Annotated in this window: 60 protein-coding genes and 3 pseudogenes (1 of these 63 only partly in view); 33 read left to right on the top strand and 30 right to left on the bottom strand. The window is 47.7% G+C overall.

Translation table 11 applies throughout. The features are described 5' to 3' along the window. From ACO0LB_RS17155 to ACO0LB_RS17115, 9 genes are all read right to left on the bottom strand, one after another. Positions 1–664, bottom strand: partial view of a hypothetical protein gene (locus ACO0LB_RS17155; protein WP_423051281.1) — the start only. Its footprint begins 3,395 nt before the window's first position; only the first 664 of its 4,059 coding nucleotides appear in the window; the start codon lies at positions 662–664; its stop codon lies off the left edge, out of view. Next, positions 661–1,239: a GPW/gp25 family protein gene (locus tag ACO0LB_RS17150; RefSeq protein WP_423051279.1), complete on the bottom strand. Its 579-nt coding sequence runs from the start codon at positions 1,237–1,239 to the stop codon at positions 661–663. Before ACO0LB_RS17150 ends, ACO0LB_RS17155 begins: the two co-directional genes overlap by 4 nt. Before the next feature lie 2 nt (positions 1,240–1,241). Beyond that, on the bottom strand, positions 1,242–1,526 hold the full coding sequence (locus tag ACO0LB_RS17145; protein WP_423051277.1) for a PAAR domain-containing protein: 285 nt from the start codon (positions 1,524–1,526) through the stop codon (positions 1,242–1,244). Positions 1,527–1,575: 49 nt separating this feature from the next. Continuing rightward, on the bottom strand, positions 1,576–3,366 hold the full coding sequence (gene vgrG, locus ACO0LB_RS17140; protein ID WP_423051275.1) for a type VI secretion system tip protein VgrG: 1,791 nt from the start codon (positions 3,364–3,366) through the stop codon (positions 1,576–1,578). Then, a complete protein-coding gene (locus ACO0LB_RS17135; RefSeq protein WP_423051273.1) occupies positions 3,363–4,031 on the bottom strand; it encodes a CIS tube protein in 669 nt (222 codons plus the stop codon). Before ACO0LB_RS17135 ends, vgrG begins: the two co-directional genes overlap by 4 nt. Positions 4,032–4,065: 34 nt before the next feature. Beyond that, entirely contained in the window at positions 4,066–4,227 is a 162-nt protein-coding gene (locus ACO0LB_RS17130) for a DUF5908 family protein (protein ID WP_423051271.1), read from the bottom strand. A 40-nt stretch (positions 4,228–4,267) separates the two neighbouring features. Then, on the bottom strand, positions 4,268–4,747 hold the full coding sequence (locus ACO0LB_RS17125; RefSeq protein WP_423051269.1) for a phage tail protein: 480 nt from the start codon (positions 4,745–4,747) through the stop codon (positions 4,268–4,270). Between the two features lie 49 nt (positions 4,748–4,796). Continuing rightward, a complete protein-coding gene (locus ACO0LB_RS17120; protein WP_423051267.1) occupies positions 4,797–5,273 on the bottom strand; it encodes a phage tail protein in 477 nt (158 codons plus the stop codon). A 61-nt stretch (positions 5,274–5,334) separates the two neighbouring features. Next, a complete protein-coding gene (locus ACO0LB_RS17115) occupies positions 5,335–7,605 on the bottom strand; it encodes a phage tail sheath family protein (protein ID WP_423051265.1) in 2,271 nt (756 codons plus the stop codon). A gap of 368 nt (positions 7,606–7,973) precedes the next feature. Between ACO0LB_RS17115 and ACO0LB_RS17110 the strand changes: the two genes are divergently transcribed. From ACO0LB_RS17110 to ACO0LB_RS17095, 4 genes are all read left to right on the top strand, one after another. Next, on the top strand, positions 7,974–8,345 hold the full coding sequence (locus ACO0LB_RS17110; protein ID WP_423051331.1) for a hypothetical protein: 372 nt from the start codon (positions 7,974–7,976) through the stop codon (positions 8,343–8,345). Positions 8,346–8,831: 486 nt separating this feature from the next. Further along, positions 8,832–9,578: a GGDEF domain-containing protein gene (locus ACO0LB_RS17105; RefSeq protein ID WP_423051263.1), complete on the top strand. Its 747-nt coding sequence runs from the start codon at positions 8,832–8,834 to the stop codon at positions 9,576–9,578. A gap of 251 nt (positions 9,579–9,829) precedes the next feature. Then, positions 9,830–11,821, top strand: coding sequence for a hypothetical protein (locus tag ACO0LB_RS17100; RefSeq protein ID WP_423051261.1), 1,992 nt, complete (start codon positions 9,830–9,832; stop codon positions 11,819–11,821). A gap of 196 nt (positions 11,822–12,017) precedes the next feature. Next, on the top strand, positions 12,018–12,773 hold the full coding sequence (locus ACO0LB_RS17095) for a peptidylprolyl isomerase (protein ID WP_423051259.1): 756 nt from the start codon (positions 12,018–12,020) through the stop codon (positions 12,771–12,773). 372 nt (positions 12,774–13,145) lie between these two features. Here ACO0LB_RS17095 and ACO0LB_RS17090 read toward each other — a convergent pair whose 3' ends face one another. Then, the gene (locus tag ACO0LB_RS17090; RefSeq protein ID WP_423051257.1) at positions 13,146–13,451 is read right to left on the bottom strand and encodes a hypothetical protein; all 306 of its coding nucleotides are present in this window, start codon (positions 13,449–13,451) and stop codon (positions 13,146–13,148) included. Between the two features lie 1,612 nt (positions 13,452–15,063). On the opposite strand from ACO0LB_RS17090, the gene ACO0LB_RS17085 reads away from it, so the two are divergent. From ACO0LB_RS17085 to ACO0LB_RS17045, 9 genes are all read left to right on the top strand, one after another. Beyond that, positions 15,064–16,224 carry an integrase domain-containing protein gene (locus ACO0LB_RS17085; RefSeq protein ID WP_423051255.1) on the top strand — a complete coding sequence of 387 codons (1,161 nt, stop codon included), beginning with the start codon at positions 15,064–15,066 and terminating at the stop codon, positions 16,222–16,224. Positions 16,225–16,267: 43 nt separating this feature from the next. After that, positions 16,268–16,453 (top strand): hypothetical protein, encoded by a 186-nt coding sequence (locus ACO0LB_RS17080; protein ID WP_423051253.1) that lies wholly within the window; start codon positions 16,268–16,270, stop codon positions 16,451–16,453. A 130-nt stretch (positions 16,454–16,583) separates the two neighbouring features. Further along, complete coding sequence (locus tag ACO0LB_RS17075; protein WP_423051251.1) at positions 16,584–16,772, top strand: hypothetical protein; 189 nt, start codon at positions 16,584–16,586, stop codon at positions 16,770–16,772. Between the two features lie 8 nt (positions 16,773–16,780). Further along, the gene (locus tag ACO0LB_RS17070; protein WP_423051249.1) at positions 16,781–17,512 is read left to right on the top strand and encodes a DsbC family protein; all 732 of its coding nucleotides are present in this window, start codon (positions 16,781–16,783) and stop codon (positions 17,510–17,512) included. A 23-nt stretch (positions 17,513–17,535) separates the two neighbouring features. Further along, entirely contained in the window at positions 17,536–18,096 is a 561-nt protein-coding gene (locus ACO0LB_RS17065) for a YcbK family protein (protein ID WP_423051248.1), read from the top strand. Between the two features lie 35 nt (positions 18,097–18,131). Beyond that, positions 18,132–18,329, top strand: coding sequence for a hypothetical protein (locus ACO0LB_RS17060; protein WP_423051246.1), 198 nt, complete (start codon positions 18,132–18,134; stop codon positions 18,327–18,329). 196 nt (positions 18,330–18,525) lie between these two features. Continuing rightward, positions 18,526–18,849: a hypothetical protein gene (locus tag ACO0LB_RS17055; RefSeq protein WP_423051245.1), complete on the top strand. Its 324-nt coding sequence runs from the start codon at positions 18,526–18,528 to the stop codon at positions 18,847–18,849. A gap of 33 nt (positions 18,850–18,882) precedes the next feature. Then, complete coding sequence (locus tag ACO0LB_RS17050) at positions 18,883–19,068, top strand: hypothetical protein (protein WP_423051243.1); 186 nt, start codon at positions 18,883–18,885, stop codon at positions 19,066–19,068. Between the two features lie 35 nt (positions 19,069–19,103). Further along, the gene (locus tag ACO0LB_RS17045) at positions 19,104–19,589 is read left to right on the top strand and encodes a hypothetical protein (RefSeq protein ID WP_423051241.1); all 486 of its coding nucleotides are present in this window, start codon (positions 19,104–19,106) and stop codon (positions 19,587–19,589) included. A gap of 280 nt (positions 19,590–19,869) precedes the next feature. On the opposite strand, the gene ACO0LB_RS17040 is transcribed toward ACO0LB_RS17045, so the two are convergent. Together ACO0LB_RS17040 and ACO0LB_RS17035 are read right to left on the bottom strand one after the other, a co-directional pair. Continuing rightward, on the bottom strand, positions 19,870–20,586 hold the full coding sequence (locus ACO0LB_RS17040) for a nuclease-related domain-containing protein (RefSeq protein ID WP_423051239.1): 717 nt from the start codon (positions 20,584–20,586) through the stop codon (positions 19,870–19,872). A gap of 735 nt (positions 20,587–21,321) precedes the next feature. Continuing rightward, positions 21,322–21,912, bottom strand: coding sequence for an IS5 family transposase (locus tag ACO0LB_RS17035; RefSeq protein ID WP_423051237.1), 591 nt, complete (start codon positions 21,910–21,912; stop codon positions 21,322–21,324). Between the two features lie 204 nt (positions 21,913–22,116). On the opposite strand from ACO0LB_RS17035, the gene ACO0LB_RS17030 reads away from it, so the two are divergent. Further along, positions 22,117–22,362, top strand: a complete 246-nt coding sequence (locus ACO0LB_RS17030; protein WP_423051235.1) for a hypothetical protein — start codon at positions 22,117–22,119, stop codon at positions 22,360–22,362. A gap of 11 nt (positions 22,363–22,373) precedes the next feature. Here the strand turns inward: ACO0LB_RS17030 and ACO0LB_RS17025 are convergent, their stop codons facing one another. Then, positions 22,374–22,748, bottom strand: coding sequence for a winged helix-turn-helix transcriptional regulator (locus ACO0LB_RS17025; RefSeq protein WP_423051233.1), 375 nt, complete (start codon positions 22,746–22,748; stop codon positions 22,374–22,376). 99 nt (positions 22,749–22,847) lie between these two features. On the opposite strand from ACO0LB_RS17025, the gene ACO0LB_RS17020 reads away from it, so the two are divergent. Continuing rightward, on the top strand, positions 22,848–23,597 hold the full coding sequence (locus tag ACO0LB_RS17020) for an SDR family oxidoreductase (protein ID WP_423051231.1): 750 nt from the start codon (positions 22,848–22,850) through the stop codon (positions 23,595–23,597). A gap of 405 nt (positions 23,598–24,002) precedes the next feature. Here the strand turns inward: ACO0LB_RS17020 and ACO0LB_RS17015 are convergent, their stop codons facing one another. Then, a complete protein-coding gene (locus ACO0LB_RS17015) occupies positions 24,003–24,848 on the bottom strand; it encodes an SDR family NAD(P)-dependent oxidoreductase (protein ID WP_423051229.1) in 846 nt (281 codons plus the stop codon). 46 nt (positions 24,849–24,894) lie between these two features. Continuing rightward, positions 24,895–26,568: an SDR family oxidoreductase gene (locus ACO0LB_RS17010; protein ID WP_423051227.1), complete on the bottom strand. Its 1,674-nt coding sequence runs from the start codon at positions 26,566–26,568 to the stop codon at positions 24,895–24,897. An 81-nt stretch (positions 26,569–26,649) separates the two neighbouring features. Between ACO0LB_RS17010 and ACO0LB_RS17005 the strand changes: the two genes are divergently transcribed. Beyond that, complete coding sequence (locus ACO0LB_RS17005) at positions 26,650–27,381, top strand: TetR/AcrR family transcriptional regulator (protein ID WP_423051225.1); 732 nt, start codon at positions 26,650–26,652, stop codon at positions 27,379–27,381. Positions 27,382–27,657: 276 nt separating this feature from the next. Here ACO0LB_RS17005 and ACO0LB_RS17000 read toward each other — a convergent pair whose 3' ends face one another. The 4 genes from ACO0LB_RS17000 to ACO0LB_RS16985 all read right to left on the bottom strand — a co-directional run bounded on the left by ACO0LB_RS17000 (position 27,658) and on the right by ACO0LB_RS16985 (position 31,336). Further along, positions 27,658–29,097 (bottom strand): IS1182 family transposase, encoded by a 1,440-nt coding sequence (locus ACO0LB_RS17000; protein ID WP_423051223.1) that lies wholly within the window; start codon positions 29,095–29,097, stop codon positions 27,658–27,660. Between the two features lie 229 nt (positions 29,098–29,326). Beyond that, on the bottom strand, positions 29,327–29,620 hold the full coding sequence (locus ACO0LB_RS16995; RefSeq protein ID WP_423051221.1) for a hypothetical protein: 294 nt from the start codon (positions 29,618–29,620) through the stop codon (positions 29,327–29,329). Positions 29,621–30,117: 497 nt separating this feature from the next. Further along, entirely contained in the window at positions 30,118–30,408 is a 291-nt protein-coding gene (locus ACO0LB_RS16990; RefSeq protein WP_423051219.1) for a hypothetical protein, read from the bottom strand. A 193-nt stretch (positions 30,409–30,601) separates the two neighbouring features. Continuing rightward, positions 30,602–31,336: a GntR family transcriptional regulator gene (locus ACO0LB_RS16985; protein ID WP_423051217.1), complete on the bottom strand. Its 735-nt coding sequence runs from the start codon at positions 31,334–31,336 to the stop codon at positions 30,602–30,604. Positions 31,337–31,523: 187 nt separating this feature from the next. On the opposite strand from ACO0LB_RS16985, the gene ACO0LB_RS16980 reads away from it, so the two are divergent. From ACO0LB_RS16980 to ACO0LB_RS16965, 4 genes are read left to right on the top strand one after another with little or no spacing between them, the layout of a single operon-like run. Continuing rightward, a complete protein-coding gene (locus tag ACO0LB_RS16980; protein WP_423051215.1) occupies positions 31,524–32,282 on the top strand; it encodes an ABC transporter ATP-binding protein in 759 nt (252 codons plus the stop codon). A gap of 28 nt (positions 32,283–32,310) precedes the next feature. Next, complete coding sequence (locus tag ACO0LB_RS16975) at positions 32,311–33,324, top strand: ABC transporter substrate-binding protein (RefSeq protein ID WP_423051213.1); 1,014 nt, start codon at positions 32,311–32,313, stop codon at positions 33,322–33,324. Next, on the top strand, positions 33,321–34,088 hold the full coding sequence (locus ACO0LB_RS16970; RefSeq protein WP_423051211.1) for an ABC transporter permease: 768 nt from the start codon (positions 33,321–33,323) through the stop codon (positions 34,086–34,088). The genes ACO0LB_RS16975 and ACO0LB_RS16970 overlap by 4 nt, the downstream gene beginning before the upstream one ends. 42 nt (positions 34,089–34,130) lie before the next feature. After that, positions 34,131–36,548: a hypothetical protein gene (locus ACO0LB_RS16965; protein ID WP_423051209.1), complete on the top strand. Its 2,418-nt coding sequence runs from the start codon at positions 34,131–34,133 to the stop codon at positions 36,546–36,548. Between the two features lie 450 nt (positions 36,549–36,998). Here ACO0LB_RS16965 and ACO0LB_RS16960 read toward each other — a convergent pair whose 3' ends face one another. Beyond that, on the bottom strand, positions 36,999–37,250 hold the full coding sequence (locus ACO0LB_RS16960) for a hypothetical protein (RefSeq protein ID WP_423051207.1): 252 nt from the start codon (positions 37,248–37,250) through the stop codon (positions 36,999–37,001). 139 nt (positions 37,251–37,389) lie between these two features. Between ACO0LB_RS16960 and ACO0LB_RS16955 the strand changes: the two genes are divergently transcribed. Continuing rightward, positions 37,390–37,617 (top strand): hypothetical protein, encoded by a 228-nt coding sequence (locus ACO0LB_RS16955; protein WP_423051205.1) that lies wholly within the window; start codon positions 37,390–37,392, stop codon positions 37,615–37,617. A 6-nt stretch (positions 37,618–37,623) separates the two neighbouring features. Continuing rightward, complete coding sequence (locus ACO0LB_RS16950; RefSeq protein ID WP_423051203.1) at positions 37,624–37,803, top strand: antitoxin Xre/MbcA/ParS toxin-binding domain-containing protein; 180 nt, start codon at positions 37,624–37,626, stop codon at positions 37,801–37,803. 134 nt (positions 37,804–37,937) lie between these two features. Here the strand turns inward: ACO0LB_RS16950 and ACO0LB_RS16945 are convergent, their stop codons facing one another. After that, on the bottom strand, positions 37,938–38,288 hold the full coding sequence (locus ACO0LB_RS16945; RefSeq protein ID WP_423051201.1) for a hypothetical protein: 351 nt from the start codon (positions 38,286–38,288) through the stop codon (positions 37,938–37,940). Positions 38,289–38,661: 373 nt separating this feature from the next. Between ACO0LB_RS16945 and ACO0LB_RS16940 the strand changes: the two genes are divergently transcribed. Next, on the top strand, positions 38,662–39,804 hold the full coding sequence (locus ACO0LB_RS16940; RefSeq protein WP_423051199.1) for a Fic family protein: 1,143 nt from the start codon (positions 38,662–38,664) through the stop codon (positions 39,802–39,804). Positions 39,805–39,840: 36 nt separating this feature from the next. On the opposite strand, the pseudogene ACO0LB_RS16935 reads toward ACO0LB_RS16940, so the two are convergent. After that, a pseudogene (locus tag ACO0LB_RS16935) lies at positions 39,841–40,122 on the bottom strand (IS3 family transposase); the annotation flags it as partial. On the opposite strand from ACO0LB_RS16935, the pseudogene ACO0LB_RS16930 reads away from it, so the two are divergent. The 3 genes and pseudogenes from ACO0LB_RS16930 to ACO0LB_RS16920 all read left to right on the top strand — a co-directional run. Beyond that, positions 40,110–40,397, top strand: a pseudogene (locus ACO0LB_RS16930) (integrase core domain-containing protein); the annotation flags it as partial. The pseudogenes ACO0LB_RS16935 and ACO0LB_RS16930 sit on opposite strands and share 13 nt — an antisense overlap. A 319-nt stretch (positions 40,398–40,716) precedes the next feature. Next, positions 40,717–41,154, top strand: a complete 438-nt coding sequence (locus tag ACO0LB_RS16925) for a helix-turn-helix domain-containing protein (RefSeq protein WP_423051197.1) — start codon at positions 40,717–40,719, stop codon at positions 41,152–41,154. A 2-nt stretch (positions 41,155–41,156) separates the two neighbouring features. After that, entirely contained in the window at positions 41,157–42,401 is a 1,245-nt protein-coding gene (locus ACO0LB_RS16920; protein ID WP_423051195.1) for a type II toxin-antitoxin system HipA family toxin, read from the top strand. 516 nt (positions 42,402–42,917) lie between these two features. On the opposite strand, the gene ACO0LB_RS16915 is transcribed toward ACO0LB_RS16920, so the two are convergent. The 6 genes from ACO0LB_RS16915 to ACO0LB_RS16890 form a co-directional block, all read right to left on the bottom strand. After that, a complete protein-coding gene (locus ACO0LB_RS16915; protein ID WP_423051193.1) occupies positions 42,918–44,093 on the bottom strand; it encodes an MbnH family di-heme enzyme in 1,176 nt (391 codons plus the stop codon). After that, on the bottom strand, positions 44,090–45,040 hold the full coding sequence (locus tag ACO0LB_RS16910; RefSeq protein ID WP_423051191.1) for an MbnP family copper-binding protein: 951 nt from the start codon (positions 45,038–45,040) through the stop codon (positions 44,090–44,092). The genes ACO0LB_RS16915 and ACO0LB_RS16910 overlap by 4 nt, the downstream gene beginning before the upstream one ends. Before the next feature lie 9 nt (positions 45,041–45,049). Beyond that, positions 45,050–46,027 (bottom strand): hypothetical protein, encoded by a 978-nt coding sequence (locus ACO0LB_RS16905; protein WP_423051190.1) that lies wholly within the window; start codon positions 46,025–46,027, stop codon positions 45,050–45,052. A 79-nt stretch (positions 46,028–46,106) separates the two neighbouring features. Continuing rightward, positions 46,107–46,307, bottom strand: a complete 201-nt coding sequence (locus ACO0LB_RS16900; protein WP_423051188.1) for a hypothetical protein — start codon at positions 46,305–46,307, stop codon at positions 46,107–46,109. 47 nt (positions 46,308–46,354) lie between these two features. After that, positions 46,355–46,645: a hypothetical protein gene (locus ACO0LB_RS16895; protein ID WP_423051186.1), complete on the bottom strand. Its 291-nt coding sequence runs from the start codon at positions 46,643–46,645 to the stop codon at positions 46,355–46,357. A 70-nt stretch (positions 46,646–46,715) separates the two neighbouring features. Beyond that, on the bottom strand, positions 46,716–47,120 hold the full coding sequence (locus ACO0LB_RS16890; RefSeq protein WP_423051184.1) for a DUF2946 domain-containing protein: 405 nt from the start codon (positions 47,118–47,120) through the stop codon (positions 46,716–46,718). Between the two features lie 221 nt (positions 47,121–47,341). Here ACO0LB_RS16890 and ACO0LB_RS16885 point away from each other — a divergent pair, with 221 nt between their 5' ends. The 4 genes from ACO0LB_RS16885 (at position 47,342) to ACO0LB_RS16870 (ending at position 52,047) form a co-directional block, all read left to right on the top strand. Then, positions 47,342–47,737: a DUF2946 domain-containing protein gene (locus ACO0LB_RS16885; RefSeq protein ID WP_423051182.1), complete on the top strand. Its 396-nt coding sequence runs from the start codon at positions 47,342–47,344 to the stop codon at positions 47,735–47,737. 208 nt (positions 47,738–47,945) lie between these two features. Next, positions 47,946–50,333 (top strand): TonB-dependent receptor, encoded by a 2,388-nt coding sequence (locus tag ACO0LB_RS16880; RefSeq protein ID WP_423051180.1) that lies wholly within the window; start codon positions 47,946–47,948, stop codon positions 50,331–50,333. An 8-nt stretch (positions 50,334–50,341) separates the two neighbouring features. Next, positions 50,342–51,556, top strand: a complete 1,215-nt coding sequence (locus tag ACO0LB_RS16875; protein ID WP_423051178.1) for a sialidase family protein — start codon at positions 50,342–50,344, stop codon at positions 51,554–51,556. Continuing rightward, positions 51,553–52,047: a hypothetical protein gene (locus tag ACO0LB_RS16870; RefSeq protein ID WP_423051176.1), complete on the top strand. Its 495-nt coding sequence runs from the start codon at positions 51,553–51,555 to the stop codon at positions 52,045–52,047. The genes ACO0LB_RS16875 and ACO0LB_RS16870 overlap by 4 nt, the downstream gene beginning before the upstream one ends. 243 nt (positions 52,048–52,290) lie before the next feature. Here the strand turns inward: ACO0LB_RS16870 and ACO0LB_RS16865 are convergent, their stop codons facing one another. Next, positions 52,291–52,596: a helix-turn-helix domain-containing protein gene (locus ACO0LB_RS16865; protein WP_423051174.1), complete on the bottom strand. Its 306-nt coding sequence runs from the start codon at positions 52,594–52,596 to the stop codon at positions 52,291–52,293. After that, positions 52,597–53,889, bottom strand: a complete 1,293-nt coding sequence (locus ACO0LB_RS16860; RefSeq protein WP_423051172.1) for a type II toxin-antitoxin system HipA family toxin — start codon at positions 53,887–53,889, stop codon at positions 52,597–52,599. Positions 53,890–54,844: 955 nt separating this feature from the next. Between ACO0LB_RS16860 and ACO0LB_RS16855 the strand changes: the two genes are divergently transcribed. The 3 genes and pseudogenes from ACO0LB_RS16855 to ACO0LB_RS16845 all read left to right on the top strand — a co-directional run. Beyond that, a complete protein-coding gene (locus ACO0LB_RS16855) occupies positions 54,845–55,063 on the top strand; it encodes a FitA-like ribbon-helix-helix domain-containing protein (protein WP_423051170.1) in 219 nt (72 codons plus the stop codon). Between the two features lies 1 nt (position 55,064). Next, positions 55,065–55,478 carry a type II toxin-antitoxin system VapC family toxin gene (locus tag ACO0LB_RS16850; protein ID WP_423051168.1) on the top strand — a complete coding sequence of 138 codons (414 nt, stop codon included), beginning with the start codon at positions 55,065–55,067 and terminating at the stop codon, positions 55,476–55,478. 464 nt (positions 55,479–55,942) lie between these two features. Beyond that, a pseudogene (locus ACO0LB_RS16845) lies at positions 55,943–56,331 on the top strand (phage tail sheath family protein); the annotation flags it as partial.

Raw genomic sequence — 56,331 nt, 5'->3', positions numbered from 1 at the left:
CTCTGTCAGCATTGCGGCCATGGCTGCGGATACCAATGCCGGATATTTCTCCTATCTCTTGAATCGGATCTGTGGGGGCACTTAGTCCCCACATCAGTGCCAGTCTGGTAATAGGATTGGTAGACCCGAGTAAGTTGTTCCAGGCTTTCCAGTGGGCAGGATGACGGGTGATAAGATGCAGTTCGGCTTTCAGATCGCGGGAAATAATTTTCTGCATCATCTCCAGAAAAGGAACTGGAATCGGTTTCAATGCAGCTAATTTTTGTGTGCTTACGCGATGCTGCCATCGGTCAATCATGACCACTATGTTGAAAATTTCCTGTAGCAGTTGCCAATCGGAATGATTGAGTATGTGCTGCTGCTCTGACACGGTGTGAGTCGACAATTGCGCTGGCGACTGAGCCAACATCGCTAGATCAAGGTCTTGCAGCGGAGTCCAGGCACAAATTTCAGCTAGCACGAACGTGTGGTCACTATCAAAAAAAGCCTGCCAGTCACCCGCCAAATTGCCCGTCGTATCATAAAAATTGAGCATTTTCGCGTAGTGTGGTGCCATCGCCAGCAATACCGTAAATGGACGTTCATCCAACACGGCACTACGCGGTGCCAGCGCGGCTGGAAAACGTTCAACTTGTGTAATACCGCGATCTTTTTTGATGCTCATGATACCGGCCCTAGGATTTTACGGACATTAGTCCCTTCGCCGTTCAGATAGAATGGAAACACCATATTGCTGCGGATATTAGTTTGTTGTATCAGGTAGCTGAGCGAGATATTTAAGATACCTTCGGGCAGATTGGCGACTGTGACAACGATGTTGACATCAGTAATACGAGGCTCATAGTAAAGTATTGACCAGGATAAAGCGTCCTCAATTTGGCTCGACAATGTGGAGTTAATGGTCGAGAAGATGAAGGTATTTAACTTACAGCCAAAATCCGGCAGCATAATGCGTTCGCGTAGCATCGTGGAAAACAGCACGGTCAGGCTTTGCCGTATATCCTCTTCACCTTGCGCCATGGTGATACTGCCGCTACTGATATCAAACGTCGGTGGAAAGCTCCAGCCACTGCCGAGAAAATCGCTACTCTCAACAGCTGCAACAGGTGTTGCCTGATAACGTTTTCTGTTACGAATCGCAGCGATCATTTGATCGCTTTCGCGGTCTGTGTGATAACTGCTGATATCGTCGCTGACTTCTGATTTATCAGACACAACAAGTGCAACAGGTTGCCGCATCTTCAGCCTCCTATCATCACGGTGGGGTTGCCTATAATAATGTTACCCCCGTGAGCCGTGGTATCGCCCATGCGCGCGGCAGGTTTGCCACCGATCATGACGGTGGCTGAACCCTTGATGACAGTATCCGGTGGCCCAACGCAGACCAGCGAATCCCCCAGCACCGCAGCAGGCAACATACCGATCAGTACAGTCTCGATACCGGGACCGATGAGCGGTCCGCCGACGTGAGGCACGATGCCGGTAACCATCGGGCAGACATGCATGGAAGTAAGTGTGGCAGCCATCGGCATAAGTAGTCTTTCTTTAACCTGAAGTTGATTTCATCAGCAGCGTTTAATTGATCAGCACCATCGCACCCTTGATGGTGAGCACACCGCTGGAGTTCAGTTTGGCACTGGCATCGCCTGATAAAGACAGCGAGGCAGATGCACTGGTGCTGATGTTGGCGGCAGAACTGGTCATGTTAGTGCTGGCCTTGAGCGTCATTGCTCCCTTTGCACTGATATTGACATTGCCGTTAGCGGACAAATTAATATCCTTAGGGCTATTGAGCGTAATGCCGCTGTCGGAGAGTGTTATCGTATTTTTGTTGGAATCTTCAATGGTGATCGATTTTGCATCGTCACTCAAGGTAATGATCTGACCACCGGGCGTACTAATCACAGTGATTTTTTTCTCATCATCCATGGTGATTTTAAGCTGGCCCTTGGTGACAACGGCTTTATTGGTATTGGCTGCGTCCGGTGTAAACGGTGGCACGTTTTTGCTGCTATACAAACTGCCAAGAATAATCGGAAAACTGGGATCTTCATTTAAAAAACCGAGCACGACTTCGTCGCCGATTTCTGGCATGAAAAAAATACCCGCTTTGTTAGTCGCATAGTTACTCGCAAGTCGCGCCCAGATGCCGTCGCCAGCCGGATTAATCAGCGGTGCGACTACCAGCACGCGGTTTTGTCCTTCTGGGTCTTGATCAATTTGTTTGACTGTGCCGACGATCAAGCCTCCGACACCGGGAATCACGCCCGACGCAGGCGGTGCCTCGATGTCGGCCATTTCATTGACAAACCAGTTGGGCGACAGTCCCATGCCGACTTCCGTGATCCAGTTTCCACTCTCAATCGTATGTACCACGCTGGACATGAAAGCATTGCCATTAAAGCGCGTTCCGCAGCCTTCCAATTGAATTGTCTGACCCGGTTTGGGCGAAGCGTTGCCGCGAAAAGACACTGTGCCGCGAATTTTTGCAAGGCGCGATTTGAGTAATTGGGCATTCGCCCAACTCTGTAGTTCGCTGCTGGGAAGGGTGGTAGAAAGCTGTAAATTGAATGCGCCGATATTGAGTACCTGCGATAACTGCTGTCCGCTGATATTCCCTTGAGAATTCACGGCAGGTTCGCTAGAAGTGCCACTGACCACTGCTTGATTTGCCATGTCCCACGCACTGCTTTGTACCGTCGGCAATTGCACACTTGCATCCATTTCTGCATTGATTTCCAGTAAGGCATCGCCATACTCAATCAGCAAGACTGGCTCTGCATCGACTTGAGGAGGTTGTACAGTCACTACCGCATTATCAACCAACACGATCTGTCCATTGATCTCGGCGCGCGCCACCAGAAAATCCCAGTCGGTGGCATAGTAGCGCACGATTTCATCTTGTACCGTGGTGGTGGCTGTCACATTCGGAGTAAGCCCGGCAGCACTGATGATGGTACTGAAGGCATCGCTGTCGGATTTTCCGACATACGCGCTTTTACGGCCCAGTGTCATAGCCAGAGCTTTGTCATAGCAGGTAACGGTCAGATAAGATTTGCCATCGCTTTTGACCTTCACTCCTTGTCTGGTCACAATCCCCTTGAAAATCGTATTTTCTACACTTTCATAGCCTGCCAGAATTTCTATCGTGACTCCGGGTAAAAAGGAACTGGAAGAACTGATCGCAAAAGCTTCGCTCGAAGGGTTGCCGTCATATAGCGTAATTTTGGCATTGCTGATCCGGTTAACCTGTTTTTGAACCCGCACCTGCCATACCTGATAGGTGTCTGGCATGGGGGCACCATTGATCATGATCGAAAATGAAACCAGATCAGTTTTGCCCGAAAGAGGGGAAAGGGCTGTCATATTTGTGTTTCCAGAGGAGGGAAGTAAATCGTGGTTCCCGGCTTGAGAGAGCGGAAATGGTTGAGTTTGTTGAAGCGGGCGATCCAAGTATAGTATTTACTGTCGCCATAAATCTGGTAGCACATGACCGGTAAGGTGTCGCCAGCTTCAACGGTTCTGGCATGCGTCATGTCGGGAGACTGTTTTCCGCTGGCTTGTGTAATTTCATTCGGCGACAGATACTGTTCAAATTCAACCGATAATTTAGCGCGCAGAGGTGTGCCATCCGGCTTGAAGAGGTTATATTCCAGGTTCAGACTGGTCAGCCTGCAATTGAACGCATTTGAAGTTCCCCATACTATTTGCAGATAGTTCGGACTATGTATGGTTCCGTTGTAGTTATACGCCACTTTTTTAAAGTCAGCGACTGCACTCGCGACGTTGCTGACGCCGGGCACAATGCCAGTGGCATCGAGATAAAAATCAAAGCTGATCACTTGCGGCGATTGCACATAGAATTTGGTCGTGACGCCAGCGGTATCCGTCGAATCGTTTTTAGTATATTGCGTGGTGTGTTGATGGCGGTAGGATTCAGGATTAATCTGCAAGGTGAAAGTACCCACCTGTTGCGTGAAGGCAGAATCTGAAAAGGCGTTTACCACCAGTTTTACCGGGCTAGATGTCATGCGTCAGCAATATGTCAGTTGGTGTGGCACTTCATTAACGCTGTAGGGAAGACTGTAGATTTTCCAGAATCCTGTCGTTGCATTCCCGAATGATTTGTTGCTTGATTTCTTCGATGATTTGTGGCGAGAGTGCAGGCTTGACTTGACTGGGTGTTACTGTCGCACGTATCACCAGCTCACGAATTTCTATGGTCATGCTACCTCCCTGTTTAGTTTGTGTCGGTTCATTTTTCCGGTCAGGTACTGTTGCCAGAACCAACCACTCTGGTGAAATACGAGTACGCTAATTCCATGGTCTCAATGGCTAATTCATTTTTTTCTGCATTCAGATCGACCACGCTCCATTTGACTGGCCATGCATCAACGAAATTCCAGGTGAGTAAGGGTTGTTGTGCACCATCTAACAGAGAAACCGTAATTTGCTGTGGCGTGATTGCCTCATTCAGACCCGCAGTAAACGTACTTTCGAACCAGACTGCGAGCGGCGAATTCAATAACATGATGCCTCGCTTCAGTATCAAATTACCGTATTTTGCACGCTCAGGCAGTTGATAGGAAAAGCGGTTTTCACCTCCTTCTTTGAGTTCGAAGGTGGTGAATTCCGAAGTGAGTCCGGATACTTCCTGAAAACTGGTGTCATTACCTGTGCTGGCTCCTGCAATACTGACCGTAAAGCAAAAAACAACCGGAGGATAGCTTGGTGCCGTGGAACTCATATCACGACACCGCCAGCTTATCAGGAGTCCTTATCCACATCATGCAAAATCAGCTAGGATTGGTGATCTGCAAATACTCATAAGCAATTTCTATCGACTCCACGGCAACTTCATTACCATCCGCCTTGAGATCGGTACCTGTGATTTTGGTAGGCCAGGCATTATTGAGAGTCCAGACCATTGTTGCCGCACCGGTTTGATCAAGCAAACTGATCGTGCCAGTCTGACGCTGTATGGTGTTCATCTGTATTGCTGAAAACCAGGTCCAGAATTTGTTGTCATTGACAAAAATTCCTTTTTTCATCGTCACGTTGCCATATTTTTTCAAACCCGGCATTTTGGCCGTGCTGTACTGAGCGAAATCGCCAGCACGGTATTCAATGATCTGAGCTTCCGCGTCGAGTCCGGTAACTTCCTGGAAGGATGCACCCAACATCCCGCCCATACTGACGGAAAACTGAAACTTGGGTAACGGCCAAAAGGTATTATCTTGGGTAGAACCATTTCCACTGGCGCCTGTAGTCATATTCGTTTATCTCCAATTCGACATTGAAAAAACAGCTTGCATCAGAAATTCATCTTCGTGATCAGGATTTTTGCATTTGCTGCTGAAAGGTCAGCACAATAAATTCTGCTGGTCGTACTACTGCCACACCGATTTTCACATTCATAATACCGGCCAGAATATCCTGTGAAGTCATGGTTGTACCTAAACCTACCGCAACGGTAAAGGCATCACTTGCCTTGGCTCCGACCAAAGCACCGCTGGCCCATTGCTGTGTCAGAAAGTTGGTAATGGTGGTATTCACATTCACCCATGTCAGGCTGTCATTGGAAGCGAACACATAGGCTTGCATGGCGTTTTTGATCGATTGCTCAAGCATGATCATGGTGCGTCGCACGTTGATGTAACGCCAGTCGTCGCTATTGCCTGCCATAGTGCGCGCACCCCAGACCAGCAAACCATAATTCGGGAAGGTGCGGATCGCGTTCACCGCCAAACCATTGAGAGGAACATTCAAGCCAGCTTGCTGTGCATCGGTAATATTGACCGCAGGCGTAACGGCATTGATGATGGTGGTATTGGCGGGTGATTGATAGACTCCGAATGTGTTGTCGGTACGGGCATAGACACCCGCCATCCCTCCGCTGGGCGGCAGTAAATTAATGGATACACCCAAGTCAGCAATAACAGTCTGAAATGTGGACGACAGTGCGTAAATAGTCTGATTATTACTTTGAACGGCAGCCACCGCAGCCGTGGTGCCGCTGGCATTCAGAGCTGCAGTACCATACGTGAAATTAGTGACTGTATAGGTCGTCGTGCTGGCAGGTTGTGCCTGCACCGGTGGCGAGGCAGTATTATCAGCGGCTACCGCAGGATTAGAAGCTACGATAATGTTGGTAGTGACGCCATTGACCGTTGTGCTGGTATTGCTGGTAATGGTACCGCCATTAATCGTTGCTCCCACTGCCAGAGACTGCCCGATAAACGCTGGTGCTGTGGTACTGGTCGTTGAGCTGCCACTCACATCATCAAAGATAATCGTGGAATATTTGGTGACAGGAGCAGAGGTGGTTGTTGTGTTGGTATCCGACACCGTGCTGGAATTCGTTGTCGTGGTAACCGTACAGATACTGGTGCTGCCACCAAGAATATTAGAGCCAGAAGTATCAGTGGTAATAGCACTTGCAAAATAGCGATTGGTTGTCACCAGGTCTGAGACGACGGTGCCTGTACCATCGCCGGGAACCAGATCGGCAGTGGTGGTGACGGTATTGACCGACTCAAAAAATGCTGCCGTAGTGGTGGTCACCGTCGTTGATGACGAAGGCGTTGCTGCTGCACCAGTGGTTGCATCGGCTGCGGTCGCAGCAGTGCTGGTGGTGGTTGATACGGTAGTCGGTGTATCCGTGTAAGGAATTGCCAGCGAGAGAACGATACTCACGTATTGATAATAATTAGCAGAATAATAGCCGGCAGCATTGACCGGATAAATCGCCTGTGCCTCTGTGACCAAGTCCTGCTTCAGCAAAGTCAGCGGACTGATGGGAGACGCTGGAGTTGGCGGGGTTCCATTAAAAGGATAAGCATCAATTTGATCTGAAATCCAGGTGAAATCAATATCACCATCAGAAACAATATCCGTATTCACCCAAGGATAATAGGCGATGCCATATTTGTTATAGGCTTCACCCAAACCATTAACAGAATAAAAAGTGGAGCTGGAAATAGGGGAGTTAATCGTATCGCCGATAGAAACCCAGCCGTTGCGAACATCCAGTATCGTGACCTGAGTTTGCATGGTATTACACTGCACCAACGCAGCTTGCGATACCGAAGTCCATTCCGCTTGATTGAGCATCATTGCATCTGGAATCACTAATATCGTGGGTTCCGCATATTGCTGAAGCGTGCTGAATGCACTGGTAATCAACGCGCTGGTATCGGTCACTGATTTGACGCCAGCATTGTAATCGCTATAACTTCCCAGAGAGACAATATAACAATTGCTGCCGCCATTATTGAAAAACATCAACAGGCTGTAGTACAGATAAAACATGGGGGTCGATGCTGCCGTTACATAGGGCGGATAAGCAGTCGAATTACTGGTATAGATAAACTTTGTATAGTCCGGTGCTGGAGCACCGGAGCTGCCGGGCAGCGCGAAATAAGTCAGAAAATCCGCCATTGAGGTGATTGCCGTTGGCACACCTACCAAACTCTTATTTCCAGCAAACGCAGTTTCGGTATAACCGATGAATACGGGAACTGCAGTGGGTACCTCAACAACAGCAGTCGAAAATCCATTTACTTCTGCAATATATACACCAGGGGTTTGGTATTGAGCTGCCATATGCCGAATCTCCAATAAATAAATGACTATCTTGTACAACGATGCGTAGTCGACCAGTTCTTTGCTTTAGCACCATGTTATTAATGTGAAAAGCTTAACAATAGTATTGTATTTAAGATATTTTTTGTGATTTACATAGCAAATAAATAAAATTTATTTTAAAAAAAACAATTGACTTTTTAAAAATATTTAATTCATTGTCAATGATTAGTGATCTTTAGGCTTGATCATTGGTTTTTTAAGCATTTATTTGCTCAATCAATTGATGTGTGCTGGACACCAAGACGTTGCCTCCTGTTGCAGTGATTACAAGCTGCGGCGTGGTAGACGACGAAAGCTAAGGACACAAGCAGTACCAATTTCAGCCAATGGCTGTTGAAGTTAATAAACTTCGTTCAGATGTCTGGCTTGCGTTCAGCCATCCATTTAACGGTAGCCGGATCGCGGTGCGAGAAAAAACGGCTCGTCTTGGTATCCTGCGCTGTGATAACAGCCATGTCGGTATCATCAAACTCAAAGTTGAAAATGGAAATGTTCTCTACCTGCGCTCCTTACGCACTGACTTCTCCAGGGAGACAATGTCGCGTTGTAGCAGCCAGCGCAGTACAATCAGGCCTATCGCTTGCGTCAAACATCAGAACATGTCCGGTTCCGACATCGGTGATGATCACAAAGATTATTTCAGCGGTGAAGCAGGGTTGAAAGCTGCTGGTAAAGACAACACAATGAATCAGTTCTGATTCTGGATACAGTATAAAATTCGCTAGAGCCTAATGCCGTTCGGTAAAAACTGAACGGCATTTTTTATTTCTCACTTGTCAACGTCACATCCACCCTGTCAGCCGTCGTCGTATTCGACGACAACCTTCATTTTTTAATTCATCGCCTTGAATCGCTCAGCTAGAGACGGTCTGGGAGAGCATTTGGCGTTGACGAAAGAATTCTCACTGATCGAGCTTATCGCCGTAACGAGCTTTTCCTATTGGGAGGATTTACTCAATAAAATCGATTCCCGTTTCAATATCTGATATTGAAAGTAACGATAAAAATCATGGTTCCGCTTTTACCTCATTCGGAGTATGCAATCTTGCTCCACATTCAACAGATACAGCATGAACCACTGAACAAAACACCTTCATCAAAAATTATTTATCCCATTTGGGAACTATCTCTTTGCACCGGGTTACACATGGTAAACCAAGTTAACTCGACGGGAGATGAGCAATATGGAAAATAGAATGATTTCTGGTTTGCAGACTGATGTCATATCTGTATTGCACTCCAAACAAGCAGAGAATTTTTGCCACTCAGGAAGTGCTTTTTCTGATCATGTGCCGCCCTATTCACATTCCCGCAACGGCACGGGTTCGCATCTTCACAACTTAACAAACTGGGCACATGATCTGCCTTCTGTGCGATACCTTCCAGAAAAACGCGTCACACCAAACACCCAAATCCGGCATCAGTCCAATACAGTTTGGCTGCGAGAGACAAAAGAAAAAACGGATGACTATCGTGATGAACTAACGGGGCTACCCAACCGCAAGCTACTACAAGAATGCTTTGAGAAAAAAATTGCTTACGGAACACGTTCAAACAAACAGGCAGGATTTTTACTGATTAACCTGGACAGATTTAAAGAAGTCAATGCCGTATTAGGACATGCAGTGGGTGACAAATTACTGTGCAAAGTGGTCAATCGGCTGACCCATTGCATCGGAGTCTTCGATTCAGTCTGCCGATACGAAGGTGATAAGTTCGTTGTCATTGTTTCTCATGCTCATGACAAAAATGCTCTGAACATGCTGAGCAATAAAATTCGTCTGTGCCTGGAAGCTCCTTATCTTATTTCTGGAAAAGGACTCATTATCGGCATCAGCATCGGCAGCGCAATATTTCCTGCGGAAGGAGACGCTTTTCAAACCATTTTTGAACAAGCAGAAAGAGACATGCGGAAAATAAAAACACAATAACAATGGCATGAAGAATTGCGCCACGCGGCTTTGTCGTAACAACGACCACAACAATCAGTTATTAGTAAGCAGTAAGCAGTTTTATTTTTACTAAAACGCAGCGTTGACGGTAATGTCAACATAGGAATGAACTCTGTGTTGGATGACATCACTCGATTGAGAGAAGCATCATCTGGCGACTGCATGGAAGCCGTGAAATGCATGTATTGCAATTCATGGCTATATGATTATTCTTTAACGAAAGGGTTCCTGTGATGCAACTTTCAATATCACCTCAAAACCACATACCAGCAGCTGAGTATCACCAAATTCAAACCCCGAGAGCTGGCCAGCCAGAATCAACAGAAGTTGGAGCACCAAGTACCCGTAGTAAGGCGGGTGGCTATGCCAAAAGTTGGGGGAAAATTTTGGGGCGCAATGCCGTTTCCGTTGGATTAGCAACCGCAGTAAGGGAATTAGTACGCCGCGACGCTCTTGTTACGTATCAAAAAAATCATCCTAGCGGGAGTCATGGATGGGCGACGGCAGCCCAGATTACCCCAGCGGTGTTCCTCGGATTGGGGCAAATTCGTGATATGGTAAAAGGAGAACACACAACAGCGACAACAGCATCACGGGTAGCTCTTATTGGATTCGTAGCTGCTAGCACCTTAGCCATCCAATTGAACCCCGATAAGATGAAGGATGCCGAACCTGCTCTTATCGCTGGCGCGTTCCTCTATCCGGCTGTTCGGGATTTGATTCAATTTTTCTGGGGAATTGAGAATAAACATGCCCCTGATAAATTAACCCTTTTACCTGGTATTCTTTCAGCAGTTGCCTATTTCGCCAACCAAACCACCGTTGGTGGCGCATTTATGGATCTTGGCGTGGAATCGATGCTCCCCGCACCACCAGCCGTTACTGCGACTCTGGATACTGTAGCGACAGCACTTCCTACTTCTATAGCAACCACACTTGCGCCCGACTTAATGAAGAAGGCTTTAGCTAATATAGCGGTACGCGTACCGCTGAATATTGTTGCAGAAGCTCTAGACGATATAACGCTCGAGTCGATGCTTCATGTGTTTAACAATCCCAATAAAAAAGACAAACCGCTAGAAATACAGTACTCAACCCAGAAGTTTGACTCCGGGTTTGTCGACAGAGCCATAAAAGCCGCCACTACCAATGCCGCTGGTCGCTCAGCACTCATGGTCGTCGTATATAACTTTGTGTACCTGGCAGATCAAGATCTTATGAAAGAAGTTCCAGGAAAAGATGGGGCGACGTGGGGTACTGCCATGGTAGGTGCTGCCGTTCTTGCTGGTCTCTATCTGGCTTTTTATGGAATGTTTGCGAGAGGAAAGCCAGCAGCTGAGTCAAATGAGTCCTCCAGACTGGAAGAAGGACACAGTACTGAAACTCCCGCGGTACATGATGCGGCACCCGTAGCAGAACGGTCAGAAGCACATCCGTTACCAACTGCCCCAATACAAGCTGTCCCTGGCCCAACTATCTCACTTCCGCCATCTCAACCTGAGCCTTCCTCTCGTTTGAGCGAATCAGACTATTTAGAAGCACATTCGTTATCTTCTATATCTGATCAAGGCCTGACTATCGAGGGTCGCGAAGATGCACCTCAACCTCCCCCATCTTCGACTAGAAGCAAACCAGCAAGCCCAACTCTGGCAGATAGTTTGAGAGCAGCTGCGGCGCAGAAGACACTCTCATCGAAGAAACTCTCATCGGAACAATTAGCCCCATTCCAAGCAGCACCAGCCCCCTCCACTAACCGATCTCCTACTGGAGCATCTGGTATTGGATCTATTCACGACCGTAAAGAGAATTATCTTAATGCCCTAGGAACCCAGCAGCATTCTCCTAACGTAGGAAGTCCACATAATTCTGGAAAAGCGAAACCTATCGACCCTCGTATAAATACTTATCTTCGTGCAGCAGGAACCTTGGGGGAGCATACTCCTGTAGAGACAGCTCATCAGACAACTCCTCCTGCAGCAATTGAAACTTCAGGGGTAACTTCTACAGAAGAAAATTTAACTCAAGGTCTAACGGCTACTCCTGTAGAAGGAAATTCAAGGGTAGAACTAGCTTCTACAGAAGAAAATCAAACTGAAGAGGTAGCTCCTGCAGAAGGAAATGCAGAGGCAAAGACAGTGTCATCTCCTACAACAGAGGAAAAGTTAGAGGCAGTGCCAGCTCCTACAACAGACGCAAAAGCAGAGGAAAAGGCTCCTGCATGAGAAACTACACCGATAATTTCTTCAAGAATCTTCAAATAGAACCTTAACCCGATATCCTGAGAACAAAATACTGAATTTTACATTGAAAAACAGCCAAACGATCCCCCGATCAGGGGGCTGAGTCAATAGGTTGTCTTCATTAAAATAGCATTGTTGTCAACATAATTATTTACACTGATTACAACAAGGAGCACTTATGAACAAGATACAAATGGACTTAATGGGAACGAAAAAATCTTCTTCCCCTATAGAAAAACTCACTCTTTCTACGCAAAATTTAATCAATGAAACATTAGATGAACTGAAAAAGGAAACAACGGTAGATCAAGAATTACGTAAAAATGTCATTCAGGTTTATGAGCAACGCGAAGATATTCTTTGGGATATCAGGGAAGGAAATTTACCTCTTACAGAGGAATTAGCAGCCAAAATTGAGCGTAGTACGGGTGATCTTCTGGTCAGTACTTACATAGATCAATTTTTTGCAGAACATAAAGCTGAGGATGTTTTGCTGAAAAATGCTTATCAGGAATACCTCCAGACCCTGAAAGGAAATGAATATGAGTTATCAGGCATAACGGTTAAAACTCTGGAAGATGCAAAAATGGTCACTGCCGAGTTCGGAAGAACACGCTGCTTTGGTGAAGTCGCTTCTAAGTATTCAATTAATGGAAACGCTAGAAGCGGGGGATATATTGGCTGGATTAATGAGAATTTTTTAGAGCCATCAACAAGAGAGCTATTGAGAAAAATGCGTCCAAAGCAAATCAGTGAACCTATTCCAACCCCTGAAGGATTTCACTTGATGTATTTCGAAAATATCCGCCCCACGGTACCAAGCTCATTTGAGGAAGTGAAGCAACACCTGGAAATGGACATTCTTTCTAAAAAATTTATGGCTCATACACACAAACTTCATCAGCAACGAACTACGCAAACGACAGCAACATGAATGATGAGCTAGAAGACATCCGGCAATGAAACAAAGAATCTGAGAATGGCTTGGAGCAATACCATTCTCAGCAATTTGGAGTGTTTTCAATGTGAAATGGTGGAAATGATGTGGCGTGAGCCACCTGCTAGTTTGTACGCGCTTTCATGCCAGTTGCGTCATGACCACGACAGGTTTCATTACACAAGGACATAGAACTCACTCATCAATAGGAATGCATTCTCCAATGTCCCCCGGATTTTAATCTTCGTTGAACTTATCTTTAAAAATCGTATAACTCAGAGGCAACAACCGTAAAGTAAATATCGTTGCAGAAACGATACATCCAACAATCACCAACGCAAATTTGCGCTGTGTTTGTGAGCAGATAGCTCACATGAAGTCACCCTTGTCGAAGCGACGCTCGATGACACCGTCACGTTGTGACGACCCAAACGACTTATTGGGGATCGCGCCTAAGACAGTGATCCGCTCGATTGCCTCCTGGCAAAACAAGGTATAGAACTGATCGCACCACACAAAAGCAACCGCAAACGTGCAGTTACTCAGGATGGTCGCGCTCTGCGTCGATACAAGCGTCGCTGAAAAGTCGAACGTCTGTTTGCATGGCTCAACAAATTCAAGCGTGTCCTCACTCGCTGGGATCGTTGTGCTGATCGATATACAGGCTTTGTTCATCTGGCTTTCTCTATGATTCTACTTCGAAGATATTTATGAAATGAGTTCTAACCAACGTCATCCAGCAACAAACGGATGATCCATATCGATTCATAAAAGGCATGTTGCAAACCAGCATGTAAAATTGTAATACTAATAAAGAGCCCTCCGTTGATTCGGAGGGTTCTTTTTGCCTGGAGATAGATGGGAAGGGAAGGGCGGTGAGGTGAACGTTCAGAATGATTGCCAGAGAGAAACGGCGTCGCTCGGTAAAGTTAATTTTGATACTGATTTGTTGGTTGTTGCGCTGGACTTGTGTGTAGGTTGTACTACTTTAAGTAACGCACGATCTGATGCAACTGGAAGTGCTACCAAAGTTGGGTATAAGTGCGACAAAAATATGACTTTGTCGGCGCAACAAAATGATATTGGCAGAAGTCATACATACGTGCCACATGTGTGACACATAAGTAAGACATTGATCTAAGCCATGCAGACGTTGTGAAGAAATAGCATTTAAGTAGGAGGTATCACCTACTTAAGTCCGACAAGATTGTGGTGCTTAGTGTTCGCGCGTCAAAGTAGGAGATAAGTAGGGGATAAATGCCACAGATGTCTGATATGAAATAGAAAGCACAGCAGAATCAATCTGAAAATACACGAAGTAGCACATAAGTCAGACTATTCCTTTTGTGCTTCATCCGCATAATCCAATCAGACATAGCGACGAATGAAATATCTCTCGCGAAACCAGACAAATATGCCCAAGTTTGACTGATCAACGGTCACAGAATAAGCATCTTGTTGATAAGGCCCTCTAAAAAATTACGCATATCGCATGACAAATGCATCACAGATCATTACTATCGTCATTGCAGTACAGAATTTCAGTATTTTCGCTGGGCAACCAGCATCGTCGAAAGCCTATTGGCTCTTTTTCAGTCGCTCGCTCTTTGCATCAAGTCTTGTGTTTCGCTCCAAAATCGGCAGCGAATTTTTTTGTAAATACAAGAACTTAGCATTGCAAAGAATGAGGGAACCAAAACAGTGATAAACATTGGCTCTCCGGTGTGTTTTCCATTATTTTGAGTAATTCTCAAAATTGGAATACACCGAAGTCAACTACACATTCAATACAAAAAACTGGATATCGAATCACTCACAGCAGTGACATCGTTGGGAGGTTGGCCGCAATCGCGTGCGCTGACGAACTTCAATGAGAACAATCCGGCAAGTCGGTAGGGGCGGTAAGCCTTAACTCCGGACTTGAATGTCATTCTGGTCACGCGTACCAAAAACGCGAGGACTCACGGCCTGCAGAATTACTGCTCGCAGATCTCAACAACAAAACAAGTCAGATGCGCAGGAAGCCGATGCTCTCATAGCAGAGCGACGCTCATTCCAGGCGGTGCTACTTGCCAATGTTGTTCAGAATCTACGTAGCAAAGCAGAGTGCGTGTTGAGCGAAAGCTCAGCTGGAAATGGTGCCTCCCAGATCCAGACTGCCAATTTTTATCGCTAAAGATCCGAGGTCGTCTAGCGCCGTTGTGCAAAACGTTATTTGCAAAAGAACATGCTGTACAGGTAGTTGAACAAAAGTCAATTAAACAATATTGTTTAAAAGGGAAAACACATGGCCATCATTTACGACTTCGAGAAAGACATAGAAGGCTGCAACTTGCATCCTTCGCTGAAAATGGAACTGCGTACGCTATTCAAATCGAATCTGAGCAAACCTCATAGTAGAACGCGTATGTCACAGCAACCACTGGGCATCAAAACACAACGTATGCGCTCGTTATGCTTACTCGCTGCATTGGAGACGCTACAAAAGAATGGATTACATCGTTTTACGACGCTCTCCAGTCTCAAAGAAAAGCATATCCAATTTTTAATAGATACTTGGGTCGCCAAAGGGCAAGAGCGCGGCACGATCGAAAACAAACTGACCTACCTGGCGTCGCTGGCGAGTTGGCTTGGAAAGGCCAATATTGTTAAAGACGTTAGCGAATATGAACAGATCAGCCAATTGCCAAAACGAACTGGTATCACGATGAAAGATAAAAGCTGGAAAGCAGCCGGCATCGACGTTGACCAAAAAATAGCCCAGATCGCGTCAGAAAACAAACACATTGCCATTCAATTAGCACTACAAATCACATTCGGCTTGCGCACAGAAGAAAGCATGTTGCTGCGACCATTCGACGTCATCATGCGCAGAAGTGACCATGTCTATTTAATGATTTCAGATGGTACGAAGGGCGGCCGTCCACGCCGCATCGATGTCATCAACGAATCTGATCTGGACGTGATTGAGCTGGCAAAACAATTCATCAACAAAAAATCTAAAACAACGATCCCAGCAGAATTCACATTTGCTGAGTGGAAAAACAAGTATTACTACTTGTTAAAGAAGCATGGCTTCACCAAGAAAAACCTCGGCGTCACCGCTCATGGTCTGCGCCACCAATATATGCAGAATCTCTACCAACAACTGACCGGCTGCGACAGCCCAGTGCGCGGCGGAGAACAACCAACATCCGACATATTGGCGCAGGCACGTCAGATCATTACCGAACATGCCGGTCATTCGCGTGCGTCTAAAGCCAATGCTTACATTGGCAGTCATGCTGCGATCAAAGCCAAAACATCAAAAGACCTCACAAATCAGCAGATTCTCGACTGCTTGCAACAATGCGAGGGCAATAAAATGAAAGCAGCACTGCAACTCAAGTGCTCAAGAAGTTACCTTTATTCAAGACTCAAAGAAATGGAACATCATGATCATGCGTAATCCAAAACGTTTTCTGTGGACACTGACCCTTTTTTGGACCCTCATGCTGTTGTTCATCTTTATCGTCTTTGTATTGCTGCATGATGCACCTTGGCCTTCGGTCAAATTACCATTACTTACGGTGGCGCTTGGTTTGTTCAGTTATACCGTCCACCTGTTAGCCCGACATTACACCTTGACCCCTGCAACTGTGAAGTTATCCACAGAAACAGTGGACAAGTCGGTGTAATTCTCCCTTCGATCACCCAGAAACCCCCGCAAATGCGATAAGACAGCCGATTGCCACTATTTTATGCAAGTTCGCCGGGGGTAAAAATCAGCACAATGAAAGACTGTTCAAACAAGAGGGCTTATGCATCATGCCACCAGGAAGCAGTCTTTCAGCCAATGCAGTGCACGAAATCGGTACCGGTGTGATTTTGGGTGGCATCGTACTTGTGATCCTGCTGCTCTTGCTGTTACTCAGCAAACACGTCAGCACAACACCGCAACAGCAACCGTCGGAAAGTAAAGAACCGGTGGAACCAAATCAACAACACTCATCGTAAGGAGCATTATGTCTCAACCACGCATTAGCACATTCACGAGCAAACTCACTTTTGCCGTACTACTCGCCAGCATCGGAACGCAAGTACTGGCCGTCACACCAGACGCACTGATCAAGAAACTCGAATCCCGATTAGGTGCAGGCCAGGTCGAAGCGGTCGGCAAATCCCCGTATGCCGATCTGTATGAAGTCCGTACCAAGACCGACATTCTCTATACCGACAAAACCGGCAAATACTTAATCAGTGGTCGCGTGATCGATGTGGACACTGGCACCAACCTGACGGAAGAGCGACTGAACCAGATTAATAAGATCGATTTCAAAAGCCTGCCACTGGAAGACGCCATTAAATACACCAAAGGTAATGGCAAACGCGTGATGGTGATCTTTGAAGACCCGAATTGTGGCTATTGCAAAAAATTCCGTCATACCCTGCAAGAAATAGATAACGTTACTGTGTATACGTTCCAGCTCAATATTGTGTCGGAAGAATCAAAAGCCAAATCCCGGGATATCTGGTGTGCAGCTGATCGCAGTAAAGCATGGGACGACTGGATGCTCAATAACAAATCTCCGGCACCGGCCAATCCCGATTGCACCGCACCGCATGAGAAAGTATTGGCATTGGAAAAAAAATACCGGATTGCCGGAACCCCCGCGATTGTCTTTAGTGATGGCTCCCGTATTCCGGGTGCAGTCGATGCCAAACGCGTAGAAGACAAATTTGCCAAACTCTATTAATAGTTCCGTTATCCTGACGCATCATGAACCGACGTGATTTCTGTAAAGCGGTATCCCTCAGTTGTTTGCCATTATCATCGGCACTGGCGGGGAACGAGCTGGCGGCCGGACAAGTCTATCGTACACCTACCCTCCTCTGGCTGAAGCGGGGAGGGGAGGAATTGCAGTTTGACTATGCGACCGACATTGGCTATCGCTCAGCCTGTTATCTGTTGCGCGATGTACAGGCCAGCCAGCAGGGGCATCCGGATTGGCGAATGTTGCAGACGCTCTCATGGATGCAAACATGGTTAGCACTATACGGACACCATGTCCGTTTCGATGCCTTATCCGGATTGCGCACACCAGCAACAAACAACCGGACAGAAAATGCAGCGCAAAACTCGTTTCACTTACCGGATGCCAAAGGGGTATTTAGGGCGATCGATTTCAGAGCCAATTCCATCCCCAGCAGTTATTTAGGCAAACTCGCGACCCTGCTGCAACAAGGTGGTGTCGGGTTCTACCAGCGGGACTTCATTCATATCGACACGGGGAATTTGATCGGTAAAAATGGAAGCCAGCGTATCTGGCGTGGTTACTAACAGTAAGTACAAAATTCTCAACGAAAGGAAAAGCAATGTGTCCAAAAGAAGATCCTGATTACCTAGCTATGTGGATAGCTCTGATGATAGGTGGCATCCTGTTTGGTGCTGTGATGACGTTTCTGATCACCAAAATCAAACAACGTCGGCGCGACAAGGTGCGCAACACGCCCATCGACAATAGCATGGTGCCGATTCTGCCGACTGGCATTGCAGCAGACTCCCCCCGCTAAACTCTTCTACTCTTGCAGTGAATCACTCGCTTGCTTCTCCCCGGGCAAGCGAGTCAATCTCTGTCAATCAACCTGGCGATGATCCAATCGATCAGCCAATCAAAAAGCGAAGCAATATCGCCACGCATATATGGGTTCGCTCCCTTCCTGTTGCGCCATACTGAGTGCCTGATTCGGCTCACCATCACTGACTACAATGAAAGAATTTACCGAAGAATATGGCTTTGTGGACTCAGGCATCTTTGCTGTCGCCTTGTCACAAGTGCTGCCAGTGGAATTAGTTGTTTTGCGCGCTCACCAGTTTGTCATCCATGCCTGCTGCCGGTATGAACAATATTACCTGGATGCGTTCGGCGTTAGTACTCAGCGTGAGTTAATACAACGTGTCGGACGCGAGTATCAGCATCAAGACATGGTGTTGAGTGTCGTGAGTCAGGATGTAGTATTGAAGTTAAGCAATTGCCAACCAGACGAATTGTTGCGTGCGAAGGGGGGGGGAACCGCTATCTCACCAAAGTAGTACTTCCAAAAACGTTAGATGAAAGGAAACTGTGTGTTCAAATTTAATTCACGCCATGGGGAATCGAATACAGCGTCCATGCACGACCTGATGGTGCAAGAGCCGATGGCGCCAGATATTTATGCGCAAGTCCAGGCACAACGCAGAAAAGCACGTCAACTCATCGAGGCCGCAAAAGATCAGCGTTTCTATCATGATCGTAATTACACCTACGAATAGCCTCACAGATCTGGTCTTCCTCTCTCTCGCACATCATGTCTGATTCGATCCAACTGCAAGTTGTCCGCTTTCCTGTTCCTGCGAATGGCGATCTGACGACCCATATCGACCAACTGGAAGAATATGAACAAGTGATTACGGGCTGGGACCGGACTGACATTGCGGTACCGACTTTTGAGCAATGGGCGTATATCACGCATCGCTCAGACAAACTGCGTGACAGACAGAAAGAGCAGTCCAGGGGAGAAATCCAATTTGCCGCGATTGAGTCCTTGGTGTTGCAGTTAGAAAAATGCAATCTTGCGCTGGTGCGCAAACAGTCTGCCGATTCACACAACAATGCCAATAGTGGTTACGAAGTATTGAAACTGAGCCTGGAACTATCGCAACAACTCAATCTCGCACAACGGTATCAGAAGCGACTCAATGAGTTGTTTGATTATTATGTAATCGATTGCGCGAGTGCGATTCATTGGGAACAGTTCGGACAAGTGCCACAAGCTCAGGTCGGCATGCGCTAGGTATTAGAAAAGTTGCTGCATCAGGTTGTCGTGGCGCATACAGACCAACTCGTACAAACAGAAAGAGCCTTGGGGGTGGACAAAAGGGCAACGGCGCTCATGATCCAAACGGGCGCCTGCCAGCCGGAAGAAGCGAACCGATTACTGTCAGCGATCAAAGGAAAAATTCGTGCGCCAGCGGTACCCGTTTGGAATTCTCTCTTTGGTGGCAGAAGGAAACGGTAGGACCTATCGGAACGGATGCGACAAATGGGCTGAATCTGAGTAATGCTGCAACGCCTTAGTTAACATCGGCGAGATTTTTTACTGGCGACATTCTGCTTTGAGCATGAGATTTTGCCCGTCGTGCGCGATGGACATGTCGCTCCCAGTCATCCGGCGCATCGCTTGCTAGATAAGAAAACCGTTTCGCTAATTGTTTTGGCCGGAACTGTGAGCGTCCGAAGCCCTCAAAATATGCAATCACTTCTGCGAGTTCTGGTTGGAAAAACACATTCATGTCTGGATCATGCAGGGTGACACTTTTTCCGACGATAGCTACCAGCGGAATCATACCGGTATCGATCTGAAATTGATCGGATAGTACATTCTGGTGATTCTGTGCTTGCTTGAAGGCGTTACGCATGAATTTTTCGCCATACCTGGTGCGAACACGCCATTCGCTTTTATGGGGTGAAGGATAGATATCCCCAGATTGATACTTTGTTTCAATGACATAAACGTGTTTTTTGGTGATCAGAATGTGATCGACCTCGATAGAAAATTCATTCCTTCTCCCCCTGTGAAAAACCAGCAAACTCCCGTGTAAGGCCGTAGCGCCGGGATACTGCACCAGCAAATCGTTAATATCCTTCTGCATGGCAAGTTCGGCTGACTCTCCCGCTTGTTCACGCTTTTGTTGTGTGGTTGCTGCAGTCGGTGTACTGGCTGAGTTGCGACGCGTGCCGGTGATGGCTTGCCACAGGCGTGAAATAAGTGATTGAAGGATGGTGAACATGGTAGAGACGTAGATGATGTGATGTAGTCATCTTATCTGAATGGCTAGAAAGTCAAATGCCCTGCGAATAGGGCACGAATGAGGCGGGCAAGACTAACTGAGGAACAACCGTCTGTAGAGAGCCGCATGTGATATGCGTATCAGCGAGGGATTCAGGTCTATCGCCAGAATGAATGCTGATCAGATAGAGACTCTGCTATCGACACAACGCGATTGACCAGTAGTTTCATTCAGTTCTATAGCAAACCGCTGCTCTTGCACCTGGCTTATTTCATCGGTCGTGTTGGCCGCGCTGGAAATAGCCAGAACTTATGTCGATACTCAGTGGGTTAGATAAATATACTGGCCAAGCCTTCGCAAATCAGAAATCAGGCCGTCCGCTTGACTTTCTCTTGTCTATTGCCTCGGAACGAGGCTGGATTAGCAAGGGAAACGCGGATATGTGTTTATTATTCATCATGAGTTCGGTGATGTCGCTCACTCATAATGCCGCGTACGCAGCCAATAAAAAGCACAACTACCGTCACCAAACAGACTGCTTGAAATGAAAGCGCACATATTGCCAGTGTACTGAGCTCCATGATTTTTCTCCTTACATGGTCTCATCATAGTCAAAAAAATCACTGATTTCGAATCGTATAGATTATTTGCATACGCAGGAATCTAGGCATACATATAGACCATTGGATGGTACTCCACTTATATTGTGAATTCAGAGTTAGGCCCTGTTAACATTCAATAAATCCAAAGATAAGCAAATACAAGATTAATGAAGGAAAGGAAGTTTCTATCTAATTTTTCATGCCGTGTTGCAAGCCTGCGGAATTGCTTGATGCGATTAAAAAAACGTTCAACACTATTTCTATCTTTGTATAAGTGGCGGTCATATTCACGCTGCACCAGTCTGTTTTTCTTTGGCGGAATAACGGCCAGCATCCCGTTAGTATGAATGTAGTCCACAAAAACATTCGAGTCATAACCTTTGTCAGCCAATATCGCCTTCGCCTCAAAACCTTTAATAAATGGTAAACCTTGATTCATATCGGATTCCTCTTCCCTTGTCAGTAACCAACGCACAGGATTGCCACGCGCATCCACCGCGACGTGTATCTTGCTGGACAGGCCGCCGCGTGAACGTCCTATCCTTGACGTCCTTCTTTTTGCAGCACCTGAAGCGTGTTGATGCGCTCTCACTACCGTACTATCAATCATCAGCGCTTCCAGATTCCGATCGCCGCTAACTGCTTCCACTATTTCTTTCCATACTCCTGCTTTACCCCAACGCTTAAAACGCGTATAGGTGGTATACCAATTCCCTAATTCCACAGGCAAATCACACTACGGTGAGCTGGTGCGGACACCCTCAACTAGGGAGACGTCGCTTTGACCGTGATTCAAAAGTAGTTAAGTCATATCTTCACTCAAGCAATTTTGATGTAATAAAATGGAGCCGACACAGAAGGTATTAAAGTCAGTCGGCAAGAAATTCATCAGATTATTGAACAGCGCTGTCACGAGCTGGGACTGACGTTGGATCAAGCGGAGCGGCTTGCTGTCGAGAATGATCGGAATGATACGTATTCGATTTATCGGCTGCTCGACATGGAATTCGACACGCTGAAGCCAGTTAAAACTCGTAATCCAAAAAAGTGGCTCTGGATGGCAGTGCATGAAGTAGCCATGATGAGCCAGAGACCAGCAAGCGAAATCCTGGCAAATATCGGAAAGATTACCGAAAAAATGCATTGTAAACGCCGGCAGGCATTAGCAAATTAGCCTGGCTCGTCTCACTCACGTATCAACCGATCCCCATTGGCCCGCATCCAGCCAGCAAGGGAGTCCAATGTCTCCCGCAATGTCTTGCCCAACTCGGTAATTTCATATTCCACTCGTGGCGGGACTTCGGCGTAGATCGTGCGGCAAACCAGTCCGCGCTGCTCAAACAAACGCAGTTGCCGGGCGAGTTCCTTCTGCGTGATAGGAGCCACCGCACGTTGTAAATCGCTGAAACGTATTGGTTTGTCGATGACGATCAACCTGTACAGGATGGGAATGGGCCATTTACCGGAGATCAGGTTCACGAAGTCCACCATCGGGCAACGGTCTGCAGATCGGACTTCTGCGGTCGCTATCTGCACGCGCACTTTCTTGAGCATTGCCATAACTATCCATTTACTCCTTTAGTATCTATCAGGTGCCTACTATGCAAAGGATACTACTGATTAGATAATGTTGCTTTCAACTCTGTGGATTAACACGGTATGTCAAGACTTCAAGGCAAATATGCTCTGATCACTGGTGGCACCAGTGGCATCGGTCTGGAAACAGCGCGCCAGTTTTTGAAAGAAGGAGCCAGGGTAGCTATCACAGGACGAAACGAAAACACCCTGTTGAACATAGGCCGAGAACTGGGCGATTCGGTACTGCTTTTCCAGAGCGATGCCGGCGACATGGCTGATCAACGCACGTTGGCGAAACAGATTGCACAACATTGGCCTCATCTGGACGTGCTGTACGTGAATGCGGGTGATGTGACTCACCGCCCACTACAGGAATGGGATGAAGCCGCTTATGACCGGCTCATGGACATCAATCTGAAAGGCCCGTTCTTTCTGATTCAGTCTTTGTTACCCTTACTGGCAAATCCATCGTCCGTCATTCTATGTGGCTCGGTCAGCGCACATATCGGCCTGCCTCAAAGTAGCGCTTATGCCGCGAGCAAGGCGGGATTGCTGTCACTGGCACGGACCTTGTCCGGTGAACTGGTCGGACGCGGCATTCGGGTCAACGGCTTAAGCCCGGGTCCGACTGAGACTGCTGCACTGGGCAAGTTAGGCCTGCCACCACGAGAGGAGGAAGTCTTGCGTGGGCAGATCAAGAATCTTGTCCCCATCGGTCGCTTGGGCACGCCGTTGGAATTGGCAAAGGCTGCTGTGTTCCTGGCTTCTGATGAGTCTAGCTTTGTCGTCGGTACGGAACTGCAAGTTGATGGTGGCGTAGGTAACCTGTGAACGAACAGATTTTTTGATTGAAAAGTGTTCTCAGTTCTCCAACTAGCGGCTACCGCATGAAGTTTTCCGACTGATAGTCGCTAGTTTAAATTGCTCAGGCTGAGAAGTTAAGGTCTCGTTGTGGGAACCAGTCTCCATCCAATAGCGAACAAATGCTCTTCGATAATTCTTGGTTTTGAACGACGTAGAAAAGTCCTCCTCTGCCATTCTTAAAACAAAAAGACTGTGATTGTTAGCATCCGAGAGTTGCCCTGATACCGAGATTTTCAAAAAATGTTACTGAAGGCGCGTTGCAAGATCTGTCTTCAATTTTGTTAAGAGGAAGTGTATTTATTTAGATGAGTCTTATGTTTTTTTCGTCGCCTGAGATAACTCGATATTGTTGCTGCATACGTCGATTAACTGTTATTGCTTCCGTTCTAGCTCTCGTATCAGCATCTGGAACTTGGCATCTTTTTCGAGCATGGCATCTGAAAAGATATTGACGACGCCCCGGAACCATGATATCGGGGCCCAGTACTTTGGTGCGATGATTCGTGGCGCCCGACGTTCCACGCCGGCGATGACCGCCAGAGCAATTTCATCGGGTTTAACACGGCGACCAAACGGCCCTGGCATTGCGTGCTGGACAAGTTTTGTTGCCACGTCGTGCTCACCAAATGCCACCTTGGCAATATTTGTATCGACCCAACCGGGATACAGGACTCCCGCTGTCGCTCCCGTTCCGCCAAGTTCGGTTCGCAATGCGCGCCCCATCTGTTCAACAGCAGCCTTTGACATCGCATATGGAGCATTAGCGACCCCATTTATGAAGGCGTACACCGACGCGGTGATTAATACATGTCCTTTTGCGTCGATGATGTGTGGCAAGCTGGCTTTGACGGTATTCCAAACACCAAACAAATCGACGTTTATCACTTTCGTGAATTCGTCTACATCGATTGTCAGCAGCGTCGAGGGTACTTTGGCGCCTACGCCAGCGTTAGCCATGACCATATCAAGACGCCCGAAGTGGTTTACGGCTTGAAGCACAACTTCTTTGGTGCCAGCCATATTTGTGACATCCAAGGGCGCGAGTATGACTCGCTCCTTATTCAATTCTGCGAACGTACGATTAAGGCCCTCTGCAGAGATATCCGTCAATACGAGGTTCGCACCGCGTTCATATAATCGGTTGGTCACGGCTTGACCAATACCACCGGAAGCCCCGGTAATTAGAACTACCTTGCCATTCAAATCGAAGTTTTTCATGTTGACTCCCGTTTGTAGTTAATCGTGACTCGTTGATTTATCGGAATTAATAGCCTGATACATGTCGCATGGCAGCTCTGCGCAAGATTTTCGGTAACAGCTTGCTCACTGACCGAAGAAGGCGGGGACGCCAGGTATCGACTTCCCAGTGAACGTTCCTGCGGCTTTTCACGGCCTGCAAAATTACTTCAGAGACATCACTTGCTTGAAGAAATATGCCAATCGAATCCACGATTTTTCCGTGTGCGGCGTCCATCATCGGCGTAGCTACGAAATTGGGCATCACGTCGCAGACGTAGATTCCATGGCGCTCCCACTCAATATTCAGAGCCTCGGTGAACCCCTTGACCCAAAACTTGCTTGCCGAATATGAGGCTTCACTGGGTACGCCGTATTCCGAGCTAAGGGAGCACATGTTGACCATGGTGGGGCGATCGCTTCTCCTGAGATAAGGCAGTGCGTGATATGCACCTATCTGAACGCCCTTTACATTCACCTCAGTGACGACCAGATGTTTCATCAGCGGAACCGCCTCATAGTCATCAATAAAGGCGATACCAGCATTGTTAATTAGCACATCGATGGCGTCGCCATTCTCAGCAGCAAAATCACTTAACGCAGAGGCAAACTCATCTGGCTTTGTAACGTCCAGTTGGCGATAGAAGTGCCCATTGCCAAGAGATTTTCTCAATGCTTCCAAATCACTTTGGTTAATATCGGTGGCACCAACGCAGTATCCTTGCTTCGCAAACAACAAGGCAGTTTCTGCACCTATACCTTTGGCTGCTCCAGTAATGAAAACGGTAGGTTTAGTTTTCTTAACGATGCGTCGCGGCACAGGATCCAAGTTCTGTTTTAGGAAATCCAATTGCTCTGCAATGAAGGTGCTGAACAGTGGTTCGATATAAGGATCGAAATGGTCAGCATCGTGTTTCTTGAGGGTGACCGTCTTGGCCCCGCGAGCGGATCGCAACGCGGCGGATGCAGGTGTTGTCAGATCGTTATTGGCCACTTGGAGAAGCGTGGGCATGGTCAAGTGTCGTAAATACTTGCCCGGGGAGTAGCGCATAGCATCAAAAACAAACCGAGCAGTCACGCGCTGGTCAAAGGCCTTTCCCTTGGGGACGAGTTTCAAATACCCATGGGCCGCCTCTGGTGCTGTCATCAACCCAAGCCGACCTGGCTCAGCTGCAGCGTTGACAAAGTGGGGCCGCAATCCGATCAAACTTCCCAGTCGATCGATGAGCGCATGGATGGTTAGGCGAGTTCCAGCCAACAATCCGCCAGCCAAACCAGAGGTGAGACCGAGCATATGGGGTACCTGCGAGATGACAGCTGCGATATTCCTGTCCTGCGCGGCGACAGCGACAACATGACCACCACTGAGTGAAGATCCCCAAAGAACGATCTTGGTCGCATCGACATCCGGACGGTTGCGCGCGTAGGAAATTGCGGCCTTCCAGTCCTGGTGCTGCCTCGCAATGTTGAGCAATTGACGAGGCTCGCCAGCACTCTCGCCGAAGTGCCGATAGTCGAACACGAGAGCGTGGTAGCTGGCTTCGACGAACTTCTCGGCGTAGGCATCAAGTCGCATCTCCTTGATGCCAGCGAGTCCGTGAGCCAGAACGATGCAGGGCCGCGTGCCCTTGCTGCTTGCGGGGTAGAACCACGCTGAACAGCGCAGCCCCTCCGAAGTGAATTCAATATCTTGCCGTTGCATGATGGGTCTCCTTAGCGTCTATGCCTCGTTTTTCCGTGTACGGTGTTCTGTATACGACGCATTTTTAAGTGACATGAGTTCATGTCTGTTGATATTTTATGTCTGACACGCTATCATGTCAATACTGAATTTCAAGGGAGGTGGTGCATGAAAGATATGGACGTTGGCGTCACCCCTTTAAGCTCTAAGGTTTATCGAGGACGTAGTGCTGACGAGAGGATCGGCGAGCGTCGGAAGCGCCTCGTGGAGGTCGGCATTGAGCTGTATGGAGCGCGTGGCTTCCGTGCCACATCGGTCAAGACGGTGTGTCTGGAGGCTGGGCTAACGGAGCGCTACTTTTACGAGTCTTTCGCCAATGGTGAAGCATTGCTCTGCGCAACCTGCACCGTCATCATGGATGACATGCGCCAACGGGCAGTTGAGGCCATGGAGCAAGTTGGCGACTCTGTTTCAGAGCGTGTGCGGGTGGCGGCACATACCTATTTCTCCGGCCTGCTAGAGTATCCAGCTGCTGGGCGGATCACTCTGTTTGAGATGGAGGGCGTTAGTGCTGCCGTCGATGCCTACTATGCGCAGGAAATGGCGAAGTCCACGCAGTTGTTCGTCGAATGGTTCTTGTCTAGAGTGAAACAGAATAGCCACAGCACAGTGAAGGCTTATGTATTGGCGCAAGGAATGCTAGGCGCGCTTTACCAGATGGCAAAAGAGTGGATGCGCTCGGATTTCAAATTGCCTGTTGAGGTGATGACGCACCATATGCAACTTGTAGCAGTGGGTATTTGCGCGTCGTTTTCCGAAGAGCTGAATTTATAGGCCGAGGCAGCGCTCAGCCCAAGTGCCGGGATTTTTCAGATTGAGGGTGAACTCTGCGTGCAAGGCTTGTTGCGTTGCTAGGAGTAATCTTCCATAAACTTGATCTTGGCAAGCCCAGTTTCGATATGAGACGCCTAATACTGAATGTCTGCTTTGGAGAAGATCGACAGGCGGCTTAGGGACCAGGCTGTGTGAAAACCTGATCTTCTGTGCCGCTAACGGCCACACCGTGCAGGTGCTGATCTTCCTTGACGCGGGAGCAGAAGTTAAAAAGGCTCACGTCCCCAGCAACGCCGCTTTCAGTCCCAGATGCCCCATGATGTTCACCATGCGTTTCAAGTTGTAGGCTAGAACATGCAAGCTCATCTCTGTTTTCACTCGCGGCAAAGTCCGAGTTAGGAAATGCGTCGCTCCCATCCAGGCTTTGAGCGTGCCAAATGGATGTTCGACAGTTTGCCGTCTGATTCTCGCTACGTCTCCGCGCTCAGCCAACCGCTTGCTCATCCTATCCAAGGCATCTTCATGTTCCCAGCGGGCGATGCGGTGATTTGTCCCCGTGGTGCATTGAGATTTTGTCGTACACTTGGGACAAGATGATGACCAGTATTTGTAAAACAGCAGCCCTTTTTCCAACGTGCTGAATCGTCGTATCGCGCGTTCTCCGGCAGGACATTGGAACTCATCGCTCTCAGGCAAATATCGGAAGTCGCGTTTATCGAAGAGCCCCTTTGCACGATTGCCCGAAGTGAATGGCTTAGGAACTAATGGCACCATCCCCGACTCCTCGCACGCCAAAATTTCCGGACCACTGTAGTAGCCGCGATCTGCATACACTTCCAGATGTTCTTTTTCAAGTACCTCGTTGGCTTGCTTGGCCATTGAGGCAAGCTGAGCGCGATCATTTCCTACGTTGGTGACTTCATGCGCCACGATTAAGTGGTGCTTGGTGTCGACAGCAGATTGTGCGTTGTACCCGACGGTAGCTGTGCCTCGACCACTCGTCGACATTGAGCGTGCATCGGGATCGGTCAACGAGATCTGCTGATCTGGCACCTGCTTTAACTGCTTGGTCAGTTCACCCAGATTTTCAATCTGTTCTTTCAGACCTGCGATTTTTTCTTTGATACGGGTCACACGAGTTTCGGCGACAAGCATAGGATCGCGGTCGGCGCGGTCAAGCTCGTCCATGTAGCGCTTGATGCTTTCCTCCAGCTGTTCGATGCGAGCTTCAAGCTTGTTATTGGCGAAGTTCCGGTCGCGATTATTTACCGCTTTGAACTTGCTGCCATCGATTGCTACGCTGCTGTCGGAGAAAACATCAAGCCGGCGGCATACCTGAACGAATTGACGGCATACCTTGCAGATAGCAGGGCCATTATCCTTGCGAAAATCAGCGATGGTTTTAAAGTCCGGCGATAGCCTGCCGGTAAGCCACATCAGTTCGACATTGCGCTGGGCCTCGCGCTCCAGGCGTCGGCTGGACTGGATACGATTGAGGTAGCCGTAGATGTAGATCCCGAGGAGAACGGCAGGATGACAGGACGGGCGACCGGTGTGCGCAGGCTCTGCACCGGCAAAGCCAAGCCCCTTGAGGTCAAGCGCTTCAATAAACGCCTCCACGATCCGAACGATATTATCTTCTGCAACATAGTCGTCCAGATGCTTGGGAAAGAGAACACTCTGGCTGCGGTCGGTTCCTTCGACAAAGCGCTTCATCCTGCTCTCCTGATGGCGTCAGATGAGCTATTAACGCGTCAGAAAGAATCTCGTTTACATTTAGGACGCGTTTTCACACAGTCTGGGGCGTAAGCGGCCAACGGGCGGTCCCGACCGACTTTGTTCACTGAACCGTAATGACCGCCGTACGAAGCGCCTGGCCTGACCAACCCACAGTACAGATTCCACGAAAAAGACGGGCCACCAAACCGTGGCAAAATTGCCATGATCAGCCGACGCCGCCAAATTGAGGCGGTTTCTTACCGGCGTTCACACCGTTGTCAGTCCAACCCAACAAACGTGACTGCGCGGAAATAACGAGTTGCTTCGTCGAAGTAGAGAGAATATCCGCTTTCACAACACACAGGACAGGAAATCCGTTGATTTTTTTCTTCAACGTGGCGATGGGATGGTTTGAGGTGCATTGAAACTTGGTACCGGTGGCGATTGTCCTTAAATCCGATTCTGCGTGTGCTGAGAATGCCAGAAGAGACAGACAGGAAATGGCAAATTGTTTGAGCATGCGGTTCTCCTTTATTCGTTGTTGTTCAACAGATTAATTGCTTGAAACAGTGAGTTGTTCTTCAGATGGTTTATTACTGTGCGAGCTGGTGACAGGCATTGCTATTCGTGCGGAGACGGCAGTTGTTGGTGCTGGAAATGCAGGAACTAGTATTTAATGCCGTTCAGTTAGGCGTGACCTTGCTCATTTTGGGGTCAAGCAATTTAGAGTTTTCTCAATGAAAAGGCCACTTCAGGATTATCCGAAGTGGCCTTTTTGCTTCTTAACTGAACGGCATTAGGAACAGCTATCTGCATTGTTAGCCGATTGCTTTTCCAATGACCTTTGTAATGCTCTGATCAATCGCTATATGGCAGATAACCAATTTATGTTTCAAGGAACCTCGCCAGATTGGAAACAGACCACTCTGGTAATAGCATTGGTCGTTGATATTGAGGACAACGGCATGTTTGTATGAAAGTCAGCATTTGGCGACTAATGAAAACTCAGCAATCACCTCAGTTGAAAAACTTGTGAACATAGTACATATCAGAAGCGACAAAACCGATGGAAATGTTTGCCAATAAAGCTAACGTCAGCAAAGTAAGACGCAGCTGACGTAAATGGAAGGCGTCTTTTTTTATGTAACTTGCTAATTCGACGAGAACACCAGCCACGATAGCTGAAAGCGCTGATAATCCAGTTGATAGATCGTCTGTCAGAAACATCTCAATACATTTAAATCCAGCTGTTCCAATCAATAAAAGAGCAATAATCGATTGCAATTCATTTTTGAATCTTTGCAGCATGTTCAGCTCCATTGTTTCGTTGATGTACTTCTATTGTGGTTCGATTTTTGAATTGTCAAACCACGTTCGAAACGTATACGGCGCTCAAGATCATATCTCTCTCAAATTTGTTACTTGTGATCTTTTGTGGAAGACCTATCACCATGTAACAATGACCTATTCCCTCATAGATAATGTTTGTCTATACATTTACTTAGAAGCTGCAACTGGTGATGAAAGAGTAACCTTCAGGGCGAATATAGAAAGTTGAGTGATCACAGCACTCGCCATTGGCAAAGCTAGAAATGCGTGTCATCACCAAAAGTGGCATTCCAGTTTTGATTTTGAGTATCCGCGCCAAGCTTCGGTCGGCTATCTGACAGGAAATAGAAATGTCTGCGCGAACCACCCCTTGGTGATGTGAATTCTGAATGAGCGTGTAGTTAGGCTGACGCTCTGCTATATCCCAAGAAACGGCATCAATACACGCTGGCAAATAACTGATCCCCAGCGCGATAGGTTGATTATCCACAAGATGCAGTCGCTTTAACAACACACATGATTTTGTCCGTTTACTAAAGCTGGCCTGTATTGACTCTGGTAGTGGCTGCATTACCTTTTCCAGTAATTGCATTTCCGGCTTAAGACCTTGCATGACGAGTGAATCATGAAAGCTTCGTATAGCATCAAGTCCATGTCTCACTTGCTTACCGGCGACATAAGTACCTTTACCTTGTTTGCGCTCGACACTTCCTTCTTCTACCAGCTTACCGATCGCTAAGCGTACGGTAATACGGCTCACACCATAGTATTCACACAATTCGGCTTCTGACGGTAGCTTACCCGAAGGCTCATAACGGTTGCTATGAATTTCTTGGCGAAGCTGTGACGCGATTTGCTCATAGAGGGAAGTAACGTTCTTACGGACGAGTTTAGCGTTCTGTTTCATGAAATCACGTATCGGATATTGAGTAGAAAAATCTTGTTCTAAGGATGCTGGCATTGTTCATGAATGTTGAAAATTCGATGTGATCACTAATCGAATATCGATATGCGCATTCCTTATTTTTGTTTGCTTGTATTAAAACGTATTATGACAAAAATCAATGAGACATAATCATTTAAATTAAAAAATCATGAATCATCTTTCTGTCAGTCATGTTGACTTTGCCTATCCCAATGGACATGCCGTCTTTTGTGATTTGTCGTTTCAGGTACAGCGTGGAGAATTTGTCGCGCTGTTAGGACCATCGGGATGCGGTAAGAGTACGTTGCTGAATTTGCTGTCGGGATTTCAGCAACCGGACAGAGGCAGTCTTACAGTTGATGGAGAGTTCATTACGCCTGAATCTCCGGCGTTGGGTTATGTTTTCCAATCACCGAATTTATTTCCGTGGCTGTCAGCGCTGGATAACGTACGTTTTGGATTGCGAATGACAGGTAGTGGCAACACAATTGAACAACGTGAACGGGCCCATCATTATCTTTCTCTTGTCGGCCTTGGTGGTGCCGCAGATAAGCTACCGCATCAATTATCGGGTGGCATGCAACAGCGCGTTGCGTTGGCACGTACCTTGGTCATGGAACCTTCGCTATTGTTGATGGATGAGCCCTTTGCCGCTTTAGATGCTCTTTCACGTCAGAGCATGAATGAAGAGATTTTGCGCTTTTGGTCCTTGCTCGGACAAACTGTGGTGTTTATTACGCACGACATTGAAGAGGCTGTTTTTTTGGCGGATCGTGTGTTGGTGCTTGGGACTTCACCAAACGGCTTGCAAGAAGAGATACGCATCGATTTGCCACGACCACGCTCGCAGCGCGATACCCGCAAACTGCAAAATTTCCATGATTACTGTAACACGTTGCGCGAGCGTATAGCGCTAATGGTCCCGTGACCTATTCCCCATTACCGAAAGATTGATCATGATGACTTCCAAGCGCGTATCGCTATGTTTTCTTTTACTTGCTTCTTTTTTACCGGGTCTTGCTCTAAGCGAAACCCGTCCAATCCGGATTGGCTGGGTTTATGCGATGGCCAATGCGCCGGCGCTGATCGCTGACAAGAAAGGTTATTTTGTGGAAGAAGGACTCAAGGTCGAGTTAAAGTCGTTTGGTGATGGCCCGGTAGTGCAACAAGCATTATCGGCCGGTGAGCTTGATATGGCTTATGTCGGTGCGCCCCCTGTTTTCCAGTGGTTCTCACGTGGCCTCAATAGCCGTATTCTGGCGAAGGTAAATTACGGACAGGCTGCACTCATTGCTCGCAGCAAAAGCTCTGTGCGAACTCTGGCTGACTTGCGCGGAAAAAAAATTGCCAGCGTGGCTAAAGGCAGTGGCATGGACATTCTTCTTCGTGGTTATGTCGTCAAAGAATTAGCTGGCCTGGATCCTGAAAAAAATATCGACATTATGAGTATGCCGGTCGGCAATATGAATACTGCGCTTGACCGTGGTCTCGTTGATGCAGCGTTCACCTGGGAGCCGTTTGTCTCGGATGCGCTCTTGCGTGGCAATGCCCAACTTGTACTGGATGTGAACCAGAAGCTGCCGCAATATCCTTGGTATGTCGTGATGGCGGTGCCACGAACGTTGGCTGAACGCCCGGATGATGTCATCAAGGTGCTGCGTGCACATAAAAAAGCGATCGCTTTCCTCAATAATCACATTGAAGAGTCGAATCGTATCATTGCTGAAGCATTTCAAATTGCACCGATTCCAACTTCTGCCGGAAAAACAATTGAACCAGTCGCAGTAGTCAACGAGGCACGCAAGCGCTTGGGGTGGGCTGAGCGAATAGAGACGAATGATATTCAGTTCATTCAGCGCTTGATCAACTATTCGTATTCACTGGGTTTTATGAGTAAAACATTCAACGCACATCAAGTCATTGATTCGAGCTTTCTGTTACGCGCAGAGCAATCTAATGTCAAAAGATGATGAATGCTATGAAGCGCTTTGGACATACACCTAATTACGGCTGGACAGCTCTGCCGTTCTTGCTGTTGCTATGGATGGCAACAGCCAGTCAATATCCAGCCTATATCCTACCTCAACCATGGGAGGTGGCGGCAGAAGGATGGCGCTGGGTAGCCAGCGGTAAATTATGGACACAGCTCATTGCCAGTTTGCTTGAAGAGTTTGCTGGTTTTAGTGCCGCAGTTCTTGTCGCTTTGGTACTCGGGATGGCAGCCGGGATCTCGGCCGGCTTTCGGAGTTTTATCACGCCACTTAACGGCTTATTCATGGCGATTCCCCCAATCGCTTGGGCGCCGCTAACAATGATTGTGTTTGGCTTGGGATACCTATCTATCATCGCGGTGATCTTTATCGCAGCAGTATTTCCTATGGCGTTGACTATACAGAATGGCGTACAAGCTATTCGTGTTGGCGAATTAAGGGCAGCGCGAGTACTCGGAGCATCTCGTTGGCAATTGCTGGTGCATGTGTATTTTCCCGCATCGCTGCCAGCCCTCACTACTGCCTTACGAGTTGGATTCAGTCAGGCTTGGCGTGCATTGGTCGCGGCCGAAATGATAGGTGCTTCGCGCGGTATTGGCTGGATGGTTTCTATGGGAGGACAAGTTGGCAATGCAAGTCAGGTGCTACTTGGTATTTCACTGATCGGAATGATTGCCTGGCTGACTGAGAGCCTGATTTTCCGTCGTATCGAACAGCATTATCAGTCGTGGCGCACTACTTAGTACGGTGTCTTTCAGCATGCAATATTTTGGGAAATAATCATTATGGACAATCAACTGCAAGACCACGCTCTGCGGTACGCTCAATTATGTGACAAACTCGGCACACATTATGCACCGACTGGTCTGTATGAAAAAAATAAGGCGTTGCAGTTTGCAGGCCGTGTTAGCTGTAACGTCAACAGACTGGAGACCGGTAGTTGGGGAGAAATTGTGCTTGACTATGAGGTGGGAGCATCAGGTGTAGCCGATGGTGGCTGGTTTAAGGCAACGTTCAAGTTTTATTCGGACTGGGCTCTGTTTCAGACCAGCGATCCTGCTGCTGCTAACTACATTAGTGCAGAGTATCATGCAGGGCCGTTGGTGCAAGGACAAAGTCCCGCCACCGTTCAATCTCTGAGCATTCGTTTTGACCAAAAAGGACACGAGCGTCCCTTTCAGAAAGCAATTATTGTTGATGTCGTGGATGGTTATCTGAATGCCGGTGACCATATTATTATTCGGTTAGGTGACCGTCGAAGTGGAGGGGCAGGAACCCGGGTGCAAACCTTTGTCGAAAATAATTTCCGCTTCCGTTGTTACGTTGATCCACTGGGTTCTTCACGTTTCATTGCTGTGCCTGGCGATGTGGTGATAGATATGTTCGCCGGAGAGCCAGTACGCTGGCTTTTGGCTGGACCACGCTTTGCACGTGTTGGCGAGCGTTTGCCATTTCGCTTTTCCTTACAAGACCGCTGGGGTAATGCGTGCCAGGCAGGGGAATTGCCAGTTGGGAGTGCCTTGCGTTTACTCGCTTATGCAGGAGAGCGAATAGTCTACGACAAAACGCACGCACTTCCCAACGATGGATGGGCGTCAATCGGGGTAGATGATTTACCCAGTGCGGCTGGTGAATTACGACTCGTTGCGGAGTTACTGGATAACAGCGCGGTAAAGCCAGCTATCGCTTATATCAGCATTGATGACTCATTTCCGGTTGCACGTTCATATTACGCAGATCTGCATGTGCATGCCCATGATACTGTGGGTACCAATAGTCCGGCATACAATGCGGCCTATGCCCGTGATATCGGTGGTATCGATGTACTCGGTTACACTGCCAACGATTTCCAAATCACCGATGAAAACTGGAAACAAGGTGTCGCCACTGTTGAAAAATTTAATCAACCTGGGAACTTTGTTTGCTACCCAGTACAGGAATGGTGCGGTAGTTCCACCGCAGGTGGTGATCACAACGTGGTATTTCTTGGAGATACTGCACCCGAGTTTCCTTACAATCAGAAGGGTGAACACAACCGCACCTTCACATGGAATGAGGACATGAAAGGCAGCTCGGTCGAACTTGGTCGTTGGCCGGTTGAAGAACTCTGGGCTGCCTATGTTGATGACCCGGAACATCACTTAATCATGCCACACGTAGGTGGTCGCCGTTATATTCCCGACTGGCATCATCCTAAATTGGAGCGTCTGGTGGAGATTGCCTCCAGCTGGGGGCATTTTGGATGGTTATATCAGGATGTGATTAGCCGTGGATATAAAATTGGTGTTGCCGCCAGTGGCGACGAACATCGTGGACGACCAGGAGGTGGCCCACCAGGTACTCAGGTGTTTGGTGTCTATGGTGGTCTGACAGGAGTACTCTCTGACACCTTAGATCGTCAGAGCATAGGTCGAGCCTTACGTGCACGTCATACATGGGCAACTACAGGAGAACACACTGCAGTACTGGTCAACAGTGGTCGTTATGTTCAGGGCGATGAATTTACTCAACATGGGCCCGCTGTCGTGAACTACCAGTTCCTGGGAACCGCTGGTTGGGATGAAATCGCTGCCTATGATCACAGTGGCTTAATATGGAAGCGTAATCTACACGAAGAGCTTGGCTACTCTGATCGGCTGTTCCGCTTGCGCTGGGGAGGCGCTCGTGTTCCGGATCGCTACCGCTGGGCTGTATGGAATGGACGCATCTCGATTCGCAACGCGACTATTCATAGTTTTCGATCTCATGGATTTGAACATGGTGAAGAAAATTGTTGGCGAGCAGGTCCCACCGAAATTGGATTCCGTAGTGACACCTACGGTGATGCCGATAGCGTAGAAATCGATGCGAGCAATCTTCTGCACGCCGTAATCCGCGTGGAGGGAACCATTGACAGTTACGTCAAGGTGGGAGACCCGCTAAAACGAAATCCTTTTGTGCATGCACCCGATTTCAGTTGGGAAATTACCGGCAAACAGTTACTTGATGAAGGTGGCTTGCGTCTTGAGCTTGGCGGTACCGAGTTGTTTCTGGCATTAGAGCGTTTGACTGAAGCTTCATTGCCATTGCGATTGGAAGGTAAGCTAGAAGTGAACGCAACAAACGCTCCGTTCGGTCACCGACCAGTATACTTGACGGGACGCCAGCGCGATGACAGCAAGGTATGGTCGTCAGCACTGTTCATTGATTTTGCCAATACTTGACATGTTCCTTTGCCTTTAAGAGCGGAGATTCTTGTTAATAGCTGCATCTGTCTACATGTCATTTTTTTTTAGCGACGATCACATTGGGATCACGATGTGCAACGCTGATAGCAGGAGTCTCCTTCCTTTCTGTGTAAGCGTAGAGATGGCAATCTGACTAGATTTCGTTGACAACATTGTGAAAGGGCCACTGGCTGTGGGAGATACATACCAGTGGCTTGTTACCGACGCATGTTACGTACCATGCTGCAACAGATACACCTCATGCATTAAAGCTTTGATATTGCATTCAGACCGTATCGCGTTGTACTTCGTTCCGTAATTGAGCGTTACTTTAGCATCGCTCAAGGTAAGTGATGTCACCTGTGGAAGTGAAGCTAAAATTTTTGATTTACTGCCTTAGATGACACACTTCCTGACTTAGGTAACCTGCTACCAACGCCAAAACGACTATTTTTTATTGAGCCAGTTTGCGACAATATCTTTTCCTCTGATGATCAAATAATGTCGGATGACTGTCATACCAATAATGATGGCCAGACCTTTATAGCGGACATCATTCTCTGTTAAATACAACATTTCTATTGCCAAATCAGCGCTCCAGTAAAACAGCATCAAACTACAAATAATGGCTGATGAATAGAGTCCTGAAATAGCCACTAATGATTGACGTGGAAAAAGTAGTCTGAAAATTTTATGCATGATTTTTCTTTCAATATGTCATTAGAAAATATGTTTTGATACAAACTGCAGACACGGCATGTCCCCAGAGATGGGTGATTGACAGCTTTTGTTTCAGATTACAATTTCAATTCCAATTGTCTTCAACATAAACTCCATCATGAACATCGCATCTCACTCCGAAGTACCTCATGCCGATCAATTGATGCATGTAGGACTCAGGGCCTTTTTTAATATTGCAGCCGCATGGGGATTACAGCCAGATCAAGAAATGATCCTGTTAGGCACATCGGATCTGCCCATGTTTCATGCCTGGAAGCAGAACCCGATTTCTGCTACCGGGAACACAGAGACGTTGGAACGTATCTCATTTATCCTTGGTATTTAGAAAGCATTGCAAATTCTGTTTCCAGATCCCAATCAAGCTGATGAATGGATCAATCGCGCAAACGCACATGAACTTTTTGCTGGAAAGCCCGCGTTGAGTCGCCTGTTATCCGGTGATCTCGCTGACTTACTCCTAGTGCGACAGTATCTTGATACGCAATGTGATGCAGAATATGAGAAGCGGTAAAACTGGTCCGGAACTACAAAGGGTTTGTTTTTATCGTCGACGGAAGCAATCTCAGTTGCCACACCCGTATAGTTAGAAAATCGTGACCGATCAGTCGGTTTCATCCCAATAAAGCTTGATTTACCGCTATTCTCCTAGTGTCTATATAACCGCCCCGTCATGGGATCAATTCGTGCCTGAGTCCGCATACTATTCAATGCCTGAATAAATGCGGAGGCAGCACGGTCATTGGCATAAGTGATGGCCCGAACCTGACTATGCACAGGGAATGAACAATCTGGCCAATTCACTGCTCTATTGGAACCGCTCTTTATGGTCACCGGTGGTGTGGTGTTTGTAGTACCCGAGGTGCTCGTTGTTGCTGGAGCGTTGCCAGTACCAACACAGCTCATATTGCGGCCACCACCACAAGCAGTTGGCCAACTGGCACAGAGCTTGGTAGTAAAAACAGAAATAGCTGTTTTATGTTTGAGTAACGTCGTCATATCTCATGTCCTTTTTTTGTGAGATGAAATCATCGGTATGAAGATCCAAACCAGGTTTGTGATCCAACCGAAGTTCATTGTCCTCGCTTCAAAAAAAAGTCAAGTCGACGGAAATCGGGATGCTACCTGTTCCATCGACTGAGGATGATTGCAGAAATCGCGGATTGATAGCGCTCAGTTTCTTTACTTTTCGGGCAAGTCAATCGACCAATGCAGTGCATCAAAATCGTCGTCGAGTCTGCTATTCGATTCCCATTTGCGGAATTGAACTTGTATCCACAATAGTAGTGGTGCGGCGAATAGACTGTTCTATCACCGTATTAAATGCGGTGAATAACTTGCGCTTGCGGAGAATGTGTCTCATAATCTCCGTATGAAAAGCGGAGATTACACTTATATCTGGCAGGCCGGCGACTGGCCAACTTGGCACTTTGACCTTGCTACCTTGGCCCAACCACTGGCTGACGTCAGCCGTGCCCAGGGTCTATTGATGGGCCGATTAGCCGATGTTGGCATGGCGCTGCGGGATCAGGCCAGCTTGGCAGCGCTCACCGAAGATGTGGTCAAGACCAGCGAAATCGAAGGTGAACAGCTCAATGTCGAATCCGTGCGCTCGTCCATCGCTCGTCGTCTGGGTGTGGACATCGGTGCCTTGGCCCCAGTCGATCGTCAGGTCGAAGGCATCGTCGAGATGGTACTCGACGCTACCGCCAACTGCCATGCACAAGTCAGTCGGGAGCGATTGTTTAGTTGGCACGCCGCGCTCTTTCCGACCGGTTACTCAGGTCTATCCAAGATCAACGTCGGCACTTGGCGTAACGATAGTAGCGGTTCGATGCAGGTGGTGTCTGGTCCCATCGGTCGACAGAGTGTGCATTTCGAGGCGCCGCCAGCGGACCGTCTGGAAGCCGAAACGCGTCGATTCCTCGATTGGGTCAATGACGCCACGAGCGAGCCTCCGCTCATAAAGGCAGGACTAGGACATCTGTGGTTCGTCACCCTACACCCGTTCGACGACGGTAACGGCCGTATCGCCCGAGCCATCGGTGATCTGCTGCTGGCGCGAGCCGATGGTAGTCCGCAGCGCTTTTACAGTCTGTCGGCGCAGATCCAGCGGGAGCGTAAGGCCTACTATGACATCCTGGAACATACCCAGAAGCAGTCGATGGATGTGACTGAGTGGCTCGCTTGGTTTCTAGAGATTCTGCATCGTGCTGTAGACCAAGCGCAGCATACGCTCGATGCCGTACTGACCAAGGTGCGATTCTGGCAGCGCTGGGCGACAACGCCGTTGAATGAACGGCAAGTGAAGCTACTAAACCGACTGCTCGACGGTTTTGAAGGCAAACTCACCAGTAGTAAGTGGGCGGCGATTGCCAAGTGCTCACCAGACACCGCCCTGCGGGATATTACTGACTTGCTGGCTCGCGGCGTGTTACGAAAAAGAGATGCGGGTGGTCGCAGTTCCAGCTACGAGTTGAACGATTTGGCCGTACGAGAATGGTTTGACTCGTAGGCGGAACTGGACCTCCCCTAATTTCGTAGACAACTCTTAACTTCCAAATTGTTGTTGCTCGAAAGCTAGGAGACTCATCTGATTCAAATGACTATGTCGCCGTTTGCGATTGTAGAACACTTCGATGTAATCAAAAATGTCAGATCGCGCCTCTTCCCTTGTTGCATAAATTTTCCGCCTGACTCGCTCTTTCTTCAAATTGCTAAAGAATGATTCAGCTACCGCATTATCGTAACAATTCCCACGTTTACTCATGCTTGGCACAAGTTGATGTTCTTTGCACCAACGTGCGAAATCATCACTGCCAGTACGCCAGCCGAAAATTCCGTCAACGCTTGTGGCGCTATCGGATACGACAGAGCATGAGTCGCCGGGGAAATTGTTGGGATAACTCCCCGATGGAAAGGTTGTTCCGCAGTTTCAAAACGGAATGGCTGCCGTCAACAGGTTACATGACGGCACAAGAAGCACAACGGGACATCAGCCACTACCTGATGCACCGGTATAACTGGATACGGCCACATCAGTTCAATCAAGGACTGGCACCGGCCGTCACCGAAGAAAAACTTAACCTAGTGTCCGGGATGGGGTGACCACTACACATTGGCTACATTGGGCAGTGTTTGTGGATCAAATAAGATGCCTATTTGTAATGGCTATTAGCCAATTTTTAGCGTGTTAAAGTGGAAAGCATTTTTCGTGGAGAATTAGCCAGGAAATAGCGCTCATGCTAGCGATAATTGCAAAAATGACATTTTTGCAAGAGTGGAAATATTATGTCTCATAAAGATGTCAATATTATGTATATTGCTTTATTTGTGAGACAGCTATAAAAATTTGTGTTTTTAATTTATTTAATGATGCCTCATAAAATTGACAATTGTATTTGTAATGCCTAATATATGATTCATTATGACTAAAAAATCCGTCACTCTTTATCCAGGTCAAACGGCACAGATGTCTGCCTTTGGTGATCGTATTCGTCTTGCACGATTGCGGCGTAAGCTCACGACCACGTTGTTTTCGGAGCGTATGGGTGTTTCTAGAGAGACCCTGCGCAGGGTCGAGAACGGCGATCCAACGGTCGCTTTTGGCTCTTACTTGAGCGCACTGCAGACACTTGGTTTGAGTGCGGATGTGAATAATCTTGCAAATGATGACGTGCTTGGGAGAAAACTTCAAGACGCTATGCTGATCAAACAGCCTAGCCGAACAGTATCAAAAAACACAAATAAGCGGACGTTTAAATCACCCGCTATCGAAGGACCTTTGCAAGAGGGCAGGCAATCTCTGGCCAGTCAGGTCTTGGCGAAATACAAAACTAAATCCGTCTTGAGTGATAAGGATTAGCGATGGCACGTAAATCAAAGCTGGCCAATGTATGGCTTGATGACGTCCGATTCGGCGATCCTTTATATATAGGCAATTTAATTATCCCTGAGCATAGCGATACGCCAGCGGCCTTCAGCTATTCGCAAGCGTGGCTAACGGAGGCGAATGCCTTTGCGATTGATCCTTATTTGCCGTTGGTTGCAGGACCCCAATATCCTGTCAAAGGAACGCTGGCCGGTATTTTCCGTGATACTGCCCCAGACAGATGGGGCAGGGTGCTGATTGAGCGACGCGAGGCATTGTTAGCGATTCGGGAGTCAAGAGCGAATCGAACCTTATTTGACCTGGATTTTCTGTTGGCAGTACAAGACGTATCCCGTATGGGAGGTCTTAGGTTTCAGGACGAGCAAGAGGAATTTATTTCGAGTGGTGAGTTTGCGGTTCCTCCAGTAAGCAAATTACGTGAGCTGCAGGCCTTAGCTGCGCGTATACAAGATGTTGGCATTGAATCCTTGCCCGAATATGAGCAATGGTTGGCTATGTTGATGGCTCCTGGCACATCGCTCGGTGGCGCTCGGCCGAAAGCCAGCTTTGAAGACACGGACGGGTCTCTGTGGATTGCCAAATTTCCAGCGCAAGATGATCGCTACGATATCGGGAAGTGGGAGTATCTGGCACATCGGTTGGCGAGAAACTCTGGCATTGCAGTCCCGAACTCCAGGCTGGAACAACTCGGCGGGCAATACCATACCTTTTGTGTCAATCGCTTCGATCGAGTGGGGCACCGCCGCCGAATGTACGCCTCTGCGATGACCATGACCGGCAAGCAGGACGGTGAGCCTAGCAGCTATCTTGATATTGCCCAGGTTATCACCGACCAGGGCGCGCGTGGTCATGTGGATTTTGATTTGGCGGAGCTGTTTCGCAGGTTAATGTTTAATGTGGCGATCGGAAACAGAGATGACCATTTGCGTAATCATGGCTTTTTAAGGGAAGAATCAGGCTGGCGACTTGCTCCCGCTTTTGACATGAATCCAAATCCAGCTAAGCGTGAACATGCTTTGGATTTGGGGGCTAAAAGCACACCGGATACTGCGCTCGATGCTGCAATTTCTACTCATGAGTTCTATCGACTAACTGATTCTGAGGCCGCCCTTATTCTGGACGAAGTATTGGGCGCCGTACACGTGTGGCGAAATGAAGCAAAACAACTTCACTTCTCTACTGCTGAAATACGACGAATGGAATCTGTCTTCAAGGTTTAATGCAATTATGGTTGGTGGTGTCTAAACTGATCACCTTTAAAAAATATTGAAACGATCGATTTTTTGATTTATTACCAAGTAATGGTGCCGCCCCAGGGGGGAAGGAAATACCTGATTAGACGGGTAAATAATAGGATAAACCGATAAATTTACGTAAACCTTAATATTCCGCAAAAGACCACTAATCGGCACTTGATACACCAAGAACTGCGCACGACACTTACTATAAGTTCTGGCCAATTAAAGTTTTGGCATTTTTCCATACCAAAATTGAAAATGGATTCTCAATGAATGTTTCAAACGCCCAAACCCTACTTTAGATGCCGAATTCGGATTTGAAAAAGAAGCATTTCCTATGCTTCAATTGCAAAAACACTTGCAATAAGCATCGCAATTTTTGAAAGCGTAAAGCGCCTATACTCTAATGTGCTGTGTAAACTGTTTAGCGTAGGTTTTTCAAAAAAACTTGAATACATAAAATTCCTGAAAAAATATTTCGTAAATTACGTTGAATGATTAATGTGGATTAGAAAACTTAGGATTCTTCAGGAACTTCTCATCCGTCAAAGTCCCCAGAAAATTGATCAGATCAATTTTTTCCTGTTCTGTCAGATTGATGCGTGTGATCAAGTCGCTTTTGTAGGGATTGGTTCTGCCGTCCCCGGCGTAGATACCAGTGGTGATCTGACGGCCACCTGCTGCATAAAAGTCCAGCACGTCCTTTAAGCTCATGATGGAGCCGTCATGCATGTAGGGGCCAGTCACAGCAACATTGCGCAGGCTTGGTGCACGGAAGGCACCCATGTCTGCTGGCTTTGAAGTAAATTCAAACAAGCCACGGTTAGGGAAAGGGAAGCCGCCTTTGCCGTCGATATTGTACAAACCAGTATTGTGGAAAGGCGTATCGACCTGGGCCAGCCCTTGAAAACGGGTCTGGTCATTGAAATTAAAACTGCCATGACAATGGAAGCATTCGGCTTTTTCACCCATAAACAGATTCATGCCGCGCAACTCAGATTCGTTCAGACTGGCTTCCTTACGCAGGAATTGGTCATATTTTGAATCACTGGAAATCAATGTTCTTTCGAAAGTCGAAATAGCGGCAATGATATTGGCAAAGCTGACAGGATCACTGTCTTTAGGAAATGCCGCCTTGAACAAATTGACATATGATGCATCCTGCTTGAAGCGATTCAGCACCTCTGCCCGATTCCTGTCATTGATTCCCATTTCAACTGGATTCTCACCAAACATCGGCACTTCCATCTGACGTTCAAGTTCTGTCAACGCAGGATTAGCCCAGGTCAGCGTGGCGTGATACACCACATTCGCCAGACCCTGTGCATTTCTTGGATGCGTTTCGCCTGTAGAGCCAATCGCCAGGGCACGTCCGTCGGTGAATGCCTTGTCTTGCTGATGGCAAGATGCGCAAGACTGTGTACCGTTGCCAGATAGCCGTGGCTCATAAAACAAGTGCCTGCCCAATGCAATCTTTTCATCCGTAGACGGATTGCTGCTTGATAGCACTGGCGCAGGGAAGCCATTCAAAGCTGGTGTCGTGGCTGTGGCATGGGTATGTGTTGCGGAGGGGCCGCCTCCGCCGCTACCACCAGCTCCACAAGCTGCTACCAGCAAGCTGGTAGCAATGAATGCGGCATAGGTGACGCTATATCGGCTAAATGGCTTGATCACTTGTTGCGAGCAACAAAGACTGACTGTACACCAGCCGACGTTGGATTACCGGTAGGCAGATCGATTTTGAATGCATTAAAGATGGCCTTGCATTCATCGTCGGTGGTGCCAGACATACAGCCCGCTGCACCCGCTGTGTCTGTCGTCAAATCGCTTCCGGCAAACAAGGCATTCAAGTCCAGCGATATTTTTTGCTTGGTGTAGTCGAAATTGGCTAGCTTGACTTGCATGCGATTGGCATTGGTACAGCTATAGGCTCCCGTGGTGGCGTTGGTTGTGCAACCACCAGAACCAAGATGCAAATTCCAGGTAGCGGCATTGCTTGTGGTCGTCGTAGCAGGCGTGGTCGTGGTGTTGGTGCGCACTACGTTGACACCCCCTTGAGGGTTCAGCTCCAGCTTCAGGAACTTGCGACCGGATGTCCAGCTCCAGGCCATAGCTGCGACATTCAATGGCTTAGCTGCAGTGGCGTAGTCGGTGTGATTGAGTGTTTCTGGCACACCAATTTCATACGAAATACCGGTGTAGGCGGCACCAGGCACTGTACCCACAATGACTGCATTGGTCGGCAAGGTCGTGCCGCCGCAGGCAGTACCCGTGCCATCAATCAGGCTTATCAAACTAACCTGTTCATTTTGCCAGTCGTTCGCGGTCAATGTTACGGGTACCTGTTTGCCGTTCACGTCGATCAAATTAATATTGGACACATAGAAACGTGCGTCTTTCAGGTCTGCAGTCGTACCTTTACTACCAAGGCCGCTGATGGGCGTGCCGCATTTAGCGACTCCGCCATTGGCTAGCAGGTCAAAATTGATACTGACTGGCATAGTTGCCGGATAGACAGGCGCGCTCGGTGCTGCTGTGCTACCAGAGCCACCGCAAGCTGAGAGTGCTAATGCTGATGCAATAATAGAAATGGAAATGCTGGCTTGGCGTAAAGTGTTCATGTGCGGTCCTTAAAATGTAGATTGAATGCCGATGGTGGCTGCCCATTTGGGGCTGAGTTGTTCGCCGTTCACGCGTTGATGCAAAGGGATTTGTACAAAGCCATAGATGTGCGCTTGTCCGGCAAGCTTGTAGCTAAGTCCGGGGCTAATGGACAAGCTGTCACCGCCTGAATTTTCTGGCTCGGCATTGAAGCCAGAATCACGTTCACGACTTTGGAAATTGAGTTGCAGCATGGGAGAAAAATTCCTGCTCCATTCGGTACGAATGCCTAGGTCAACGCCAAATTTCTTCCCGGGCTTGTAGCCGTCTTTTTCATTTAATGGCGCTTCGAGATTAGCCTGGACGAACCAGCTCGTTGCCAGGTCAGCCAGTACGCGGCGGTAATAAACACTGGCGACCAGATCGGTTGTTCCCGTACCTGGTTGCAAACTGCGTTCAGCCCTGGTACCAGTATCGTTTGCAATATCAGTTTTACTCGTCGCCAACTTCAAGCCTGCATTTGCGCCAAAGACCGTGCCACCACCAGTCGCGGTATCTTGCAAGGCAGACTGGTAGCGGGCGGACAGGCGCGCATCGCCAATCTGGCGAAAATTCCAGGTCACTGGCGCACCGGCTTCCGTATGCAGATGACTGCGATCAATAAACGGGATGGACGCTGAAATGCCCCAATGTTCGTTGATGCCGTGATCAACGTTGAGCAACCAGCGGTGACTAGTGGTTTCGACTTCTCGATTGCGCAGATCGACTTCATTAGCAGCAAGTTTTCGTGATCCGCTCATCAATTGGTCTTGCCTGACTTGCTCATAGCGCAAATCAAGACGATTTCCGTGATCGAGCCAGGCGCCTTGTACTGCCCAGTCGGTATTGACCAGGCAGAAACTGGCTCCACATGAAGCCAGAGCCAGGCTTGAATAGCCTATCGTTTGCGCGGTTACTGCACATAGAATTACAACTCGCAGCGATGATGGTGTATTAATTTTTCTCATTTTCTTTGCGACGAAGCCGCATCCTTTCTTTGCAACAAGCCTGTTTCAGACCTGTAGAAAACATCCATTTGCACTGTTGTTATGACGGTTTTTTTGCAGATACGTCGGCGACAAATACTGGTACCAATTGCATTTCAACTGGCTGTAGCGATGGCGCTTGCTGCATGGCCTGATTCAGATAAAAGGCATAGGAGTTCCATACAGCCAGTGCGCAAATGGCGGCGACGTTGAAACAGCGAAATGCTGCGAAAATCATCGATAACTTATTTTTTTCTTGCATTTTTTCCTCACTCTCAATGAATGATGCTTAATAGAAGTCTTCTAAAATTACTTGCTGGATTCAGTCGGCATCGTGCCTATATGCAATTCCTGCATCATGACCTGATCATCAGTTGGCATTCGTTCAGAATGGCTGGAAGGGGCAATTTGATTTTCCAACACTTTGGAAATGGGTTGATGGGACCGGTTGGGCACTGGTGCTGGAAAAGAAATGGCTGCGCCAGTCACCTGAGATGATGCCTGTGACTGCATACGCTCACTATCTTTCGAGAAGGCGTACAACAAAATACAGATCGCCGCGCAATTGAATGCGACGGTGACTTTGAAAGCGGTTTGCATGGGATATTCCTGAACGCAATACAACACGCCCCGACACACGTGATCGTGTGTTCAGGGAACTGAGCGATAATCAGGAGAGTGCTGGCGGGGCTCGCGGTTGTGCGCTTGCCCAGGAAAATAGGGTTTGTGGAGAATGATAGAACAGCGGTGGAAATGCTTCACTCAAGCCAGCGTTCGGCGCATCAGAGTCATTTGTAGGAAGCAAAAAGTGGTGATCGGCATGCGGCAGGCAGTTGGCGCAATGTACTTTGCCATGTTTGGACTGCTGGCTGTCGGCATCCGGACTGGTTTTCGTAAATTTGCCGGTAGCAATTTCAAACAGTTTATTACCTTCAGCACTACAAATTTCGATAAACCCTGCCTTCACTTTTGTAGGAACTACAGTGCTTGCCATAGACGGCACAATGCCATTGAACAGCATTGCAAAGCATGCCAGCCAAATAGTCAGGTGTCGGAGTCTATGAGAAATTCGCATGGGCGGATTATAACCAAACTGTTCGTAATTGAAAAACAAGTTTCGAATTCTATGCAATTTTTATTGAGCTGCATTTGATATCTCTCAACTCATTTTCTGCAAAGAATCTGCCAACAAAACTCAAATGAAAAACTTGGAATTGTTAATTTTCAACACTTGCAATTGAACCAATTAGTGCACGCTTCGCTGGAAAAACTGCTTGTAAATGTTAAAATACCGAAATGAAACCACATTCCCGCGCACAACGATACACAGCCTTGCTCGCATGCTTTGCGATCTTGCTGGCATTGTTCATGCCATCGGTTTCATCAGCACTCGCTGCAAGAAGTGGGGATACCAGTTGGTCAAAAATTTGCACGACCAATACAGGCAAAGCCACAAAGTCAGACGCAACACAGTCAGGTAAAAGTGCGCCCTTATCCAACGAGGGCATGCACGGCAAGCACTGTGCGTATTGTTTTACGAACGGCGCGTCGTTCGCTCTGCCTCCGGCACAAATGCTGACTTTACCCGTTACTGTCCAACAGTTGCAAATGCCTGCACTGTTCTACACCTCTCCTTCTCCTCTGTTCGTCTGGGCCTCGGTCCAGTCACGTGCCCCGCCCCGTCTTAGCTAATAATTCCAGCTCTTCAAGTTGCAATTCGGTGTTAATCGGACAACTGTGTCTATCCATTAGACGCGTATCAGACCACAAGTGCCCTTAACACCGGAAATCTAACTTGCAGTCTCTCAAAACTCACTTTGTCACTATTGGTACCGACCAAAATGCGAAGTGACATTGAGTCAATTTTCCCCTGTATGACAGGGACAAACCAGAGTTCATTATGCAACGCCAATTTTTTAACAAACGCCGTCTGAGCCTGGCAATCATTGCCGCTTTTTCTCAATCCGCCATTGCCTATTCTGCCGAGGCAGTAAGCCCGGAAGTCGCTGGAGGTCCCGACCAACCCATACAGGAAGTAGTCGTCCAAAGCAATAAGATCGCCGGACCGGCAGTATCAGGTACCAGAGAGTCTATCAATGCAAAACAGATTTCAGAGAATATCAATGCCATCACGACTGGCGAAGCACTGAACTATTTGCCGAGTACCCACGTACGCGAACGCTATATAGGTGACCGCAACGGTGTTCTGGTCATGCGCGTGAATAGCTCCGTTGCCAGTGCGCAGACGACGGTGTATGCAGATAACCTGCTGTTGTCGAATTTCCTGAACAATAGTTTTAGTACACCACCGCGCTGGGGCATGGTGTCCCCCGAAGAGATAGAGCGCATTGATATCCTGTATGGACCGTTTTCTGCCCTGTACCCTGGCAATTCGGCGGGTGGAGTCGTGCTGTTGTCAACACATACGCCTGATCGTTTCGAAGCCCACGCCAAACTGGATGTGTTTGGGCAGCGTTTCAAGCTTTACGGAACAGATCAAAGCTACAACGGCGCACATGGCAGCCTGTCGATAGGCAACAAGTCAAACAACTGGTCATGGCTGGTGAATGTTGACCATCTCGATAACAATGGTCATCCGCAAACCTTTGGTGCAGCAACAAAAGCGACAGTGACCGGAACGCCCGCGTTTACCAATGTCAATGGCGAAATCCGTGACATTGACACCAGTGGCAATCCCCGCATCATTACCAGCTCCATCGGTGCTGATGCAACCGTGCAGGACAATGCCAAGATCAAGCTTGCTTACGATTTTTCACCAGAATTGCGTGTCAGCTATACCCTGGGTATCTGGCAAAACAGGTCAACGACCTATGTCGGCAATTATTTACGCGATGCCAATGGCAATGCCGTTTTTAATACCACTGCCGCTGGAGCCAGCAGATATGTAAAGTTCGCTGGTGACACCAATTATTACAGCTTGACGGGTACCTCACCGGGCTATAGTGAGAGTGAACACTATATGCACGGTCTGGCGCTCAAGAGCAATACCAGAGGTGCCTGGGACTGGGAAGTTGTTGCCAGCTTATACGATCAGCGCAAGGATAACTCACGCACAGCAGCCAACAATGGCAGTTTGTATGACTCTGGATTGGGCAGCACCAGACCGGGCGGCACGATCACGACCGGTGACGGTACCGGCTGGACTACACTGGATTTGCGCGGTGAATACAGACCAGGTGGCGATTTGAAAAGCGCGCATCGCCTGAGCTTTGGTTATCATGCTGATCGCTATGAATTAAAATCAGTGACGTCCACTGTGTTGAATGACTGGCTGGGCAGTAATCTGGCTGCGACACCGTCGTCCAACTCTTATGGCAAGACGCAAACACAGGCTATCTATCTGCAAGATGCATGGCAAATCAACCCCGAATGGAAGGCGATATTCGGTGGCCGCATGGAACAGTGGAAGGCATTTGATGGCAGCAATTTCAATGCAGCCAATGTACCGGCGTACCAACAGCTCAATTATGCCAGCCGCAGCAGTAGTGACTTTTCACCAAAACTGTCGCTTTCTTACCAGCCAAACAAAGACTGGGCTTACCGCGCCTCTTTCGGGCAAGGTGTGCGTTATCCAACCGTGGCCGAAATATTCCAGGTCATCAGCCTGCCCAACAATGTCAAGCAAAATGACCCCAACCTGAAGCCCGAGAAAGTGCGTTCCGCAGAACTGGTCGCAGAGAGCTATCTTAAAAATGGTACTTTCCGCACGTCGGTTTTCTTTGAAGACAAGCGTGATGCGCTGATCTCGCAAACAGATACGACTGTCACGCCCAATATATCCAGTATCCAGAACGTCGACAAAGTGCGCACTTATGGTGTAGAAACTGTGCTTGGCCTCAATGATGTACTGGTCAATGGCCTGGACTTCAACGGTAGCGTGACCTACACCAATTCCAGTATTGTTGCCAACAGCCGCAATCCCGGATTGGTCGACACAGACCAGCCACGTATACCTGCATGGCGTGCAACCATGGTTGCCACTTATCACGCTTCAGAACGACTGACATATAGCCTTAGCTATCGCTATAGCGGACATCAACATAATGCATTGTTCAACACGACGACCAAGCAATACAACGATGTCAATCCGGATGTCTATGGCGCAGTCAGCAGCTACAGCGTATTCGATGCCAAGTTGCAATATAAGTTGAATCGTCAATGGACTGGCTCTGTCGGCATCAATAATATCGGCAGCTATAAGTATTACGTCAACCCTAATCCATACCCGCAACGTACTTTTTTTGCCAGTATGAAATTTGACTATTGAGGTCTCTCATGAAACTTGCCCTACGCTTCTTACTATCCAGTGTATTTGCAATATCAATACTGCTGCCAGCCATATCACACGCGCAAATGAATCATGGCAAGGCAAAGGCTGCCAAAGCAGAGCTAGGTACCTCGGCCGCTTTTGATTTGCAGGGCAAGTTGTGGATCGCCAGCAAAGAGAGTGCTGGAGAAGGCAATACCGGCTATGTCGTACTGCAATCTTCAACAGACATGGGCAAAACCTGGTCACAGCCCTTACGAGTACAGTCGCAAGCAGAAGCTATTTCTGCCGATGGTGAAAACCGTCCCAAACTCGCTTTTGGGCCGAAAGGTGAAATCTATATCGCCTACACCAAACCTCTGGCAAAGCCTTACACGGGAGAGATTCGCTTTGTCAGATCGCTTGACGGTGGGGCCAGTTTTTCAACGCCTGTCACCGTGCATACCAACCGGGAAGAGATTACGCATCGCTTCGAGTCCATGATCGTGGATAGAAGTGGGCGTATTTTTATTGCATGGATAGATAAGCGCGATGGCGAAGCAGCCAAAGCCAGAAAAGAGAAATACACGGGCGCAGCAATTTACTATTCAGTATCTACTGACCAGGGAGCCAGCTTTAAGGCCGACTACAAATTGGCAGAACATAGCTGTGAATGCTGTCGCATTGCGATGGCACTCAGGCCAGATGGCAAACCAGTGGCCATGTGGCGCCATGTATTTGAGCCAAATTTCCGTGATCATGCATTAAGCGAATTGAATTCAGATGGCAGTCAGGCGGCATTGATGAGAACGAGCTTCGATGAATGGCGTATTGACGCCTGCCCTCATCATGGCCCCTCTATCGCCTTTGACAATGAAGGGCGACGTCATCAAACCTGGTTCAATGTCAAGGCGGATGAAGGAGGAGTATTCTACGCAGCGACCAATGCGCAAGGCGAGTTGGGCAAACCACTTAAACTGGGAAACGCCCAGGCAGAGCATGCTGATGTCGTTGTACACGGCAAAACTATAGCCTTGGCATGGAAACAATTTGACGGTAACGCCAGCACGATACTCGGTAAAATCTCACTTAATGAGGGCTCTACCTGGGAAGACTTGCGTATCGCCGAAACGCAGGGCAACTCAGACCAGCCACATCTGCTGAGCACGCCCAAGGGCCCTGCATTGGTGTGGTGCACCCAAAATGAAGGCGTAAGAATCATTCCACTGACGGGGACCAAATGAATAAATACTTCAAATTCCTGGTGCCGGTTGCCGTATCGTTTTTCCTGTTTATTGCCTCCAGCCAGGCTGCTGATATCCAGGAATTCAAATCCGTAAGCATGAACAATCTGATACAGAGCCAGAAGGGAAAACCTTTTGTCCTCGTGGTGTGGTCACTCGACTGTGAGTTTTGTCAGGCCAGCCTTGCTGCGCTGTGGAAAAGCAAGAAGAGAAACAAAAATGTTCGTGTTATCACCATTGGCACCGATTCTTTGCTCGACGAGCAAAATGCCAGCTTGATGAAACAAAAGCTAAACGGCTTTGACTTGATGAAAGATGCCTGGGCATTTGGTGAGGAAGCGCCTGAGAGACTACGATTCTCAGTCGATCCTAAATGGCATGGAGAAATGCCCCGAAGTTATTGGTTTGATGCAAATGGTCAAAGTACTGCTATTTCTGGAGTGATTAAAGTCGCTGAAATAGAAAAATTCTTTAAAAATAATGACGATTAAGAGCATCATCTTTACTATTTTGAAGTTGATCTTGTTATTGAAACAAATTTTGTGAATTTTCTCTGTTGATAGTAGAACTCATTTCATAAAGAGCGCCGATTAACTTTTTTGTGCTGGCCGCTTCGATAGAAACGCTTTAATTTGTGGATATGCGTGAGATTTTTGCTTTATTGATAAATTTTATTTATTGTAGTTATTGTCGAATTGGGGGGGGGTTACCCTCTTTGTAACCTGCAGGAACACTTATTCATTCATTTTTTGTAAAGTTGAAGATTTCTTCACGGCGCCCAAGGTCATGCCAATCGGATGTAGTAGTTTTTCTGCGGTCATTAAAGTTGGACTTGATTCCCCGCGTTCAATATCTTGCAAAGTCCTTGCGGACACACCGCAAAGCTTCGCATATTCGGGAATCGTGAATCGTAAGCCTGTACGTATTTTTCGGATGACGATAGGAATGGGGGTCGTCGGTTCGGCGGCTAATTCTGCTAGCAAAATGCGACGAGTTTGTAACTCTTCCATTGGAGTGAGAGGTTTATAGCGCTTATCCATTTACAGATCCTCCAACTGTGTACACACGTTTTTCAATGTTTTTTCAAATGGAGACAACATTTCTTCTTCAATTCCACATTCTTTTGCATAGCTAAGTAACGTCGACATTGGTGCTGCCATGGCTTGTACGGCAGACTTCAGTTGTACCATATCGAGGTTCGCGGCTTCACTGGCTTGTTGAATGACGCTTCTCCAGTTTGGTAACCCTCCGTCGTCGGATTGCCAGCGTATGCGTCTTGCAATACCATCGGGATGCAACCACATCGGCGCAAAATCAAATAAGGGTGTCAATCCAATATAACCATCTGCACTTCGTTGTATCGCGGTGTTCCTGGCGTGATTGTCTTTGTTCCCTAAAACGATATTCGCGATATCTCGTTTTATATATTCAATAACGGTTTTTTCAGGTTCTGTGGCGACTTTGCTCAGTTTTTGACAAATCTGATTGTGACTTGGCAGCCCAGAAAATCCTGTGACTTCACATAAAGAGGCGATGCTTTCCTGACCCAATCGAATGACTTTTCCATCCTGAATCTGGCGATCGAAACGGGGAATGAATAATGCACGTTCACGCAAGATCAATTCTGCATGCACATTCAGTCCTAAATGCTTTGCCAGTCGCATGTAGGGAGCTTCTAAACGCAAAATGTTGGCCAAGGACGGATCGGTGCCACGCCCAAACTTCACGATGTAATGCTGCTCCGCTTGATCGTCAGCGAGTGTGTGATCCAGGTAAAACAATCCATCACGTGCCTTGGTCAGTAAAATTTTCGGCCATTCGCCTTGAACACCAGAGGAACCTGCTAAAAACAGACCATGTTGTGCCAGATATTCATTAAACTCACCTGCTCTGGACGCAACCTCACCAAGAGTAAATCCACGTGGCAAGCCAGATGTTTGCTCCAAAGCCCATAGATGCGCCTCTTTAATTCTAAGATTGCCAATAGGATTTCCTGCTCCTGAACAAAGCAGAGCCCAGTCGGCAGCAGAACCGGTCTTTACATCTTGACGAAGCTGTTTCAATAATTCTATTCGCCCATAACCTTGTGGAAGTAAATCAACTAAAAACGCAGGCCACGAATTTAAGGCATAAGAGTCCAGATTGACGGGGATATTGACAGAAAGCGCACTAGCATCGCATTTGCCCCAATGCCTCAAGATATGCTCTTGCAGGTAAACCAAATATGTAGATGCCTTCATGCCAAAGGCGGAATCTCCGGTTAGCTCAAGTACTGCCGCGTCATGCCAGGCATTCTCAGTGAAAATTTGTATAGTGCAATCGGTTAAATTCATTTACACATTATAGTGGTATAAATATCTGATGCAATAGATTTATATATGCTATTAAAGTGTGTATTTATTCTCGACCCATCAATAACTTTTTCTACTTAATCGAGAGTAAGTTGCGATTGCACGGTCAAATTTACCTAGCGGCACTCGTATCACTATCGTAATGTGAGTCGCACTCCGGGTAGGTCGATTCTCTTATTCTAAGTTCCCTCAGTCTTATCTGTCCGTTGCGTGCTTCACACGCACTACAGTCCTGTGTGGAACAAGTTGCATTTACCGCAACCAATCGGGGTGTCTGACAGCTCTAAATTTGCTGGTAAAGTTTCGGATTTAAGAGCCAAGTTTAGAGTCTATCTGAGATTATTAGTGAAATTCTTATTGGGAACTTTATTGCTTCCAAATGGAATTTTTTTAATCAAAAAGGAAGTCCTATACTTTCTTCACATCATCAATGTGTTGTGGTCGCCGAAATGCAGACAAGGATCTGCGGCGGTTCGTATCTGTTATGTTTTTCATTGTTGTAGTTCCTGTTTTTATTCTGTGAGGGGGGGGCTCAAAAATTTCTCACCACAGATACCTTAATTTGCTTGTCCCAGTCGGCAATTTTCTGAGGATTGTTTTCACAAACTCGTTTGTAGTCAAATATTTCATGTGGGAATGTGGGCTGATTTCGTCGTAATGTTGTGCCGCCAGCCTTCGATGATGACGCGAGTTTCAAGTCGGTTTCTGAACTATTCCATTGAAAAACATTCATTGAGGAATTTCCTATTGAAGTTCTGGGCCACTACCTTTTGTCATGGCTTGCCTAGATTGATTGGAGAGAAAATATCATGAAACAAAAAGTTTGGGGATTCATCTATTGGTGGGTCTACATAGGATTTTCACTTCCATAAATTGATTGCAATGATTGCGCCTCGACTCTATACTGATATCAATGCAATCAAATATTGAGAAAATCATGGCAACGAATTTAGTGGTAAGAAACGTCGATGAAGAAATCGCGTTAGCGCTGAAAATGCGAGGAGCGGCGCATGGTCGGAGTGCCGAGGCCGAACATCGTGAAATTTTGAGGGCGGCGCTGCAGCGTCCGGCTCGCCGTTCGTTGGTGGAGGTTTTGGCAAGCATGCCCAACGTAGGAGAAGACGCAGATTTCAACATACGCAGCGTTGGAGTCTGAATTGTTATTGGTCGATACAAATGTCATTAGCGAAGCCCGGAAAGGGCGGAAAGCTAACGAGGGTGTCCAGGCGTTCTGGAAGTCTGCCGACCCTGACTCGTTATACCTGGCGGTGCAAACCATCGGTGAAATTCGCCATGGCATCGAGAAAATATCCAATCGAGGTGACAAAACGCAAGCACGAGTCCTTGCGCGATGGTTAGATCAACTGGTAACGGACTATGCTGATCGCATCTTAGTCTTTGACGAAGATTGTTCCCAAGTGTGGGGTAAATTGATGGCGGTCCACAATCAACATCCGATAGACAAGCAAATTGCCGCTATTGCGCTGATTCATGGCATGGATGTCGTGACGCGAAATATCGATGATTTTGCTGGAACGGGTGTCAAATTAATTAACCCTTTTGTCGATTGAAAAACATAGAAATATGGTCATGGAAAATACTGTATGAGTGCAATTTTCGACTGTCATCCCGACTCTACGCTGCGGTTTGAGTCAAAGCACACGGTTGTTCATGTATTTTGCTCTAATTCGTGTTGAACCATCCAATCGCACGTGAGTTCGATAAATAAGGGACAAGTTGATGTTGCCATATTATTACGGCAGGATGTTATTTGAATCCGTACCGTTGCCTACGCTAAAGACTATATTATTGAAGTGAACCGCGCGTACCGTCATCGTTCAAATAATTCGAAACTTCACGGAGACAACAATTATTTTGTTGAGTAGTTAAGGGTAGTCCTCGTGATGACCTCTAGTTACGTGTATTTGCACGATAGGGTTACCAGCCGGATGCCGAAGGTAATTGGTCAACCTATCGAAGGTCGAAAAATTTTCAGACAGCGAATTCGAGATCAATAACGTTGGAGTAAGACACTATGGCGTATAAAACCCCAAGCGTATATATAGTCGAAAAAAATGCTTTTCCTGACTCTGTTGTGGAAGTGGCCACGGCTGTCCCGGCGTTTCTCGGGTATACCCAAAAAGCGGACAACAAAGGAATTTCACTTGCTGGTAGGCCATGGCGTATTACCTCATTCTCTGAGTTTGTTGACTATTACGGCGGCGCACCCAAGTATGGATTTAATGTTCGTTCCAAAACGCTGATGACAGCTGTCACCACCGATAAAGCCGGTACTAAGGCAGTGGCCGTTTTGGAGGAGGGGAATGCAACCGGCAAACAAAACGTCTCTGCGCAAGATAGTGCCGCTGTGGATGCCGATTTTACGGTCAATGGGGTGGACTATCTGGTTGAACAAAACGCCGG

This window comes from Undibacterium sp. SXout7W (assembly GCF_049339385.1).
Classification (GTDB): Bacteria; Pseudomonadota; Gammaproteobacteria; order Burkholderiales; family Burkholderiaceae_D; genus Undibacterium.
Note: the sequence above shows the minus strand (reverse complement) of the source record. Positions and strands in the feature narration are given on the sequence as shown.

Excerpts from the sequence above, each read along its gene's own strand:
- ACO0LB_RS17150 (WP_423051279.1), bottom strand. The coding sequence starts at position 1,239 with ATGCGGCAACCTGTTGCACTTGTTGTGTCTGATAAATCAGAAGTCAGC.
- ACO0LB_RS17145 (WP_423051277.1), bottom strand. The coding sequence starts at position 1,526 with ATGGCTGCCACACTTACTTCCATGCATGTCTGCCCGATGGTTACCGGC.
- vgrG (WP_423051275.1), bottom strand. The coding sequence starts at position 3,366 with ATGACAGCCCTTTCCCCTCTTTCGGGCAAAACTGATCTGGTTTCATTT.
- ACO0LB_RS17135 (WP_423051273.1), bottom strand. The coding sequence starts at position 4,031 with ATGACATCTAGCCCGGTAAAACTGGTGGTAAACGCCTTTTCAGATTCT.
- ACO0LB_RS17130 (WP_423051271.1), bottom strand. The coding sequence starts at position 4,227 with ATGACCATAGAAATTCGTGAGCTGGTGATACGTGCGACAGTAACACCC.
- ACO0LB_RS17125 (WP_423051269.1), bottom strand. The coding sequence starts at position 4,747 with ATGAGTTCCACGGCACCAAGCTATCCTCCGGTTGTTTTTTGCTTTACG.
- ACO0LB_RS17120 (WP_423051267.1), bottom strand. The coding sequence starts at position 5,273 with ATGACTACAGGCGCCAGTGGAAATGGTTCTACCCAAGATAATACCTTT.
- ACO0LB_RS17115 (WP_423051265.1), bottom strand. The coding sequence starts at position 7,605 with ATGGCAGCTCAATACCAAACCCCTGGTGTATATATTGCAGAAGTAAAT.
- ACO0LB_RS17110 (WP_423051331.1), top strand. The coding sequence starts at position 7,974 with ATGGCTGTTGAAGTTAATAAACTTCGTTCAGATGTCTGGCTTGCGTTC.
- ACO0LB_RS17105 (WP_423051263.1), top strand. The coding sequence starts at position 8,832 with ATGGAAAATAGAATGATTTCTGGTTTGCAGACTGATGTCATATCTGTA.
- ACO0LB_RS17095 (WP_423051259.1), top strand. The coding sequence starts at position 12,018 with ATGAACAAGATACAAATGGACTTAATGGGAACGAAAAAATCTTCTTCC.
- ACO0LB_RS17090 (WP_423051257.1), bottom strand. The coding sequence starts at position 13,451 with ATGAACAAAGCCTGTATATCGATCAGCACAACGATCCCAGCGAGTGAG.
- ACO0LB_RS17085 (WP_423051255.1), top strand. The coding sequence starts at position 15,064 with ATGGCCATCATTTACGACTTCGAGAAAGACATAGAAGGCTGCAACTTG.
- ACO0LB_RS17080 (WP_423051253.1), top strand. The coding sequence starts at position 16,268 with ATGCTGTTGTTCATCTTTATCGTCTTTGTATTGCTGCATGATGCACCT.
- ACO0LB_RS17075 (WP_423051251.1), top strand. The coding sequence starts at position 16,584 with ATGCCACCAGGAAGCAGTCTTTCAGCCAATGCAGTGCACGAAATCGGT.
- ACO0LB_RS17070 (WP_423051249.1), top strand. The coding sequence starts at position 16,781 with ATGTCTCAACCACGCATTAGCACATTCACGAGCAAACTCACTTTTGCC.
- ACO0LB_RS17065 (WP_423051248.1), top strand. The coding sequence starts at position 17,536 with ATGAACCGACGTGATTTCTGTAAAGCGGTATCCCTCAGTTGTTTGCCA.
- ACO0LB_RS17060 (WP_423051246.1), top strand. The coding sequence starts at position 18,132 with ATGTGTCCAAAAGAAGATCCTGATTACCTAGCTATGTGGATAGCTCTG.
- ACO0LB_RS17055 (WP_423051245.1), top strand. The coding sequence starts at position 18,526 with ATGAAAGAATTTACCGAAGAATATGGCTTTGTGGACTCAGGCATCTTT.
- ACO0LB_RS17045 (WP_423051241.1), top strand. The coding sequence starts at position 19,104 with ATGTCTGATTCGATCCAACTGCAAGTTGTCCGCTTTCCTGTTCCTGCG.
- ACO0LB_RS17040 (WP_423051239.1), bottom strand. The coding sequence starts at position 20,586 with ATGTTCACCATCCTTCAATCACTTATTTCACGCCTGTGGCAAGCCATC.
- ACO0LB_RS17025 (WP_423051233.1), bottom strand. The coding sequence starts at position 22,748 with ATGGCAATGCTCAAGAAAGTGCGCGTGCAGATAGCGACCGCAGAAGTC.
- ACO0LB_RS17020 (WP_423051231.1), top strand. The coding sequence starts at position 22,848 with ATGTCAAGACTTCAAGGCAAATATGCTCTGATCACTGGTGGCACCAGT.
- ACO0LB_RS17015 (WP_423051229.1), bottom strand. The coding sequence starts at position 24,848 with ATGAAAAACTTCGATTTGAATGGCAAGGTAGTTCTAATTACCGGGGCT.
- ACO0LB_RS17010 (WP_423051227.1), bottom strand. The coding sequence starts at position 26,568 with ATGCAACGGCAAGATATTGAATTCACTTCGGAGGGGCTGCGCTGTTCA.
- ACO0LB_RS17005 (WP_423051225.1), top strand. The coding sequence starts at position 26,650 with ATGTCTGTTGATATTTTATGTCTGACACGCTATCATGTCAATACTGAA.
- ACO0LB_RS17000 (WP_423051223.1), bottom strand. The coding sequence starts at position 29,097 with ATGAAGCGCTTTGTCGAAGGAACCGACCGCAGCCAGAGTGTTCTCTTT.
- ACO0LB_RS16995 (WP_423051221.1), bottom strand. The coding sequence starts at position 29,620 with ATGCTCAAACAATTTGCCATTTCCTGTCTGTCTCTTCTGGCATTCTCA.
- ACO0LB_RS16990 (WP_423051219.1), bottom strand. The coding sequence starts at position 30,408 with ATGCTGCAAAGATTCAAAAATGAATTGCAATCGATTATTGCTCTTTTA.
- ACO0LB_RS16985 (WP_423051217.1), bottom strand. The coding sequence starts at position 31,336 with ATGAAACAGAACGCTAAACTCGTCCGTAAGAACGTTACTTCCCTCTAT.
- ACO0LB_RS16980 (WP_423051215.1), top strand. The coding sequence starts at position 31,524 with ATGAATCATCTTTCTGTCAGTCATGTTGACTTTGCCTATCCCAATGGA.
- ACO0LB_RS16975 (WP_423051213.1), top strand. The coding sequence starts at position 32,311 with ATGATGACTTCCAAGCGCGTATCGCTATGTTTTCTTTTACTTGCTTCT.
- ACO0LB_RS16970 (WP_423051211.1), top strand. The coding sequence starts at position 33,321 with ATGATGAATGCTATGAAGCGCTTTGGACATACACCTAATTACGGCTGG.
- ACO0LB_RS16965 (WP_423051209.1), top strand. The coding sequence starts at position 34,131 with ATGGACAATCAACTGCAAGACCACGCTCTGCGGTACGCTCAATTATGT.
- ACO0LB_RS16960 (WP_423051207.1), bottom strand. The coding sequence starts at position 37,250 with ATGCATAAAATTTTCAGACTACTTTTTCCACGTCAATCATTAGTGGCT.
- ACO0LB_RS16955 (WP_423051205.1), top strand. The coding sequence starts at position 37,390 with ATGAACATCGCATCTCACTCCGAAGTACCTCATGCCGATCAATTGATG.
- ACO0LB_RS16945 (WP_423051201.1), bottom strand. The coding sequence starts at position 38,288 with ATGACGACGTTACTCAAACATAAAACAGCTATTTCTGTTTTTACTACC.
- ACO0LB_RS16940 (WP_423051199.1), top strand. The coding sequence starts at position 38,662 with ATGAAAAGCGGAGATTACACTTATATCTGGCAGGCCGGCGACTGGCCA.
- ACO0LB_RS16925 (WP_423051197.1), top strand. The coding sequence starts at position 40,717 with ATGACTAAAAAATCCGTCACTCTTTATCCAGGTCAAACGGCACAGATG.
- ACO0LB_RS16920 (WP_423051195.1), top strand. The coding sequence starts at position 41,157 with ATGGCACGTAAATCAAAGCTGGCCAATGTATGGCTTGATGACGTCCGA.
- ACO0LB_RS16910 (WP_423051191.1), bottom strand. The coding sequence starts at position 45,040 with ATGAACACTTTACGCCAAGCCAGCATTTCCATTTCTATTATTGCATCA.
- ACO0LB_RS16905 (WP_423051190.1), bottom strand. The coding sequence starts at position 46,027 with ATGAGAAAAATTAATACACCATCATCGCTGCGAGTTGTAATTCTATGT.
- ACO0LB_RS16900 (WP_423051188.1), bottom strand. The coding sequence starts at position 46,307 with ATGCAAGAAAAAAATAAGTTATCGATGATTTTCGCAGCATTTCGCTGT.
- ACO0LB_RS16895 (WP_423051186.1), bottom strand. The coding sequence starts at position 46,645 with ATGCAAACCGCTTTCAAAGTCACCGTCGCATTCAATTGCGCGGCGATC.
- ACO0LB_RS16890 (WP_423051184.1), bottom strand. The coding sequence starts at position 47,120 with ATGCGAATTTCTCATAGACTCCGACACCTGACTATTTGGCTGGCATGC.
- ACO0LB_RS16885 (WP_423051182.1), top strand. The coding sequence starts at position 47,342 with ATGAAACCACATTCCCGCGCACAACGATACACAGCCTTGCTCGCATGC.
- ACO0LB_RS16880 (WP_423051180.1), top strand. The coding sequence starts at position 47,946 with ATGCAACGCCAATTTTTTAACAAACGCCGTCTGAGCCTGGCAATCATT.
- ACO0LB_RS16875 (WP_423051178.1), top strand. The coding sequence starts at position 50,342 with ATGAAACTTGCCCTACGCTTCTTACTATCCAGTGTATTTGCAATATCA.
- ACO0LB_RS16870 (WP_423051176.1), top strand. The coding sequence starts at position 51,553 with ATGAATAAATACTTCAAATTCCTGGTGCCGGTTGCCGTATCGTTTTTC.
- ACO0LB_RS16865 (WP_423051174.1), bottom strand. The coding sequence starts at position 52,596 with ATGGATAAGCGCTATAAACCTCTCACTCCAATGGAAGAGTTACAAACT.
- ACO0LB_RS16860 (WP_423051172.1), bottom strand. The coding sequence starts at position 53,889 with ATGAATTTAACCGATTGCACTATACAAATTTTCACTGAGAATGCCTGG.
- ACO0LB_RS16855 (WP_423051170.1), top strand. The coding sequence starts at position 54,845 with ATGGCAACGAATTTAGTGGTAAGAAACGTCGATGAAGAAATCGCGTTA.